Raw genomic sequence first — 56,425 nt, 5'->3', positions numbered from 1 at the left:
GGCTACGTGGGCCAGGACGACAAGAAGAGCGACGAGTACGCCGTGAACCTGTACCAGGGCGGCCTGAGCCTGCCTGACCGCGACTACTACCTCAAGGACGACGCCCGTTCCAAGGCCATCCGGGCAGCCTACACCACTTACCTGACCAACACCTTTAAGCTTTTGGGCGACAACCCAACCACGGCCGCCAAAAACGCCGTGGCCGTAATGGCGCTTGAAACCAAGCTGGCCAAGGCCTCGAAAACCCGCGTGGCGCTGCGCGACCCCAACGCCAACTACAATAAAATGAGCGTGGCCGAGGCCAACAAGCGCTTCCCGAATCTGGCGCTGCCCGCCACGCTTAAGACCCTTAACCTGGGCGCCGCGCAGCAGGTAATTGTGGGCCAGCCCGAGTTTTTGAAGGAGGTAAGCGACCTGATGAAGCAGACGCCGGTTTCCGACCTCAAAACCTATATGCGCTGGCACTTGGTGTCGTCGTTATCGTCGGCGCTGCCCAAGGCTTACGGCGACGAGCAGTTCCGCTTCTCGCAGGTGCTGACCGGTGCCAAGCAGCAGCAGCCCCGCTGGAAGCGCATGCTGCGCTCGACCGACGGTGCGCTGGGCGAAGCTTTCGGGCAGGTGTATGTGGAGAAGGCGTTCACGCCCGAAACCAAGCAGAAGGCGCTGGTGATGGTAAATAACATCCGGGCGGCTATGGGCGAGCATATCAATAAGCTCGACTGGATGAGCCCGGCTACGAAGGCTGAGGCCCAGAAGAAGCTGGCTGCCTTTACCGTAAAAATCGGCTACCCCGATAAGTGGAAGGACTACTCGGCTCTCAACATTTCGCGCGATTCGTACCTGCAGAACGTGCTGGCCGCCCGCAAGTGGAGCTACAACGACAACACCAGCAAGTTTGGCAAGCCGATTGACCGCCAGGAGTGGGGCATGACGCCGCCCACGGTGAATGCCTACTTCAACCCGAGCATGAACGAAATCGTGTTCCCGGCCGGCATCATGCAGCCCCCGTTCTTCGACCCCAACGCCGATGATGCCGTGAACTACGGTGGCATGGGCGCGGTAATCGGCCACGAAATCACGCACGGCTTCGACGACCAGGGCCGCCAGTACGACGCCGAGGGCAACCTGCGCGACTGGTGGACCAAGGAGGACGCCGCCAAGTTCCAGGTGCGCGCCGATATGGTGGACAAGCAGTATTCGGCCTTCTCGCCGCTTGATTCGGTGTTTGTGAACGGCAAGCTGACGATGGGCGAAAACCTGGCCGACTTCGGTGGGCTGGCCCTGGCTTACTCGGCGCTGCAGAAAGCCAACGCCGGCAAAAACGTACCCAAGTACGACGGCTTTACGCCCGAGCAGCGCTTCTTCCTGGCCTGGGCTCAAGTGTGGCGCACCAACGCCCGCCCCGAGTACCTGCGCCAGCAGGTGATGACCGACCCACACTCACCGGCTCAGTACCGCACCGTGGGGCCATTAATGAACATGCCCGAGTTCTACGAGGCATTCGGCTGTAAGGAAAACGCCAAAATGATGCGGGCGCAAGCCGACCGCGCCAAAATCTGGTAGATTCCCGCATCCGGCGGCTGCTACGGCCGTTTCGTGAGCGGTGCGCTGTTGCGTGGAGCAGGTGGAAGTCAGCATAAGTACGCCTGCTCCTGACAAGCTTTGCGCCGCTTATGAAACGGCTGTAGCAGCTGGCGTTTTGTAGGCAGTAGCTGCTATAATTTCAAACTGAACAGGTAGATTATGCCGAACGACAGGGATTACGCCGCACTGCCGCTGGAAGAGTTGCTGGCAGAGGAGAAAAGCATCAAAAGAAACCAGCTGCTTTCTGCCGGAACAATTGGGTTTTTGGTTGGCGTGATGGTATATGGTCTGGTGAAAAGCGGATTTGGGTTTCTTTACCTCGCCATTCCACTGTTTCTGATAGCTATGATCTACAGAAACTCACAAGGTCAAAAACAAACCCTTGCGCAAATCAGACAGGAAATAGCGGGAAGAAGAACAGCCTAGAAACGCTGAGCTTTCGCTGATGCTGAAAGCGGCCTGCACAGTTGTGCGGGCCGCTTTTTTGTGTAGCTACAGGCCGATTCGGGGAGGCAGAGCGAAGCTGCAATGCGAAACACTGCGGTTGGAAATCGAAGCCGGTACACTTTTCCGGCGCGCTTTTTCGTAGCATGGGCTATGCTTGCACTATTTCGTATTACCGGGCTGGCCCTGCTGCTGGGTTCGGCCGCTTGCCAGTCGCAGCCTGCCAACACTGCTGATGTCGTTGCCGCCCCGGCCATTACCCCGGCTGCCGCGCCAGCTTCGGCCGCGGCGGTTGGCCTGCTGACTGCCCCACCCGATACCACCCTGGCGCGCCGCATTCAGCGCCCGCAACTCAACGATGTGTACGTGGTGGCCTACCAGCCTGCCGGCGGGACCGGGGAGCGGTACTTTTTTTACCGCGTAAGCCGCACAACGCCCACAACGGTCGATTTGCTGCCCGCCCGCCAGGAGTCCTCCGACCCGGCCGCTAATGTCGGCGCCGCCGGCTTCTTCACCGATAAAGCCCTTACCTACACCCGCGCCGAAGCCCTGGAGCTACTGCAGGAGCAACCCGGCGACGTGCAGCATACCCGCCTGGTACAGATTCGGCGGGACCAGTAAGAAGCATGAACACAAAACGGTCATTCTGAGCGAAGCGGAGCGTAGTCGAAGAACCTCTACCGCTTCGTCTGAACCGTTGTAACGAAGAGGTAGAGATTCTTCGACTACGCTCCGCTTCGCTCAGAATGACCGTTTTGTATTCCCGCTTTCCCTTCCGTTTCGCACCTCTTACTTCAGCACTTTTACCTTGATGCCCACATCCGTCACCGGCCATTTGTCCATGCCGACGGGCTCGTTGGCAATTTTATCGATGACGTCGAGGCCTTCTACTACTTCGCCGAACACGGTGTACTGGCCATCGAGGCCGGGGGTGCCGCCGAGGGTTTCGTAGGTTCTGGTCTGCTCGGGCGTGAGCGGGCGGGGGGCGCTGGCCTGCGCCTGGGCCGCTGACATCTTCTCGCCCTGCACGATGTAGAAGTCGTTGTTGGAGGAGAGTTTGCCGGGGTTCATCTCGCCGTCGTAGCGGGCCATAGCCAGGGCACCGCGCTTATGGAAATGCTGCGGCCTGATTTCGGGCGGCAGCCGGTAACTGCGCATAGCAATGGTACGCCGCTCCGAGCCGCCGCCCTGGATTGCGAAGCCCTGCACCACCCGATTGAACACCGATTCGTTGAACACGCCCTTACGGCTAAGCAGCAGGAAGTTGGCCGAATGGATGGGCGTGTCATCGTAGAGGTGGATGCGCATGTCGCCCAGGCGGGTCTGGAGTAGCACTTCCTGGCCGGGGTACTGGCGGCCGTAGGCCAGCAGCAGTTGGGCGGCGTTGGAGTCGGCCAGCGCCATAAGGTCGGGGCCGGGGACTTCGGGCGGTGGCGCGGGCGTGGTGGCGGTTGTTTCGGGGGTGCGCTGGTTGCAGGCGGCCAGCAGCAGCGGCGTCGCCAGCAGCGGAAACAGAAAGGAGCGGAAGCGAATCATGGCAGTAGTACGAACAATAACCAGCCGTGGGGGGCAAAAAAAGGGTGGCCCGCCCATCAGCGTAGCCACCCCTAAAGGTAATGCCCGGCCTGGGTTGCCCCGGCAAGCTACCAGCCCGAGCCGGCAGGTGAGCCCCAGCCGTCGTCGGACTTCGCTTTCGTCTTGGGCTTAGCGGCTGGCTTGGCCGCTGGTTTGGTCTTTTCCTTCACGGTCGGTCCATCGGCGGGCTTTACTTTGGTTTTTACCTTGGTGACCGGCACGGCTGGGGCGGCGGCCGGCATGGTAGCCGGAGCCGTTGCTGCAGCCGGTGTGGCAGGCCGGGCCTCTACATCGGCCGAAAGCGTGGGCATGGCGCGGGCGGCGTTGATGAGGTCGGGCCGGACGGCTGCCTTCATGGGTTCGAGAGCCAGCAGGCCTTTTTGGTCTACCAGTACGTTCTCCTTCCAGGCACTGAGCTGGTTATCGAGCTGGTCCTGCTCGTCTTTCGAAACGGGCCGCTTCAGCAGCTTGTTCAGGTCGGGCGAGCCGGCATCTTTCCAGGCCGTTAGCCACATGGAGGCCACCAGCGTGGGCGCCAGCTTCAGGCGGAAGGCAATCATACCGCCCACTTTATCGTGGTACGAGTCGGCAAAGGCATCCGAGTACGCCCGGCGGGTTTCGCCATACTTGTGGCTGAAAACGTACTTGGTCTGGGGCGTGTATTTGCGGGTGATGTCGGCCTCCAGATCGAAGGTGGCCCCCAGAAAGCCGTACGACTCCTGCAGCACCTGCCAGACGTCGCCCAGCGGGTCTTTCAGGGGGCGGGCCGACTCATTCTTGAGCTTGTACTTGCCAATGTGGCGCTCGGGTAGCTTGCTTTCCCAGAGTGCCAGCATGCCTTCCTGCTTGCTGAGCTGGCCATCGTAGTTTTCGGTAGTGCGCAGCGGCACGTAGGCATCGGCTACCAAATGGCTCAGCTCCGATGAAAGCGTGAGAATAGCCGTGGTATCGGCGCTGCGGAAGGCCGCGGTAAGCTTGCTTTTGGTGTCCATGATGGCCCAGGGCAGCGTACCGTACTTACGCAGCGTATCGGCCGTGTACTTGGCTACGGCCTTTTCCCACTCCTTGGGCACCGTGCCGAAGGGGTCGGAGCCATAGTGGTCCATCGAAATAAAGTGCCGGGGCGATTCGGCTATGTCCCGCTCGCGGGCCTCGTCGCTGCTGCCACTGCCGTTTACCAGCGCGGGCATGTTGCGGAAGTAGTAGTCGCGCATGGCCGAAGGCAGTGCGTACACGGCCAGCTGCGTAACAGTGCGGTGCGCAAACGTACCCCAGGCCGGCGACAGGTTCTGGCACAGCAGCACGATAAGCAGGGTAAGTAGGAGTTTTTTCATAGCAGATTCCGACCAAAGGCTTGACGACAACGAAGATACAATTCGGCTGCCAGTTGAGGGCAGAAACTGTACTTTCAGCCCGTCTGGCCCCGCCCGGCGTATTAGTGCCTGCGGCGCTGGTAGCCATGCCACTCCGGCCGGCCCGCATGCCGCCGTATTTTCCTCTTCTGCCCGACCAGCTGTATATGACGCTTATTTCCAAAAAGAAGATTACCTACCCGGTGGGTGAACGGCTGCAGCAGTACCTCGTCGAGTACGACCGCGCCACTAAGCTGCCCGTTACCTACGCCGACCTGGCCCGCTTTACGGGTGCCTATCCGCTGCTCGACCGACAGGGCAACGATACGCTCTGGGAAACGGTGTACTACGAACCCAACGCCCTGCGTGAGCTCAGCCAGGGCCTGACCGAAGTGTACGCCCTGCTCAAAACTGCCGGCGACCTCTCGTTTACTCGGCACCTGCAGGCCGACCGCATCGATTATTGCCGCTTCGGCAACAGCCAGCCCTTTCGGGTGCGCATCGTCAACCAGCTCAACGACAACCACGATTATTTCTACGTGAAAAAGGCCGATGCCTCCCGGGTGTACGGCCTCGAGCTGGAGCATATTCTCTCGCCCAACAGCATTACCTACCTGCTCAATGGCAACACGCTTATTGAGGAGCACATTGCCGGTATTCCCGGCGACGATTTTATCCGTCACCATCTCGCACGCCCCCACCTCAATAAGGTGCGCATGGCCAAAGAGTTCGTGAAGTTTAATGAGCGGTGCTTTGCGCGGCTGCTGGGCGACATGCGGGCCTACAACTACATCGTCGATGTGACGCTGGACTTTGAGGACGAACAGTACCGGGTCCGGGCCATCGACTTCGACCAGCAGTGCTACGAGGGCAAGAAGAACATGTACCTGCCGCAGTTTTTCAAGGATAACCGGGCCATTGTGCAGTTGTGCAGCCGGCTGCTCAAGCCCGAAAACATCCGGCAGTACCAGGCCGAGGAGCGCACCCTGATGGCCCGCCGGGCGCGCTCGGAGCGCCACCGCCTCAAAGACCTCATCGACTGCCTGCGTCACGATACCGTTTCGACGCCCGAGAAGGTCAGCCAGCTCAAGCAGGAGCTTAACCGCCACCACGGTATCGAGCAGTTCAGCCGTTGCCGCAGCATGGGCGACGTGGTGCGCCTGAACCTGAAACTGATGCTATTGCCGCCCAAAAAGCCTTGACCAGATGCGTCGGCAGCGCTGAGATTCGGCAGTAAGCCCGGCCAGCAAAAACCCGACGACCAAGTCGGTGTCGGGCTTTTACAGGCTAGACGTAGCTTGTGGGTGGCGGAGCATGTTGTTGAACCAGTCTTAGCGGCCCAGCCCGATGCTCATGCCGAGCGACAGTTCCAGACCGCCCGGCCCTATTGCCTGGGCAAGGTCGCGGGTGAGCTGAGTGGGGTTGGGGTAGGCAGAGCTATATACGATGGGGTCGCCGCCGAGGCGCACGCCGTAGCCCAGCGTACCCAGCAGCCCTACCCGGCCTGGCTGCCAGCGCAGGCCCGAGCGCAGGTTTAATACGGCGTTGGATTTGGTGGTATATTCCGTGTAATCACCATCAACGTCCAGCGAGTTATTGGTTGCGCTAGAGAGTACCAGGTTGGCGCCAAAGTAAGGCGAAACCTTCTTTTCGGGAGCTACATAAAAGCGGCTGCCGACCCCGATTTTGGCTCCGCTGATGCCCAGTCCGAAGCCGGCATTCACATCGACCCGGGGCGAAACCATGTGGGCATAATCAAAGCCCCAGCCGTAGGGCGCACCCCAGCCTAGGGTTATACCCAGGGCCGAACGCCGGTATAATGAGGCTGGCGACTGGCCCGATTGCGGGTAGGCATACGGGTTGGCAGGTTGCTGATATGGCTGCTGCTGTGTGGGCTGAGGCGTTTGGGGTAGCTGTTGCTGCTGGGCGTGGGCAGTGGCGGCCAGCAGCAGCAAAGCAGCGGCTCCGGGCATAGGGTAGCGGTTCATAATAAGCGAGCGGTAAAGGGTAAAAAAGAGATATATAAACCTGCTGGCCAGCAGGGTAGTGCCGGACATCGGCAGCTGTAAAGCACGGTACCACAATCGTGCCCGGTTTCTGTGTAAAAGTTCCCGGAGTGACAATTATTTTTCATAATCCCTCTTTCCTGCTCGTCAGGCCAGTTCTTTGGGGCCGGTTTTTTCGGCTGGGTCCTGTGGCGCGGGCCGAAGTTGCTACGGCTGGTACACCACGCCCTGCTTCATCACGAAGCGCACCCGCTGCATGGCCCCGATATCCTGGAGCGGATCGCCCTCCACGGCCACCACATCGGCGAGCTTGCCGGCTTCGAGCGTGCCCAGGTTTTCCGACTGGCCCAGTAACTCGGCCGCCGATACGGTGGCCGAGCGCAACGCGGCCAGCGGTGGCATGCCGGCCTCCACCATGTAGCGGAACTCCAGCCCGTTGGCCCCGTGCCGGAACACGGCCGCATCGGTGCCAAACGCAATTTTAACGCCCGCCTTGTAGGCCCGCCCGAAAGTGCCCTGCAGCTTCGGGCCGATGGCCAGAGCCTTGGGTGTTACCAGCGGCGGGTAGTAATTCGGGATTTTAGCCGAGTCGGCCACCGACTTGCCGGCCGTTATGGTCGGCACGTACCAGGTGCCGTTCTTCACCATCAGCTTCATCGTTTCATCGTCCATGAGCGTGCCGTGCTCAATGCTCGTCACGCCCGCCCGAATGGCGCGCTTCATGCCCTCGGCCCCGTGGGCGTGGCAGGCCACGGCCAGGCCCAGGTCGCGTGCGGTTTCCACTACGGCCCGAATTTCGGCCTCCGTCATCTGGGCTGCCGAGCCGTCTTTGGCCACGCTGAGCACGCCGCCGGTGCTGGCAATTTTGATGAGGTCGGCCCCGCGCTTGTACTGCTCGCGCACGGCCTGCCGGGCCTCGTCGGGGCTGTTAATCACGCCATCCATCGGGCCGGGTATGCCCATCAGATCAAGGCGGTAGCCGTTGGTGGGGTCCATGTGGCCGCCGGTGCCCGAAATAGCCTTGCGGGCCGTGAAGATGCGCGGCCCCACTACTTTGCCCTGGTTGATAGCGTTGCGCAACGCCACGTTCACCCCCGAGCCACCCAGGTCGCGCACGGTGGTAAAGCCGGCCAGCAGGGTTTTACGGGCATGCGTTAGCGAGCCGAACGCCACATCGGCGGGGTTTTCGGTGAATTCGCGCAGAAAGTTATCCTTGCTGGTTTCGCCCTCCAGGTGCACGTGACAGTCGATGAGACCGGGCAGCACGGTGCGGTTTTTCAGGTCTATAACCTGGTCCTGGGGGCCGGTGGGGGAGGAGTAGCCCTTTTCTACGGCCAGCACCCGGCCATTTTCCACCACCACCGTCATGGCGGTTTGGGCGCGGTCGGAGCGCATGTCGAGCAGGCGGCCGCAGTGCAGGTAGGTTTTCTGGGCCAGCGCGGCCGGGGCCGAGGCCAGCAAAGCGGCACCAAATAGCAGGCTGGTAAGAAGCGGTTTCAGCATAAAGGCAGGAAAAGTGCCGCAAGAAGGATTGCGGAGTCGGAAGATAGGCGGAAAATAAACGCTGCAAGCCGACTATTTCCGGGGCAATCCGTACCTTGAAACCGGCTGGAATCTCAGCTGACGGCTTTTGGCCGATAGCCGCTGGCTTTTTTGTAGCTGTGGCGGCGTATCGGCCAATCAGCCACATTCATCCCATTCTCTCCATCTACCACATTCAACTATGGCCACTCCCGAAGAATTTGAAGCCGCCGCCGCCCGCAGCAAAGAGCTGCCCGCCAAGCCCGACAACACGACCCTGCTCAAAATGTATTCCCTCTACAAGCAGGGCAGCGAGGGCGACGTTTCGGGCGACCGGCCCGGTGGATTCGATTTTAAAGCCATTGCCAAGTACGATGCCTGGGCCGGCCAGAAGGGCAAAACCCAGGACGATGCCCGCCAGGAGTACGTCGATTTCGTGAATTCTTTATTCTAAGCCGGTAGCCCTCTTCAAGGCAGAAGCTTCAGGCCCCAAACAAAAGCGCCCGCTACAAACGTAGCGGGCGCTTTTGTTTGGGGCCTGAAGCTTCCGGAAACTAACGAAGCAGGAGAGGCTAGCCCAGCGGCTGGCCGCCGGCATCGGGGGCGGCAGGCGGCGGGGTGGGCTTGGCCGGGGCAGTGCCGGGGGCCGGCAGGTCGAAGGCCACGGCATTGTGCTCGAAGTGGTTTTTGTGCGAGCCGTCGCAGAACGGCTTGTTGGCCGAAAGGCCGCAGCGGCAGATGCTGATTCGCTCCCGGCCGGCGAGGCCGTACGAGTTTCCCTGGGCATCAACGAGTTCGAAATCGGTTCCGTCTACGCGGAGTGAGCCATTGCTGAGGACAGTAAGTTTGGTGGCCATGTTGGGTAAATCAGTGAAAGTGTGAGTCGGTGAATGAGTTGGTAAGCAAAGTAAGCAGAACTATACGGCTGGCGCCTCCGCCCGGCCACACGCTGCCAGTATCCTTCTAAGCCCCAAGCTCCTTGCGCATAACGTAGTCGTTCATCCAGTAGGGGCCGATGGCAATGTCCTCTTCGTGGTGGCGCTGAAAGCCCAGGTGTTCGTAGAAAGCCAGCGCGGGGTTGTGGCGGTTCACGTTCAGGTCGAGGGTATGGCCGCCGGCGGCGCATACGGCCGTTTCTACGGCCCCGATGAGCTGCTGGCCCAGGCCCTGGCCCTGGTGCGAAGGCAGCACGTAAATCTTCTGCAGCTTGAAAACACCCGCCTCGGGCTGGGCCGAAAACGACGCGTAGCCGCTGGCCGCCTCGCCATCGGCGTAAGCCAGCAGAAACTGGTGGCCCTGCTCGTTGATCTGCCGTTGCAGTGAGGCTGCGGTATAAATCACGCGGTACATGTACTCAATTTGTTCGCGCGAGATGATGAAGCGGTAAGTCGGCTCCCAGGTGGCTTCGGCCAGCGCCAGAATGATGGGAATGTCGGCGGCGGTAGCGGGGCGGATGCGGATGGAAGCGGCGGGGGAGGCTGGCATAAGGGGCAAAAAACGGGATAATCCGGCGCAAAACCGAACCCTTTGGCAGCTTTCGACGGTTTTGGGCCGGAAATTGCCTCTCTCCTGACCAAACGGCTCTACCGCCGCATACTGAGTTTCTTTCGCTCCCGTTATCTGCTTCTTTCCTTCTGCCATGCTGAAAAATACTGCCTCCGCTACCCTGCTATTCGCCACCAGCCTGCTCCTGGCCGCCTCCCCGGTTGCCCAGGCCCAGTCAGGTACCTCAAAAACGGCCCCCGCGCCGGCCGGCAGCCTCGAACGTACACTCAGCGAGTTCGGCAGCTGGGTTGGCAAGCAGGTAGACCGGGCCGAAGAGGTTACCCGCCGGGAAATCCCTAAGGTTACAGCCGAGTTCGACCGCCGCAGTAGTCGGCTCGACCGGGCCGTCGATAGCCTTTCGGCCGAGAGCCAGCGTGAGTACGCCGCTCAAAAGGTGCGTTACCAGCAGTGGGCAACCCGCCAGGATAGCCTCGACGCGGCCAACCGCCAGCCCACTACGCCCGCTCAGGCCCAGGCCCGGTTGCTGAACGAGAACGTGAATATCAGCCGGGCCCGTGCCACCGAGCTGCCCGACCTCTATCAGCGGTTGGTTGAAACCATGCGAACCGAGAAAAAGGCCTGGTCGCAGGCTGACTGGTCGACGGCTGACGAGGTACTCAGCCGTCTCAATGCCCGCTATGAGCAGGTGCGTACCCAATTGCCGTTGGAAGAACGCCTGCGTATTCGCACGCTGCAAGGCGAGTTCCGGACGCTGGAAAAGGCCCGCAACGTAAAGGACGCGATGCGCAATTAAAAACCCAGGCTGCGAAGAACAGCGTAAGGGCGGGGCTTAGCTGCGCTGTCCTCCGGTTGTCCCCGCCTGCCACCAGAACAAGGTATTGACCGACTGTTTGCAGGCCCCGTAAAGCTCGTTGCAACGTAGGGGCGGGGACAACCGGAGGACAGCGCAGCTAAGCCCCGCCCCTACGTTGTTCTTCGCAGCTCGCCTCGGCCCGAGAAGGCGGCGAGTTGCGAAACGGCTCATACGGCTAAACTAGGTTAATTCTTGGGTCGGCAGAAGCCTGCTCCATCCACTCCATGGCGGCGGGAGCATCCTCGAACGCCGCAATGCGCAGGTAGGGTTTCAATCGCTCTATAAATTGGTAGCTGGCCAGCTGGTTGTGCATATCGGGCGTGAAAATATAGGCAATAGCATGCAGGCCGCCTTGTAATACCTGTGGCAGCCACTCGTACTCCAGCCACTCCAGCGCATCACTCCAGTCGCCAGTAGCCTGGCTTTTATCGTTGAGTAGCAGGGTATAAGGCTTGGTAGACGTGAGCTGCAGTGTGCAGCGGGCCACATATATCACCTGCTCACCCGTGAGGTTTCCAAACCAGCGTATCGCCAGCAGTTGCCGGGCCGGGTCGTGCTCGATACTAGCCAGCCGTTTCCCGCTGTCGTCGGTGAGAATGCTCAGGGGCTGGAGCTTGAACAAAGTACTGCTGTGAGAAGATGGAAACTGCTTTATAAGACTATTATACGTAAATATAGAATTATTGGCGATGAAAGTTGTCGGGTGCTGGTCGTGAAAAGGGAACTGCTATTTTTGCGACTCTGTTTTTCCGCACTTCGCTCATGCACATTGCAATAGTTGGTAATATCGGGGCTGGTAAAACCACCCTGTCAAACAAGTTGGCACACCACTTCAACTGGGAGGTATTCCTGGAAGATGTGGACGACAACCCTTATTTAAAGGACTTTTACGACGATATGCCTCGCTGGGCTTTTCACCTACAGGTATACTTTTTGAACAGCCGCTTCCGCCAGACCCAGCAGATAAAGACGCTGCAGCAAACCAACAGAGGCATCATCCAGGACCGTACGATTTACGAGGACGCCCACATTTTTGCGGCCAACCTCAGCCAGTCGGGCCTGATGAGTGAGCGGGACTACCAGAACTACCTGGGCCTGTTCAATTCCATGATCAGTATGGTCGACCCGCCCGACCTGCTGCTGTACCTGCGCGCCGACCTGCCGAAGCTGGTGCAGCAGATTGAGCGCCGGGGCCGCGGGTACGAGAACAACATCAAAATCGACTACCTCAAGCACCTGAACGAGCACTACGAAGAGTGGATTGCCAGTTACAATCTGGGCAAGCTGCTTATCGTCGATGTCAACAACCTCGATTACGTCAACAATCCCGAAGACCTGAGCGTAGTCATCGACAAAATCAACAGCACCTTGTTCGGGCTTTTTTAGGCAGTAGACTTGTTCCTCAATAAGAAATCAGCTGTTTTCCAGCCAATATCTGGAGCCGCAGACAGTCGCTGCTCAAAGACTCAAAGGATACTGGCTTGGCCAGGTAGATAAAGAGCTTCTGGTTTCTAAAAGCGCCGGAAAATTTCAGCCATTTCTTATTCGGGAATAAGTCTAGTATCTCAACGCAAAAATCCGGTTGTTAGCCAGCGCCTGGGTAGGCGCTGGCTAACAGCTGGGTTTTTGCGTTTCCGGCCTTAGCTTTCTTCGAGCGCCTCGTTCAGGAAACTTACCAGCGGACGGGCAGCCTGCCAGACTTCGAGCACGCGGGCCGGGAAATCGGGACGCAGCACTTCCGAATCGGGGAAGTGCTGCCACACAAAGTAGCTTTTGAGCCGCAGCCACGCAATATCGGGGTCGGTACGGTTGTAGCCTTTGGGGGCTGTCTTGAGCGTTTGCGACGTATCGAGCCCTTGCGGGAAGTGGCGCAGCAGCTCTGGGTGCTGGCGCATGCGGTGAAATGCCGGGGCGTTATAATGGATTTCCTGCCGGATGCGGGCCAGCTCGGCGGCGTCGGGCAGGCGGCGCCCTGCCCCCACGTAGGTGCCGCCGCCGGGCTGCACGGCCACAAAGTAGCCCGCCCGCGGGGTGTGCCGGCCCCCGGGCTTAAAACCCGCGCCCATGTGGCGCTTATAAGGCTCGGGGTCGAGCTGCGAACGGTCGTTTTTATTGATGCGGAACATCAGGTCGGTAGCGCGCAGGCCTTGCAGGCCGGGTTCCAGCTCGGCCGAGGCCAGCCGCAACAGCTCCTCTACGAAAGTGGCGTACTCGGCACGAGCGGCGTGGTAACGGGCCCGGTGCTCGTCCATCCAGGCCTTGTGGTTGTGGGCCGCCAGATCGTGCAGGAAGTGGAGAGTTAGTGCTAAGCTCATAGGTGAAAACGCAAAACGGATGGGGCGTAAAAAAGCCCCGTACCGCCTAGCGGTACGGGGTAGCTCGGACCCGAGTTGGCCGCTGCCGCCTTAAGAAGGGCTATTTGCGCCCTAAAACCGGCCCGTTGCCGAGGGCGGTGGGGCTGTTGAGGGCCCAGCTGAACGAGAGGTACTCGATGCTGGCTGTGGCCGGCACTGGCGCTTGCGCGTAGCGGTTGATGAAGGCAAGCAGCTGTGGCTCGGCCCCGAACTCGGTGGCGTAGGAGCGAAAAAGCCCCGACAGCTGCACCTGCTGGGCGTCGAGCTGGTTGAAGGTCGGGTCGTTGATGAATCGGCGGGCCTGCTGATCGAGCTGCTGGTTGAGCTGAGCGCCAGTGTAGGCCTCGGCCAGCAGCGGTGCCGCCGAGGCCGCGCCGTAGTTGAGGGCAAAATGAATACGCGGGTCGCGGAATTGCTGGCGCAACAACTGCTCAATCTGGTTGAGGGAGTAGTTCTGTCCGCCTACGTTCACGACCACCGTTTCCCAGGGCGACTCGTAGCTGCCCATGGTTTTAATGCGGATGTCGTTGATGCTGGCTACGGGGTAGTTTTCGAGTACCAGGTTGGTGGCTGCGGCGTTATAGGTGTTCAGCCAGAAGGCTTTCAGCTGGTCGGGAGTTCAGTTTTCGGCCTGAGGACGCACCTTACGCAGGCTTTGCAGGTAGCCCAGCAGCTGGTCCTCATCCGCCAGCAGCCCCTCGTAATTCAACCGTCCTTCGGGCGTGACGTGCAGGCGGAGGAGCGCGCTCCAGGGCTGCTGCAATTGCTCCGATCCGGAGCCATTGGCCAGGGAAGCCGTGCCGGTAAGGCTTAGCACTATTGCCAGCAACGAACTCAGTAGCAGACGGTACAGACCTGAGGGCAGAGTGAGAGGGCGCATAAGCCGGGTAGATAACCGCCGGAAATAGTTTTTATCCGGGATGGTATTGATTTATCAAAAGTATATGTTTTATACGACTTAGCAAAATGCAATCCAGTCAAAGTGCAGGATTATTCGACCAAGCGCTGGTAAGCGGCAGTTGGTATTATTATCTACTGGTTTAAACACACTCTGGAACGCTCCCGTGAATTCGGGGCCTCTGTAGAGAGTTGCCTTTGGGGTAAATAGGTGTTCGGGTAAGCAGCTGGTTAGGCCTTGTAGCTGTGTACGGCAATGGGCTGGCCCACTGCAACCCGGCCCCGACCAGCGCTGGTTACGTTCTGGCCGAACATGGCGCTGCCATCTTCGGTGCGGTAGGAGGCCAGGGTACGCAGGGGTTCGCCAAGCGCATTTTTTTGGGCCGTAGCCGGGTCGATGGTAGTAAGCACGCACCGCCCGCAGGCCCGCACTGCCCGGAAATCAAGCTCCCCGATGCGGAATTGGCTCCAGCTGTCTTCGGCAAAGGCCGCGCCACCGCTGAACACGAAGTTGGGCCGGAACCGCTCCATGCCTACCGGTTCGCCCAGGCGGTTGTTCAGATCGAGTAGGGAAGCCTGCCCGATGAGCAGAAACGGATAGGCGTCGGCGAAGCTAACCAGCTGGCCCTCGGGGTTGAGGTCGGGCTCGGTATCGCGCCGTACCATATCCGACATGTACACCAGCTTGCAGGACTGGCCCAGCGCCTCACTCAGCCACTCGTCGCACTCGGGCCGGGCGCGCCAGGCAAACACCATATCATCCCAAACAGTAACAAACAGCGTTTTTTCGGGCGTGGCCTCGAAGGGTACGTAGAGCGGCAATAGCTCGGGGCGCTGCTGGTGGCTGAGCAGGAAACCGTTGTAGGCCGGCGCCACCTGCAAGTGGGCCATGGCCGCAGTCTGCCGCTGAGTCATAAACTGGTTGTGCTCATTTACAATCAGCCAGCGACGGTCGTGGCGCAGGCCGCGGGGCTCCACAACGGCCTCGGTAAGCCGAATGCCTCCCAACGACTTTACCGGGTAGATGTAGAGGTCGGTGAGCAGGAGCGAGTCAGACATGCAGCAAAGATATTAGTTGGCGGTTGGTGATGAGTTTTCAGTTGCTGGTTGCTGGTGAGAACGACGTAGGGGCGGGGACAAGCCCCGCCCCTACGTCGTTCTCACCAGCAACTGATACTAATGTAGCGGGCGCTTTTTGACCATACCGCCTTTGGTGTCTTTTACGCTGTGCATCACCATGAAAGCCTGGCGGTCAATCTGTTCGACTTCGGACTTGAGTTGGGAGAGCTCAAGGCGGGTAACTACGGTGAAAACGATGTCGATGGGGCTGGGCTGGGTGCCGTGCGAGCCGTAGCCGCGCTTACCGCTGTACACGGTGGCCCCGCGGCCCAGCTTCTCGGTAATCATGCGCCGGATAGCGTCGGAGCGGCCCGAAACGATGGTGACACCGGTGTATTCCTCTACGCCGTCAATAACGAAATCGACGGTTTTGGCCGCCGACAGGTAAGCCAGAATAGAATACAGCGCCGTTTCGACCGACAGCACATAGGCCGCCACGCTAAAGATGACGATGTTGAAGGCCAGGATAATGTCGCCCACCGTCAGGCTGCTGCTTTTGCTCAGGTAGATGGCCATGATTTCGGTGCCGTCGAGCACGCCGCCCCCGCGCATGGCCAGCCCGATGCCCGCTCCCAGAAAAAAGCCTCCGAACACCGAAATCAGCAGCTTGTCTTCAGTAACGATGGGAAACGGTACGAGGGCTAGGACCACGGCCAGGCCCAGCACGCTCAGCAGCGTACGAACGGCTACGCCCCGGCCCAGCTGCCGGCCGGCCATAATCATGAAGGGCACGTTGAGCACGATAATCAGAACCGGCAGCGGCAGCCCAAATACCTGCCGCAGCAGCAGCGACACACCCGTTACACCGCCATCCAGAAAGCCGCCGGGTAGCAGAAAGCTTTCGAGCCCGAAACCGGCGCAGAACACGCCCATTGTCAGGAAAAGAGCATTCGTAATCTGCCGCCTCCACCACCGCCGCCCCCGCCGCCCCTGCCATGGGTTCCGCTGCGGCATCGGCTTGGGCAGCGAGTCGGATTCGGCCCGTTGACGTTTGCGCAGCAGCAGCAGTTGTGGAATGAGCATGAGGGGAGAACTTGCAGATGATGAACGAGGTAAAACGGAGCAGGAGCTAAAGATACAATCCGGCCCGTCGGCTGCAAAGGGCTATTTGGCGGGCGCGGCCTGCTGGGCCAACTGCACGGCGCGGTACAGGTTCACGATGCCGCCGGTGCTGGAGAGGTCGGCAAAATCGACGAGTTTATCGGAGCCGGGCTGGCGCACCTGGGTGTGGGTGGGCTGGGCCGAAGCCAGAATGAGGCGCTTGAGGTCGGCGGCCGTGAGCTCGGGGAAGTAGCTTTTGAGCGTGGCGGCAATGCCCGATACCACCGGGGCGGCCATGCTGGTACCACTCAGGTTGCCGTAGCGGCCGCCGGGCAACGTCGAGTAAATCTGGTTGCCGGGCGCAAACACATCTACCTGGGTTTTGCCGAAGTTGGAGAAGTCGGCGGCCAGACCGGCGTCGTTGTCGCGCGAGGAAGCGCCCACCGTAATCAGGTTCGGAATGCGCTGGCCGTTGAGGAACACCGGGGCCGGGTACTGCAGCTTCTGGTCGAGGTTCTCGTTTTCGTTGCCGGCCGAGTGCACCAGCAGCACGCCCTTGCTATCGGCGTAGCGGATGGCCTCCTCCACGGCCGCGCGCTGGGGCGAGTAGTACTTGCCGAAACTCATGTTGATGATGCTGGCCCCGTGGTCGGCGGCATACCGGATGGCGTTGGCCACGTCCTTGTCGCGCTCATCGCCATCGGGCACGGCGCGCACGGCCATCAGGCGCACCACGGGCGGTGCAATGCCCATAATGCCGAGGTTGTTCACGCGGTCGGCCCCAATGATGCCGGCCACGTGGGTGCCGTGCAGGGCATCAGGCCCGGATACGTCGGCGTTGCCGTAAAGGCGCTGCTTGATGTTAAACGGGTCGTCGCCTACAATGGGGCGGGGGTTGTAGCTCAGGTTGAGGCCGTAGTCGAGTTGGTCCTGGGTTTGTTTCAGGCCGCTCTTCATCTCGGCCAAGATGTCATCGAGCGAGCCGAAGCCGGTGTTGAGCAGCAGCCCGTAGAGCTGGCCCGACAGCTCGCGCAGCTTGGGGTCGGTGGTGGGCGGGTTGCGCAACACGGCCGTATCAATGCGCTCCACTCCCAGCTTCTGCCGCAACAAATCCGAAACAGCCATGTTCTCGGCGTATACTTGGCTGTACTCCTTCAGGCGGTCGGTGTTCTCCTTCACCTTGGCATCGTAGCCTTTCTTCACCTTCAGGTACAGGTCGAAGTCGGGGCGCTGGGCGGCGGGCACGGTGGCGCGACTCTTGCCCTTGAACCGGGGCTGCAGCTGGGCCAGCAGGCGGGTTTCTTCGAGCGTTTCGAGGTTGATGTTGCGGCCATCGGCCCCGCCCAGGTAGTTCCAGCCCCATACATCGTCGGTGTAGCCATTCTTGTCGTCGTCGAGGCTGTTGCCGGCCACTTCGCGGGCATTGCGCCAGAGCATACGCTTCAGGTCGGCGTGGGTGGTGTCGATGCCGGCATCAATTACGGCCACTACTACCGGGGTAGGGGTGCGGCCGGCCAGCAGCTCCCGGTAAGTGCGGTTCACGCTCACACCCATCACGCGGTCGGCGGTGGGGTCGAGCAGGTACCACTGCAAAGTGGCGGCGGATTCCGGTGTGGGGGATTCGGGAGGAGCCGGGGCTACGGTTTGGGCCGCAGCCAGCAGCGGCAGGCTCAGGGCGAGGCCCAGCGCCGCAAGGCGTAGGCGGGCAACTAGAGGGAAGGACATGCGCAAAAGAAAAGATACTGTAGAAGAGGCGGAATGCTGAAATAAAAGCTGAAGCTGTTTAGAAAGTGCCTGGAATCAAGTTAAAACGTCAGGCTTATAGACCGTCATGCTTTATCTGGCGTCCGCGCAGCCGAAGCATCGCTACCGCTTCGTACCAGTCGTTCAACGAAGCGGTAGCGATGCTTCGGCAAGCGGACGCCAGATAAAGCATGACATTCTCTTAAACTTCCTGAACCGCTATAACGGGCAGGTAACGTAAACCGGGCGCCACCGCCGCAAAAAAAGCACGCGACCCGTCGGAAAGCCCCTTACAGACACCCGCCCGGCCCCGGCCGACGCATGCAGCCGACAGTTTATCGGGTCGCTGTCTGCAATAACCCAGCCGTGCCGGCCGCAACTCAAATTCGGCCAGCCATGCGTAGCTTTCGTATCTATTCTCCTTTTCACTGTTCAAACCCCTGCCCATGCCCCAGTACGACGAAGTTTTTGAGCGCAACCGCCAGTGGGTTGCTGCCCACACGGCCAGCAACCCCAATTTCCCGGCCTCCCTCGCCGCCGATCAGCAGCCCGATTATCTCTATATCGGGTGCAGCGACAGCCGCGTAACGGCCGAAGAACTGATGGGCGCGCGCGCCGGCGAGGTATTCGTGCACCGTAACATCGCCAACCTGGTCAACAACATCGACCTCAACGCTATGTCGGTGATTGAGTATGCCGTGCGCCACCTGCGCGTGAAGCACATTGTAGTGTGCGGACACTACGGCTGCGGCGGCGTGAAAGCAGCCATGCAGGCCCAAGATATGGGACTGCTCAATCCCTGGCTGCGTAACATCCGCGACGTGTACCGCCTGCACCACACCGAGCTTGAGGCTATTGAGGACGCCGATGCGCGCTACGACCGGCTGGTGGAACTCAACGTGCAGGAGCAATGCATCAACGTAGTAAAAACCGCCGTGGTGCAGCAGATGTACTTGGAAAACGAGTTTCCGACGGTGCATGGCTGGGTCTTCGACCTGAAAACGGGCTTGCTGAAGGATTTGCACATCGATTTTCAGCACATCCTGCGCGATATTCAGGAAGTGTACAATCTGAGCGAAGACACTGGCTGGTTCGCGCCCGGCGGCAACCGCAGCGCCATCGAGGAATAACCCAGCTGTCTGAAGTCCTGAAACCGGTCATGCTCTAGCTGGCGGCCGCCGGCCGAAGCTTCTCTGCCGCACGTTGCACAACCAAAACAATGCGCGGCAGAGAAGCCTCGGCCGGCGGCCGCCGGCTAGAGCATGACTAGCTTAAACAGTAACCGGCCCACCCCAAACAAAAGGGTGATGATTCTTGCTTTTCTGCAACCTGCCGGCCCAGCCTGCATCTTTACCGCTCTCGTCTCCAGCTTTCTGAATGACCTTTCGCCGTACTTTCCGCACCGCCGCTTTGCTGCTGGTGCTACTCACGCATTCCTTCCTCCACGCATTCACGGCCCAGGCCCAGGCTCCCAAGACGTACTCGTCGTCCGAGATTCTGTTGGGATTGAAAAAACTCAACGTGCTGGGCTCGGCCCTCTACATCGCCGCCCACCCCGACGATGAGAACACCCGCCTGCTAGCCTACCTGGCCAACGGCCGCCTCGTGGAAACCGGCTACCTGAGCTGCACCCGCGGCGACGGCGGCCAGAACCTCATCGGCCCCGAGTTGCGCGAGGGCCTGGGCGTGATCAGGACCCAGGAGCTGCTGGCGGCCCGCCGGGTGGATGGAGGCCGGCAGTTCTTCACCCGCGCCAACGACTTCGGCTTCTCCAAAACGGCCGCCGAAACCTTCACCATCTGGGACAAGGAGCAGGTGCTGGCCGACATGGTCTGGGTGATTCGCCAGCGTCGGCCCGACGTGATGATTACCCGATTCCCGCCCGATGCCCGCGCCGGCCACGGCCACCACACGGCCTCGGCCATGCTGGCCATCGAGGCCTTCGATGCCGCTGCCGACCCCAAGCGTTTCCCCGAGCAATTGCAGTACGTGCAGCCCTGGCAGGCCAAGCGCCTGCTCTGGAACACCGGCAGTTTCTTCGTGAAGGCGGGCGAGGACATGAGCCAGTACTTCCAGCTCGATGCCGGCGGCTTCAACCCGCTGCTGGGCCGCAGCTACGGCGAAATTGCCGCCGAAAGTCGCACCAAGCACAAAAGCCAGGGCTTCGGCAGCAGCGCCCAGCGCGGCGAGGCCCCGGAGTATTTTCAACTGCTGAAAGGCACCCCCGCCAAAACCGACCTGTTCGATGGCGTGGACCTGACCTGGAACCGGGTGCCCGGCGGCGCGGCCGTGGGCAAGCTGGTGGACGAGGTGATTCGGAATTACGACGCGGCGAATCCGAGTGCTAGTGTGGCGGGACTGATAGCTGTCAGAAAAAGTTTTGGAAACCCTATTAGTAATGGTAATAACATAGGTAATACCAGCGCTATGTCTTGGCTCTTCGGAAAAAGACAGCAGGTAGATGCACTTATTCAGGCTTGCATGGGGCTTCACCTAGAAGCAACCGCTACTTCCACAACTGTTGCTATGAATCAGCCAGTGGAAATCAATTGGCAAGTATTAAGCCCTTCGAATGTGCGTGCAAAGTTGCTGCGGGTTCGGTCGACCGCTTACGCTGTTACTGATTCAGCAATTGATAAAGCCCTGATATCAGGGCAACTATTAACCGGAAAGACAACCATCGAACCCACAGTTGGTATGGGTACTACACAGCCTTATTGGCTTCTGAATTCTGGCACCGTAGGGATGTATTCTCTTCCCGATAAATATGTTCTTTTTCAGAGTCGACTTAAGCATAATAGGTTTATTACGAATGCCTTCGGACTGGATGGGAAGCGCACCAATTATACTGACCCTTATACGACGGTTACTTTAAGTAAAGGTGATATTGTCTATGGGAAGCAAATGTTGGTCGGTCATCCACAAAATCCCGCCGTTGCTGATATGCATTTCTACATCACTGTGGAAGAGGAATTTTTAGATTTCGCTGTCCCCGTTCAATACAAGCACACTGACCCCGTACATGGCGAAATCTATGAGCCGCTGACGGTGGTGCCGCCGGTAATGGTGAACATTGGCGGGCAGGCCTTCGTGTTTGCCGATAACGCGCCTAAAACGGTGCCCGTAACGGTGCGGGCCGGAAAAGCCGGCGTGAAGGGCAGCGTGGCCCTCACGCTGCCCGCCGGCTGGCAGTCGGAGCCGGCGAGCTACCCCTTCGACCTCGCCGCCAAGGATGCCGAGCAGACCGTGCAGTTCCAGGTGCGGCCCGGCGCGGGCGCCAAGGAAGGCAAAACCGAGCTGCGGGCCGTGGCTACCGTGGAGGGCCAGGCGTATTCGCGCGGCTACCAGGTAATTGACTACGACCACATCCCGACCCAAACGCTGTTTCCCGAAGCCACCGCCCCGCTCGTCAAGCTCGACCTCAAGCGCCGGGGCCAGCAAATCGGCTACCTGATGGGGGCCGGCGACGAGGTGCCCGAGGCCCTGCGCCAGATTGGCTACACCGTGACCCTGCTCAAGCCTGAGGACCTCACCGAAACCAACCTGCGCCGCTTCGACGCCGTGGTGCTCGGCATCCGGGCCTACAACACCGTCGAGCAGCTGAAAGCCCGCCAGCCGGCCCTGCTGAAATACGTGGAGCAGGGCGGCAACGTGGTGGTGCAGTACGTGGTGAACCGCGGCACGGTGCTGCCCGAAATCGGCCCCTATCCGATGACTCTCGGCCGCGACCGGGTAACGGTGGAAGACGCGCCCGTGACCCTGCTCAACCCCACGCAGCCGCTGCTCAACACGCCTAACCGCATCCGCCCCGCTGATTTCAAGGGCTGGGAGCAGGAGCAGGGCCTGTACTACCCCGCCAAGTGGGACCCCCGCTACCAAACCGTCATCAGCAGCCAAGACCCCGGCGAAACTCCCAAGGAAAGCGCCATTCTGGTGGCCAACTACGGCAAAGGCCACTACATCTACACCGGCCTCTCGCTGTTTCGCGAGCTGCCCGCCGGCGTACCCGGTGCCTACCGGATTCTGACCAATATGGTGTCGTTGGGCAAGTAAGTGCTTGCCGCGTCTTCTCGTAGAGGTTCGGGCAGGTATTCGCGGAGGGTGGAAGGAAGTGGTCTGAGCAATCTTGCCAGCCTCGGGCGGGCTTGCCTGACAGCAGGCGGGTTTCCCCGGTCCAGGCAGCCGTAGGGCAGGTCCCGTTCCTCGCCGAAATACTGGGTGCAGGAACCCGGCGTTTCAAGGGCGGCCTGAACAGCGGCAGAAACGATTATCGAAACGAAGCGTAGGTGTAAACCAGCAACTTCCGGGGCCAGACAACTCCTCGTACTAGCTGTTTTTCGCCATTTGGCTGGCCGGCTGTTACAGCACCAGCATATCATCTCTAACCTAACATCTCATGGATAGCCGCCCACTCGTTAGTATATCTACCCTTTTGCTGGCTGGCCTGCTGGCCGGCTGCCAACAATCCGGCCAGCAGGCGGGTGTGCAGGCCTACGGCACGGAAAGTTCTGCGCAGGCTCCGGGCCCGGCTGGCTGTTCGCCCTTAGAAACCCGGCAGGCCAAGGTACCCAGCCAGCGCCCCACTACCCCCGACCAAACCCGCGCCTGCGCTATCACTTCGGCGGTGGCTTTCGATGTAACAGTGCTGGCCAAAGGGCTGGAGCATCCGTGGGCGGTTGAGCCGCTGCCCAACGGAGACCTGCTGGTTACCGAGCGGCCCGGCCGTCTGCGCATAATATCGGCCCAGGGGCAGGTTGGAGAGCCCATTAAGGGCCTACCTGCGGTATACGCCACGGGGCAGGGCGGCCTGCTGGATGTTGCCCTGAGCCCCACCTTTGCCACCGACCAGCTGCTATACTGGACCTTTTCCGAGCCCCGCGGCGCAGCCGGCAACGCTACGAGTGTGGCCAGAGGCGTACTCTCGTCCGACCGCCGGAGCGTGAGTCAGGTGAAGGTGATTTTTCAGGCTTAGCCGGCCTATAACGGCGACAAGCACTTTGGCTCGCGCCTGGCTTTCGGGCCCGATGGCATGCTATACGTAAGCCTCGGTGAGCGTTCGGACATACAAATTCGCCCCCAGGCCCAGCAGATGAACAGCCACATGGGCAAAACACTCCGCATCACTCCCGATGGTAAGCCAGCCCCGGATAACCCGTTTGCCAAGCAGGCCGGGGCGCTTCCCGAAATCTGGACGGTGGGCCAGCGCAACGTACAGTCCATGGCCTTCGACGCGCAGGGCCAGCTCTGGTCGGTGGACATGGGCCCTCAGGGTGGCGACGAGCTGAACCGGCTGGAGGGGGGCAAAAACTACGGCTGGCCCCTGGTCACGTTTGGCGAGGAATACTCGGGCGAGCCCATCCCTAATTCCGTGACGACCAAGCCGGGTTACGTGGACCCGGTTTACTACTGGGACCCGGTTATTGCTCCGTCGGGAGCCGAATTCTACTCCGGTAGTGCCTTCCCGGCCTGGCAGGGCAACCTGTTCGTGGGTTCGCTCAAGGACAGGAATCTGGTACGGCTGCAGCTGGAAAATGGCCGCGTAACGGGCGAGGAGCGCCTACTTTCCGACCGCAAACAGCGCGTGCGCGACGTTAAGCAGGGCCCGGACGGGGCGCTGTACGTCGTCACGGACGAGGACAACGGTGAACTCTGGAAAATAACCCCCTCAACTTCGGGTAGCAAGTAAGGGCTTGCTGCTGACCTGCGGCTTTGAAATCGGGACGTGGTGGCGGCGGCCGAAGCTGGTCGAGGCAGATGGAATCCGCCTGTCATCCTGAGCGCAGCGAAGGACCTTATCACATCTGAATGGCCAAATGTGCTTCTGCCCAAGCGTGAAAAGATCCTTCGCTCTGCTCAGGATGACAGGCGGGTTTCACCTATCTTTCGACTTTGCCAATTCCCAATCCCGCATCTGTGTCCGTCCCAGCCACTGAACCCGACAATAAACCGCCGCTACTGCCTTCGTGGCGGGCCTGGTACTGGCTGGTACTGGGGGCGTTGGGGGCCGAAATTGCCCTGTTCGTGTACCTGACCCGGCTGTTTGCATGAGCGGGCTCGACTGGCTGATTCTGGGCGGCACGCTGCTGGTTATTGTGGGCTACGGCACCTGGCGCACCCGCCGCGCCGGGGCTTCGCTCGACGATTACCTGCTGGGCGGACGCTCGGCGTCGTGGTGGGCGGTGGGCCTGAGCATTATGGCCACCCAGGCCTCGGCCATCACCTTCATCAGCACCCCCGGCCAGGCCTACGATGATGGCATGCGCTTTATCCAGTTCTACCTGGGCCTGCCGGTGGCCATGGTGCTGATTGCCGTGTTTGCCGTGCCCATCTACCACCGGCTGCAGGTGTACACGGCCTACGAGTACCTGGAGGGCCGTTTCGATAGGCGCACCCGCACCTTCACGGCGCTGCTGTTTCTGGTGCAGCGGGGCCTCAGCAACGGCCTTTCGCTCTACGCCCCAGCACTGGTGCTGTCGGCTATTCTGGGCTGGAATATCCACCTCACCGTCTGGCTGATTGGCGGGCTGATGATTGCCTACACCGTATCGGGCGGCACCAAAGCTGTAGCCGTTACGCAGCAGGCGCAGGTGGCCGTTATTTTCACGGGCATGGTGATTGCCGGCTATCTGCTGGTGCATTACCTGCCCGAAAATGTGGGCTTCACCGATGCCATGCGAGTGGCCGGCACGCAGGGCAAGCTCAACCTGATTGATTTCAAGTTCGACCCCAACGACCGGTATAACTTCTGGTCGGGTATCACCGGCGGCCTGTTTCTGGCCCTCTCGTACTTCGGCACCGACCAGAGCCAGGTGCAGCGCTACCTGGCCGGCCGCGACCTAACCGAAAGCCGCCTGGGGCTGCTAATGAACGGCCTGCTGAAAATCCCGATGCAGTTCGGGATTCTGCTGCTGGGCGTGCTGCTGTTCGTCTTCTACCAGTTCAACCCGGCCCCCCTCACCTTCAACCGGCCAGTGTACCTGGAGGTGGCCCACTCCGAGCAATACGGCCCCCAGCTGCGGGGCCTGGAGCGCACTCACGCCACGCTGTTCAAGGCCCGTGCTCAGGCCACCGGCGAGTTGGTAGCGGCCCTCAAAACCGACGACGAGCCAGCCATTGCCGCTGCCCAAACCCGCCTGCAAACCGTGCAGGCCGCCAACCTGGGCCTACGCGAGCAGGCCCAGAAGCTGATGAAACAGGCCGTGCCTTCCGTCGAAGCGAAGGATACTGACTATGTGTTTCTGACCTTCGTGCTCAACTACCTACCCAAAGGATTGGTGGGCCTGCTGGTGGCCGTGGTGCTGAGCGCCGCCATGGGCTCGGCTGCTGCCGGCCTCAACGCCCTGTCGTCTACCACCGTCGTCGATTTGTACCGGCCGCGGCGGCCGGGCCGCACCGAGGCGCACTACGTGGCGGCCTCGCGCTGGGCAGCGGTGGGTTGGGGCGTGCTGGGCATTGCCTTCGCCACCTTCGCCGCCCGCCTCGAAAACCTGATTCAGGCCGTTAACATCCTCGGCTCGTTCTTTTACGGCACCATCCTGGGTATCTTTATGGTGGCCTTCTTCATCAAGTCGGTGAACGGGCGCACTGTGTTCTGGTCGGCCGTAGTGGCCCAGATAGTGGTGGCCGGCCTGTTCTTCACCACCGATATCGGCTACCTCTGGTTCAACATCATTGGCTGCGCCGTGGTGGTACTATGCAGCGTAGGCCACAAGTTGCTAGCCGTACGCCCAGATATTAACAGGGCGTAGCGCCATGAGGCGGTAGCGCGATTCTAGCAGTCCTGATCAAAAAAAGCCCCGTCTGAATCGTCAGACGGGGCTTTTCATACATTCAAAACAGAAGGCTAACAGCGCAGAATTACTTGCCTTTCTTGGCTTCGGCAATCAGCGCGTCGTTCATCTTCACGTAGTCCATGTTCTTGGCTTCGGTGGCCAGCTTCTTCGACATTTCGGCCGAAGCGATGGCACCCTTATAGTCCTTCATCTTCATGCGGATTTTGGCTTCCGTGAGGACGTTCCAGAACTTGGGGTCCTTGGCGTTGGCCTTCTGCATCCAGGTCAGGGCCTGCTTGAGGTCCTTATCGTTGTCGAGGTAGTAAACGGCCGCCGCGGCCAGGTCGCCGTTGGTGGGGTTGGCGTTGTTGATGACCTTCTCGTTGATTTGGGCCATTACCTTGGGCTCCACGTCGGCCGTGAGCTTGAACTTTACGGCCGTCTGATCCCACATCATCACTACGTTGGTGGTAGCGGGGGTAAAGTCGCTGAGGTCGATGGTGAAGATTTCCACTTTGTCGTTCAGCTTTATCGGCTTTACCTTGAAGCTGGCCACGTTCTCTTCATCCTTGAAGCCATCTACGTTGGCCCCCATTTTAGTGCTCTTGTTGAGCACTACGGTCCACTCGTTTTTGCCGGGGATGGTGTAGAGGCCGTACTCGCCGGCGGCCACTTTCTGGCCTTCCACCAGAATGTCGTCGGCAAATTTGATGGTGGTCGTGTTGTTGGCCCCGGTGCGCCAGCGCTGCCCATAAACGACTACGCTTTTATCGGCGGCGTCGCCGAAGCCCAGGCGGGTACGCAGGCTAGGTCGGTAATAAGTAATCATTACGTCGGTGAGGCCCACGCGCTGTGTGAGGGTGCTTTTGGGGCTGGGCTGGGGCGTGCTGATCTGGGCCTGAGCCGCGCCGCCGCCGAGCAGCAGGCCGGTGAGAACCAGCGTAGCGCCGGGAATGCGGGCAGTAGACGGGCGGGAAGTGGAAAACGACATACGGAGTAGAAGGTAGGTGAAGGTGAGAGTAGTTTCAGGGTAAAAATAAGCAAACCAAACTCGTCCGCTCGCTCAGCCAACCCGCCGCCCGCCTGGAAGTTTGCCGGTGGCGCTTTTCGCCGTCAGCTGGCAGGTTTCAGCCGAGGGTTTACATAGCACCCGGATGCCGCCGAATCTGCCAGAATTCATGGTTCACCCAATGCCTGGCCGTAGCAACCGGCACACGGCCACCGCCCTATACCTGCTGCTGCCGAATCTGGTGCTGCGCCAGCAGTTGGGCCACATCGGCGCGGGTGGCGGGGGCTTGTAGGCGGCGCAGGTCGAGGTAGTAGCAGGCCGCTTCGGTAGGGTAGAGCAGCAGCCAGTCGGGACCCACCCACATGGCCCGTCGGATAAGGCCCCATTGCCCCGGAAACTGCCCCATCGCACCCCGACCAATAATTTCGGTAGTGGTCAAAGTGAAATCGAGGGGTTGCTGGAGCACTGTTTGGCGGGCATACCCGCGTCGTAGCTGCCAGCGCACCAGCGCCAGCCGGAGCACCCCATACGCTACGCCCACACCCAGGAACACGAGCGTAAACGGGCTGCTGAGCCGGCCATGCTGCCAAAAGTCCAGCCCCACGCTACCTGTCAGCAGCAGCAAAGCCGCGCCCAGCAGCCAGTACAGGCGGCGGGTGGCTGGCTGCGTCCGCCACAGCCGGAAGTTCACGGCCACAAACTCGTCGGCCGACAGGCGCACGGCGTGCAGGTGATAGGGCGGTCGGACCATGATAGAGTCTCCCTACGTCAGCTCGAACTGCAACCTGAGCAGGTTGGCGTACAAGCCGCCTTCCCGGTCGCTTAGCTCCTCGTGGGTGCCTTGTTCCACGATGCGGCCACCGTCGATAACCAGGATTTTATCCACTTTCCGGATGGTGCTCAGGCGGTGGGCAATGATGATGCTGGTGCGGTTCTGCATCAGCTCGTCCATGGCCCCTTGCACCAGCATCTCGCTTTCCGAGTCGAGCGAGGACGTGGCTTCGTCGAGGATGAGGATGGCGGGGTTTTTCAGGATGGCGCGGGCAATGGCTACGCGCTGGCGCTGCCCGCCCGAGAGCTTGATGCCCCGCTCGCCTACTACCGTGTCGAGGCCCTCGGGGAAGCCCTGGATGAAACGGTAGGCGTTGGCCCGCTCGGCAGCCTCAATGATTTCGGCGTCGGTAGCACCAGGGCGTCCGTAGGCAATGTTTTCGCGGATGGAGCCACCGAACAGCAGGGTTTCCTGGGGTACAATGCCAATTTGGCGACGCAACGCCGTCAGGTCGTAGTCGGCTACCGGGTGGCCGTCGATGATGATGCTGCCGCCGCTCAGGGGGTAAAACTGCATCAGCAGGCCAGCAATGGTGCTTTTGCCCGCGCCGCTAGGCCCCACGAGGGCAATTTTCTCGCCCGCGCCGATATGGAAGTCGATGTCGGTGAGTACCGGTACGTCGGGGCGGGTGGGGTAGCGGAAGGCCACGTGCTCGTAGCGGATGTCGCCCTCGATGCTGGTGGGCACGATGCCGGTAGTGGGCTCGCGATGGGTCGGCTCGGGCGTCTCATCCAGAATTTCGAGGATGCGCTCGGAAGCGCCCAGCGTACTCTGCACCTTGCCGTACATCTCCCCCAAACCCGCAATGGAGGCCCCAATGAAAGCCGTGTAGAGCAGGAAGGTGAGCAACTGGCCTACCTCGAGTTGGTCGGGGCCGGGGGTATAGACTAGCGTGGCCGCCCGCCACAGGATGAGAATGATGCCGCCGGTGAGTCCGATGATGATGAACGAGACGAAGCCGCCGCGGTATAAGTTGCTGCGCAGGGCCGTGCGCACCACCCGATCGAGGGCCGTGCCGTAGCGGTTGGTTTCAAACCGCTCATTGGTAAACGCCTTCACCGAGTTGATGGCCTGCAGCGTCTCCTCAACAATGGTGTTGGTGTTGGCCAACTCCTGCTGGGTTTCGCGGGCCAGCACCCGGATTTTGCGTCCGAACAGTCCGGCCACTAGGATGATGGGCGGAAACGTGAGCAGCATAAACAACGAAAGCTTCACCGACACGAGCATGATGGCCGTGATGCCGATGAGCATGGTGGAAATCTGCCGGAACAGCTCGGCCAGGGTCAGGGAAAAGGTATCCTGAATCTGGGCCACATCGGAAGTGATGCGCGAGGTGATGGCGCCCACGCGGTTCTGCTCGAAGTAGGGGATGGGCAACTGCACGAACTTGCCGTAGAGCGCCCGCCGGATATCGCGCACGGTGAACTCGCCTACTTGGGTGAAAAACCAGATGCGCCCGAATGAGAATAAGCCTTGCAAGGCGATGATGCCGAACAGCAGCAGCGCAATCTCATTGATGCCCAGCACCCAGCCGTTCGAGAGCACCAGCGGCTCGTGGTTGGCGGCCCCAATCAGCTTGCCGGCCAGCCATGGAAAGGCCATAAATGTGCTGCTGCTGAGCAATAGCATCAGCAGGCCCACGATAAATTTGGCCCGGTAGGGCAGCATGTAGCGGAAAATCCGCAGGCTGCGCTTGAGTGATTCCTTGTTTACTTTCGGTTTGGGCAGCTCGGCCGTTGCCAGGTCGCTGCCGCTGCTATTCAATCCACTTCGGGCCATTTGTTTTGGGAAGCTAGGAGTTAGAAGCTAGAAGTCAGGAGAGGAAGAATGAGGCGGGAAGACCTGTGTTTTGGCCCTCCACTCCCTGAATTCCAGCTCCTGGCTTCTGACTTCTCACTCCGCATTATTCAAATTTCGGTTTGCCCTGCTCCACTCGCAGGCCTTCGGAAACCCCAAACGGTACGGGTAGCCGCACCTGAATCGGGATGGGCTGGCCCTTGCGGGTGGCGGGTTTCCAGGCCGGCATCTGGCCCAGTACCCGCAGCGCCTCGGTGTCGCACTCGGGGCTCAGGGGCTGCACCACCGAAGGGTTGGTCAGGTGGCCGTCGGCCTCCACCGTGAACGTCATCACCACGTGGCCGCTGATTTGCTTGACGCCGGCGGCTTCCGGATACTTCAGGTTCTGCTGGAAAAACTGGTTCAGGCCCTTGGCACCGCCCGGAAACTGGGGCGGCACGTCGGGGCGGTTGGCGGCGGGCTTCGCCTGGGCCTGCATGGCCGTGGCTTTCAGCTCGACGGGCTTTTTGGTCGGTGCCGGCTGCTGGGCCCGCGCTTCCCAAAGCCCCAAAGATACAAGCAGCAGAATGATGGGAAGATGTTTCATGGGCGGGTACTTATATACTAGCGTAATGTTCAGGTTGCGGAGCGCGAGGTAGGGGCGGGGCTTATCCCCGCCCGCCGCGGCAACGTTGTCGTTGTATAATTCGGACGGGGGCCGTTCAACGGCGGGCGGGGACAAGCCCCGCCCCTACATCGTGCTGTGCCATCTGGCGTTCTCCTCTCACAACAACCCTTAGGCCACGGGGTTCAATTTGAGGTCGCGGGGGCGTGAAATTATCCATAGCCCCAGGAAGGTAAGCAAACCATTGAGTATCAGAATCTCAAAGCCAAACTTATAGCCCCACCAAGCCTCGGAGTTGGCGTTGATAAACCAAGTGATAACCGGCATCAGCAGGCATAAGGGCAGCACCAGCTTGTCGTGCAGGCCGCGGCTGGTGAAAATGCCGAACGAGTATAGGCCCAGCAGCGGCCCGTAGGTGTAGCCGGCCGCCTTGAACACGGCCGTAATCACGCTCTGGTCGTTGATGGCCCGGAAAATCAGGATAATTACAATCAAGATAATCGAGAAGCCGAAGTGCGTGAGCTGGCGGATGGTTTTCTGCTTCTTCTCCTCGTACTGGCTGATGGTCAGCATGTCCACGCAAAACGAGGTGGTGAGGGCCGTGAGGGCCGAATCGGCGGAGGCGTAGGTGACGGCAATAATGCCCAGAATGAATATCACGCCCGCAAACAGGCTGAAGTGGTTGGTGGCCAGCATCGGAAACACGCTGTCGCCGATAACGGCGCCGGTTTCGGGGTTGGTGGGCAGAGTGATGCCTTTGGCAGCGGCGTACTGGTAAAGCAGCACGCCGAGCGAGAGGAAGAAGATGTTGACGAGCACGATGGCAATCGTGAACCAGAACATGTTTTTCTGGGCGTCGGCCAGGTTGCGGCAGCTCAGGTTTTTCTGCATCAAATCCTGGTCGAGGCCGGTCATCACAATAGTGATGAAGGCACCCGAGGCAAACTGCTTCCAGAAGAACTTATCGTCTTTGGGGTCGGAGAAGTAGATCTGCGACATGGAGCTGTCCTTCACCGTTTCCACCAGCCCGGCAAAGCCCAGGTTCAGCTCGTCGGCCATCAGGTAAATGCTCACGGCCACGCACATGAGCATGGCCATGGTCTGGAAAGTATCGGTCCAGAGGATGGTTTTAAGGCCCCCGCTGAAGGTGTAGAGATAAATCAGGAAGATGGCCACCGTAACGGTGACGGCAAATGGCACGCCCAGCCCGTCGAACACGGCCAGCTGCAGCACCCCGGCCACCAGAAACACCCGGAACGCCGCGCCCACGGCCCGCGAAAGCAGGAAGAAGAACGCGCCCGTTTTGTAGCTCCAGAACCCGAACCGCTGTTCCAGATAGGTGTAGATGCTCACCAACCGCAGTCGGTAATACAGCGGCATAAGCACGGTGCCAATCACGAGGTAGCCTACCGTATAGCCCAGCACCACAGCCATGTAGCTCCAGCCCTGCCCGGCCACCATGCCCGGAATCGAGATGAACGTGACGCCCGAAAGCGAGGTGCCAATCATGGCAAAGGCCACCATGTACCAGGGTGCATTGCGGTTGGCAATGAAGAAAGACTCGCTCGTGGCCCCGCGCGAAGTGAGGTAGGCAATAAAGACGAGGACCACAAAGTAGCCCGCAATCAAAATCAGAATAAGGGTAGGGGACATTTTACTTGAGCTGTTAGCCTTTAGCTGATAGCTGTTAGCTGACTTTTGCCATCAACAGTTCGTTGATGGCCACGCGTCGGTAACAACATGAAGGCGCAAGCTACAAGCATCCGCCGTAAATCGAGCCTTTGAACGAAGCTGACAGCCATCAGCTAACAGCTTAGTTAAGCCCAATCCTGCCAGCGTAGCACTTCGCCCACTGCCGGCAGGTGCAGCTCGGCGCGGAGCATGCCCGAGGCGGCAATTTCGCTAATGAGGCGCTGCGGCTCCGAGGCGGGCTCGTCGCTGAGGTCGAAGGTGCCGTGGTGCATGGGCACCAGGTGGCCCGCGCGCAGCTGGTTTGCCGCCTTGGCCGACTCGTGGGGGTTGGTGTGGCTGCCGGCCATCATGTAGGCCGGCTTGTAAGCCCCGATGGGCATCAACACCACATCGAGCGGCCCGAATTGCCGCTCAACCTCCTCGAAATGGCCGTTCATGTTGGTGTCGCCGGCGAAGTAAATGGTGCGGCCGTCGGGCAGGCGCAACAGCAACGAGCCCCAGAGTACCTCATTCACATCGCGCAGGCCGCGGCGGTACCAGTGCGAAGCGGGGAGTTCGAACAGCTCGAAAGGTGCCTCGGGGCCCAGGTCGAACTGCTGCCACCAGCCGGCTTCCTGCACCGGCAGCTGCGGCACCATGCCGCGCAGCAGCTTCTGCAGCCCCAGCGGCCCGAAGGCCCGCAACTGCGGATTCTGGCGGGCCAGCAGCTTAACGGAGGGTTCGTCGAGGTGGTCGCGGTGGCCGTGGCTGAGCAGCAGCAGGTCGATACCCACCAGGTCTTCGGGGCGGCAGGGCAGGGCGTGGCGGCGGCGCAGGCCCACCGACGAGAACAGCAGCGGGTCGGTTATCATCGTGACGCCCGCCACTCGCAGCACGAAGCTGGAGTGGCCCAGCCACAGCAGCCCGTCATCCTGGCTGCGCAGGAAGGCGGTGCCGTCCACTACGTCCGGCGTCCAGGAGTCGGCCTTTTTTTCTTCTTTCTGCGGATTCTTGCTCAACTGCCACTTCAGCAGCGTGCTCAGCTGCGGCTCGTACAGTTCCTGGCCGTTGCAGTAGGCGTTGCCCACCATTTTGTTGCCGGGGTAGGCGGGTTTGATGGTGCGCAAATCGGGGTTGCGCACGAAGCGGACAGAGGCCATGCAGAAAGAAGCGTAACGAAGCAGACAGCCGCCCCGCCGCTAAACAGGCTGGGGCAGCGGGGTAAGGCAGGAGAGGAAAAGCGACGATAAGGCAGGCCTTTTTTCAGCCCAAACCTGCCTAGTACCCCCAGGGCGAGCCGTAGTAACTGCCCGGCGCAGCCGTGGCTCCGTTGCTCACCCGCACCCCGCCCGATACCGAAAAGTTCTCGGTGATGTGGTAGTCGGCGCGCAGGTTTACGCCCTGGCCCAGGTTGCCGCCGAAGCCCGCGTAGGGGTTCACGCCGAACTGCCCGGCCGGCGTCAGGTCTTTCCAGGCCGAGCCGGTAAGCGACAACCGATCCGACAGCGCGTACTTCCCACCGCCCTGAATAAGATAATGGTTGGTGCCCTGCATCAGGGGGCGTCCGGCGCCTTCGGCAACCCGAGGCGCGAAGGCCGCGCCCGGCGTGGTGCGCAGGTACGTAACGCCTCCGAATACCGAAAACCGCTTGCTCAGTGGCAGCGAAACCGTGGGGCTGAGGTAAGTGGCCGAGCCGTAACGGCCGGCAAACGTAGCGCCGGCTTGCAGGCTGTACGAGGGCTTCAGCCCCGGCTTGGGGGCGGCAGGCGCAGCATCCTGGGCCAGGGCGGCGAAAGACAGCAGCAAAGCAGCGGGCAGCAGATAAAGGAATCGGGACATGGCGAAAGATACGAAACCGCTTAGTAGGGCGGGGCCGCGTTGTGCCCCACACCTAAAGACCACGCCTGCCCGATTGGTTGCATCGGCAGCGCACTTGTTCGCCTACTCATCGGCGCAAAGCCGTTTCTTTACGTGGTACCCGCCCGCATTGTATGTCCGACGACGAATTCCTTCCTTACCAACGCTTCCCCAATGCCACCGTGGCCCAGCCGCTGCTGGAACTGCTGCACGCCCACGATATCGAGGCCCAAACCCGTCTCGACCAGCCCGCCTTCGACGTTTCGTTCGCCTTCAACGAAACCAGCCGCTACTTCCAGGTGCTGCTGCGCCCCGCCGACTTCGTCCGCGCCCAGGCCCTGGAGCAGCAGGCCGCCGAAGCCCTCACGGCCAACCTACCCACCGACTATTACCTGTTCGCCTTCTCCAGCGCCGAGCTCCACGACATTATGCTGCGGCCCGATGAGTGGAGTGCGCTCGACGTGGCCCTGGCCCGACGGCTGCTGGCCGAGCGGGGTGAGGCCCTGAGCCCGGCCCGGCTGGAAGAGTTGCGCCAGCAGCGCCTCACCGACCTGGCCCGCCCCGAGCCCCGCCAGACCCGCGGGGTAGTAGCCGGCTACGCCCTGGCACTGCTGGGCGGCTTTTTCGGCCTGCTTATCGGCTGGCACCTGTACGCGCACGGCCGCCAGCTGCCCGACGGCCGGCGCGTACCCACCTTCCAGCCCGCCGACCGCACCCACGGCCTCCGGATTGTGGTGCTGAGTAGCCTCTGCCTCGTCTTGCTGTTGGGCTGGTATTTCTATCGGGAACTACTGTAGCGTCAGCAGGAGAGCAGTTCCTGCCATTAGAACTAGCTTATATGGTCAGAAGAGCGTCATGCTGAGCGGAGCCGAAGCATCTCTACCGCAACAGTATATGATTACTACTGCGGTAGAGATGCTTCGGCTCCGCTCAGCATGACGACCTGATTACTCTTGGCTCTTTCAACAAGAAAGCCCCGCTGACACACGCCAGTAGGGCTTTCTTATTGAAATAGTCAGAAACCAGAGCTACCGCACCTTGCTGCTGAGCCAGGCGGCCCGGAATTTCTTCTGGGCTTTGCTGACGGGGCGGCCGGCGGCCTCGTAGGTCACTACCTCCAGGACGGGGTCTTCCATAAGCGTCACGGGTACCGTTTGCAGGCCGGTGCGGGTGCGCACCTCCAGCTGCACCAAGTCGCCGGGGCGGTGGGCAGCGAGTAGCTCCTCGAACGCCTTGGCCCCCACCAGGCGCTGGCCGTCGAAGCGCAGCACCACATCTTCGCGGTCGAGGCCGGCCACATACAGCGGCGAGCCGATGGTGGTGGTGCCCAGCGTAGCGGTGCTGTCGGCGGCGTTGAAGCTCAGGCGGGTGGCCAGGCTGGCCTTGTTGGGCCGGGCCGGGCGCACCAGCAGGCCCGCCGGAGCCAGCAGGGCGGGGTAGTCGGGCTGCTGGTGACCGTAGATGTGCTGGCGGAAAAACTGCCCGGCAAACGCCGTGTCGCGGGCCACTTCGCCCAGCACGCGCTGCAGGTCGGGCGTAGTGTAGGGCCGGGTGGGCGTGTAGTTCTGCTGCTGGCTGCCAAACTGCTGCCACAGGGCGCGCATGTAGGTGTCGAGGTCGGTTTTGAACCGGGTGCGCAGCTCCAGATCGAGGGCCAGTGCATTGGCCGCTCCAATATAGTAGTAGCTCAGGTAGGTGTTCGCGCGGTTATTGGGGTCGATGGCGGCCGCAGCATCCACGAACGGGGCCTGCTGGCTCATCTGCACCGGCGAGAAGCGAGCCGCACCCGGCGACAGTGTCATGGCGTTTACCAGGCTCGTAAGCGCCTCCTGGCAGTATTCGGCATCGGTGGGGTAGATGCCGGCGCGGCGCAGCACCAGCTCGCCGTAGTACTGCGTGAAGCCTTCGGCAAACCACAGGTTGCTGCTCATGTTGGCCTGGCTGAAATTGAACGGCTCCAGGTCCTGGGGCCGTAGCCGCTCCACGTTCCAGGCATGGAAAAACTCGTGCGCTACCGTGCCCAGGTTGTCAATCATGCCGGGGCCGCGCAGGGGGCGGCGGCTGGTGAGGGAAGTGGAGTTGCGGTGCTCCATGCCGTCGGAGCTGGTTTGGGGCAGGTAGTTGGCAATGAAAGTATAGCGGCCGAAATCGAAAGTCGGCATCCCGCCAAACACGGCCGCCGACTCGCGCACGATTTTCTGCGTCTGGGCCGTGTAGGCGTCCAATTCGGCGGGCGTGCCGTCGTGCAGCACTTTCAACTCAATGGTGCGGCCGCCTTCCTGCCAGGTGCGCACCTGCTGCTCACCCAGCGAAGTAGGCGAATCCATGAGGTATTGCAGGTTGGGGGCCTGCCAGGTGGTGCCGGCCGCATCGGGCTGCAGCTGGGTGGCCACCGTCCAGGTGGCGGGCAAACCCGTGAACTGTACCTGGGCCGGCCGCTGCTCCAGCCCTTGGGCGTAGGCCAGCGTGGCCGGAATGTTCAGGTGGGCGTGGCGGGCATCAATGCCGGCGTAGGTGCCGTCGGTCCGGTCGCCAAACAGGGTGTAGCTGAAGGTAACGGTACCGTCGTGGCCGGCTACATCCCAGCCCGAGGGGTCGGGCCGGGTCACGGTTAGCGCACGTCCGCGCGAGTCGGTGGCCGCTACATCGTAAACGTTCTTGGCGAATTCGTGGAGAGCGTAGCGGCCGGGCGACGAGCGGGCCATGCGCACCTGCAGCGGCCCGGCCGGCACCTCCCGGAACGTAACCGTTATGCGGGCTTCGTGGTGGACGGCGTTGGGGAAGGATACATTGTATTGCACCGGCGCCTGGGCCCGGGCAGGGCGCGCAAGGGCCAGCGGCAGGCTCAGCAGTAGCAAGGCCGCAGTTTTCCGCATCAGCATAAGGGAGCAGTAGTAAGAATGGAACTGCTAACCTAAGCAATTTGCGCAGCTAGGAGGCTGCATAAGCCGAAATCCTGCCCTTATGGCCGCCACACGCTGGCCGCTACCATACCACCGAAAAACTGCCCAGCGGGCGTAGGTCGCAGCCCCAGCCGCGACAGTTCTTCTTCTATCGGTGGCCGACGCCGGGCGCTGATGCCGGTGGTCAGGCCGAAAAAGCCGTACATCAGGCGCAACAACAGCCGGTGCCACCAGCGTTGCGGCGGCCCGAAATCGGCCAGCAGCCACGCGCCGCCGGGGGCCCGCGCCGCGTTTAGCTGCGCCATTAGCTGCCGCAGCCGGCCGGGTTCGAACAGGTCGAGCAGGAAAAAGGTGAGCACCGCATCGAACTGCTCGCCGGGCTCCAACGCCGCCTCGGTGCCCAGCCGGAATTTTACCTGGCCTACGGCCTGGGGAATGTGCTGCGCCAGCCAGGCCCGGCTGCGCGCCAGCATGCGGGGTGCGGCTTCCAGGTATAAGATGCTCGCGCCGGGACAGCAGCGCAATATCTCCCCCAGCACCCAGCCCGAGCCGCCACCCACTACCAGTACCCGCAGTTGGCCGGTAGCAGGCAGCCCCGCCGCCAGCGCCGCCTGCTGGGCCCGCTGCAGGGCCCGCCCGTACACGAGCCGGGCCAGCGGGTCGTAGAAGGCGGCCACATAATCGAAACCAGAATCGGGCAGGGAAGCGGCCATGAGCGGGGGCGGGGCCGGCGCGAATAAGCAGTCGGCAGCGGGGCCAAGCTACGGCTCGGTGTCCGCTTTTCCGCGCCGGGTCGTATGTTTAGGAACTATGACCAAGCACTTGCGCCGGCTGCTGGCCGGCTTTACACTCTTCCTGACCGAGTTTGCCGTTACGCTGGCACTAGGCACTGCCGGGGTGGTGGCCTTTCTGGCCCTGAGCCGCGAAGTGTTCGACCAGGACGCGGCTACTTTCGACGCGGCCGCTTTCCAGTGGACGCAGGCACTGCTGGGGGCGCAGCGGCAGAACTGGGTAGAAGCCGTTACGTTTCTGGCCTCGCGCAACTTTATTACGGCAATTGGGCTGGTAATGGTGGGCTGGCTGCTGATGCGGCGGCGGCGCTGGTATTCGCTGCTGGTGCCGGTAGTGGCGCTGGGTTCCATCACGCTCAACCTGATGCTCAAGCAGCTGTACAACCGGCCCCGGCCATTGCTGCCCCTCACGTCGGCCTCGGGCCTGAGCTACCCGAGCGGCCACGCCATGATTTCGGCCTCCTTCTACGGTTTGCTCATCTATTTTGCCTGGACGCGGCTTCGGCGGCGGCCGGCCCTGCGCTACACGCTGGTCGTAGTGCTTTCCGTTTTGATAGTGCTTATTGGCCTGACGCGGATATACCTGCGGGTGCATTACGCCACCGATGTACTGGCCGGCATTGCGGCGGGCTTGGCTTGGCTGATAATTGCTATTCCACTGTTGCAGCAGCTGGAAAAGCGCGTAAAAAAACAATTTCGCCAAGACCCGCAATTAGCTGAAAAACAGCCTCAATAGCACGGAAACGAAATTTTAATCGATGCTTTTTTGGCTTTTTTTAGGCCGATACTTGCAGCGCGCTCTAAAAACCCGCTATCTTTGCAGCATCAAAAGGCCCTCCCCGGAAGGCCGGCTGATAAAAAGTCGCGCTTGTGGCGAAATTGGTAGACGCGCTGTCTTCAGGCGGCAGTTCCGCAAGGTGTGGGAGTTCGAGTCTCCCCGAGCGCACAGAGTACGAAGAGCCGGTCCAGCAATGGACCGGCTCTTTCTGTTTCAGCGAATTGCGCCGGTTTCGGTGCCGCAATGCGTTTGCATAACCCGGCCAGGAGTCTGCAATTTGTGGTGAATAGCCGCCCGGCCCGGCCCGTCTGGTTTGGCGCCGCCTGCACCCTGCTCAGCCGGAACGGCAGGCCTTGCATCTGCGTAAGCAGCTGAAACCAGCGAAAGCCCGTGATACGAAGAGCAAAAGCCCGGCTGGTAGCCAGCCTAAGTTTACTGACGGTGGAAGTAGTGCTGATGGGCGGCGTGTTCGTGGCCTCGGCGCTGCTGTTCTTCTACCTCACGCGGGTGGTATTCGCTACCAGCTCGGTGCAGTTCGACACCTGGGCCTTCGGGCGGCTGGATGCGCTGCGGGCGGCGTGGCCGCTGCTGACGCCGGTGGTGCAGGCGCTTACGTTCTTCGCTTCGCTGCCGTGGCTGGTGGCGGCAGGTATCGGGTTGCCGCTGCTGCTGCGCCGCTGGGGCCACCGCCACGAAGCCGCCGAGGTGTTTGGAGCGGTAGCAGGAGCATCACTGCTCAACCAGCTCCTGAAAACCTACTTCAACCGCCTGCGGCCCGATTCGGCCCTTATCGTTCAGGGCGGCCTGAGCTTCCCCAGCGGCCACGCCATGATCGGGCTGGCCCTGTATGGCTGCCTGGCCTGGATTCTGTGGCGCCACCGCCGCCACCCGGTGTGGGGGCTGCTGCTGCTACTATTCGCCCTGCTCATCGGCATCACCCGCGTTTACCTGCACGTGCATTATGCCACCGACGTGGTAGCCGGTTTCGCCGGTGCCCTGCTCTGGCTGATTTTACTGCGGGGGATATTTCAATTTAAAAGCAGAGGCGAGCAGAACAGAGAAGTGAGAGGTTAGTATGGAGTAGAAAGGAACGTCATTCTGAGCGAAGCCGAAGAATCTCTGCCGCTTCGTTGGATTACCATTGCAACGAAGCGGTAGAGATTCTTCGGCTTCGCTCAGAATGACGTTCCTTTTTTATCCTCGCCTCTCCGTGCTCACTACTACTCTTTCGCCTTTACGCCATCTTCACCTTCACGCGTAGCGCCAGCAGGCCTTTAGTGCCTTGCAGCTCTTCCAGCTCCAGCTCCTCAATTTCGTCTTCGAGCAGGCCACGGTCTTGCAGGTAATCGAGGTACTCGAAGTACTCGTCGGCCTCGCGCTGCTGGCTGTACACCAGGGCCAGATAGCCAGGCTGCGTGAGCCGCTCGCCGCTGCCCATGATAGTGGCTTTGTCGATGCGCTTCTTGATGATTTCGTAGCGGATGTTGTAGGCGCCATCCACGTCGAACTGGCGCTCATCCTGGCGGAAGCGGATGCTTAGGGGCTGACTGTGGATGAGGATGAGCTGGGTGGTTTCGAGTGGCAGCGGCAGCTGGTCGCGCATGGCGGCGGTGCGGCGCGTTATCTCCACCATGGTCAGCAGCTGCCACAGGCGCAGGTTTTTGAGGAATACCAGGTCGAAGGGTTTGTCTTCGACCAGGGCGGCCCCCACGTAAATATTGTGCTCTACGCCATCGGTTTTGAAGCGCTGGAAGTAGTGTGGGAACATGGCCTGGGCCTTGGCATCCTCCTCGTCGAGGTAGGCGGCAATAGCATCGTTGAGCAGCGTGGTGCTCTGCTCGAAGGCCTTGCGCCGCTTGTAGAGGATGCCCAGCTCGGGGTCAATCTGGGCCCAGTACTGGGCAATAACGGGCCGGAGCTCGGGCGTGTTATTGCCCAGGTACTCAAACAGCGGCTCCATTTCGGTGCGGATGGAGTCGAAGATGCTTACCTCGTCGCCGCTGGCCATGCCCTGGCGCAAGCGGCGCAGGTTTTTGCCCACGTAAAACCGCAGCTCATCCAGAATCGGGAGCTGCTGGAAGTCGGAAGCTTTCTTGAGCACCTTGCCGGCCAGCGTGAGGTGCTCAATCAGGTCGCCCTGAATGGCCTCGTTGCGGGCCGCGCTGCTGCCCCGGATGTCGCAGGCGCCGTGCAGCGGGTATACATCATGAAACACGATATCCTCCATTTCGGCCTGGCGGTTGCCGTCTTCCAGCTTCTGTAGCAGGTTCTGGGCGGCATCGGTAAAGCGCCATTCCATGGTAGGGTGGATGGCCGTAAACTTCTCCTTCACAATGGCCTGCACCCGGGTTTGCAGGTCTTCGGCATTGCGCTTCACGGCCACCGCAAACAGGGGCAAAAACTGGTTTACGTACTCCAGGCTGAACTCATTCAGCTCGCCCACGGTAGGCGAAGCCAACTCCAGCAAACCCACCGTATCGTCGCCGTAGGGCAGTAGGGCCAGAATGGCTGAGCGAATCCCCAGCCTCAGGATCTGCTCGCGCAGATCTTCCGGAATATCGGCTTGCTCCACGTCTTCGAGCACCAGCGGGCGGCGGTCGGCCCAGAGGCGGCCGTAAATCTGGCGGAAGCCCGAGCTGGCATCGGGGTTGTGGAGCTGCTTGGTAAGGAAGCTGTGGTTGATTTTACGGCCGAAGTCCACGAAGGCACGCTTGTTTTCGTCGTAGGCCGCAATGCCCAGCTGCAGGGCAGGCTTGCCAAACAGTACCCGCAGCTTTTCCTGAATCTGTTCGAGCCGGTCGGAGGCCTGCAGCACGTCGCGCTCCAGCAAGTCGTACTTCAGCTCCGACAGTACTTCCTGCTCCGTTACATCAACCAAGTGCAGAATATTGAACCCTTCAAGCACGAACCTTTCGGGGGGCAGCAGCTCCAGCCACAGCTCGGTGCGGTGGGGGTTGCGGCTCAGAAACTCCAGCTGCTCGTCACTCAGCTCGGGCTTTTCGCCTTCCACATGCACATTGAGGAACGTAGAGTTAAAATCGACGCTGTAGTGGCGGTACAGGCCCATCTGGTAGTCGGGCACCGTAAACACCACCCCGGTTTGCAGGGGCAGTTTCACGCCGTACACCTTGTCGAGAATGAGCTGGTAGGCCATGCGCGTGGTGTAGGCCTCCAGCTGCTCCATGCTGATGTTGAGCGGCTGCTTGATGATGTGCTGGGCATTGAGCAGCACGTCGGCAAAACGGGGGGTGTAGTAGAAGCTGTGGCGCTGGAAAGGCGCTACGGCGCCCACAATATCGGTTTCGAAGGATGCGGGCGGAAACACGGCCAGCATGATTGTTTCCACCAAGTCGCAGTTGCACTCCAGCTGGTCGAGGTCGGTGATGGACCCACGCGCCCAGTCGGCGGCGGCTACCTGCGCCCCTACCGAGCGAGAGAGCAGGGCAATGCCCTCGTTGGCCGACGCCTCACCGGCTTTCCAGTAGGCAATAAGGGGCTCCAGACTGAGCGAGGTGCGGAAGGGGAAACCCACGACGGCAGCGGCCGGAACGGGCACCGCCGCTACAGGCGCGGGCGTGGTTGTAACAGAGTCAGAGGTGGCAGCAGGAGCAGATTCGGAGCGCATAGGGAGCAGAAAGGCAAGCCGGCGGCCGCAGTGGCAACGGCCGGATAGGAAGCTATACGAAACGGCACCCCGGCCGGACGTGCCCGAGCGGGCGAAGGGCTGGACGCTACCGCTTTATTTCCACTGATATCAGCGCGTTGTTGCCAGCCACGTCGGTTCGGTCGAGGGGCGTTGTGTTGCCGTTGAGGTATACCAGCTTGCGGTTGTTTTCGAAGCAAGTGCAGCAGCCCTCGGCCCGGAAATCGGTGTTCAGCTGCACGCTGTCGATGGTGAGGCGGAACGTGGGCGTGGCGCGGCGGGCAGGCGCCAGGTACAGCTGGTACGAGTAAGCATCGAGCTTGCGGTTGCCGGCCTGGGCGAAGGGTGTGGTATTATTGATGATGACGGGCTGCGAAAACCGGGCTATTGAGCGCACTAGCTGCACAGTATCGGCGAGGGGCCGTTGGGTGGTATCAAGCGGCACCCGCACTAGGTATACCGTGTCTACCTCGCTGGCCCGGAAGCCGGTGGGGTTGGTGCCCGTAATGTCGGCGCTGAACTCCAGGCCCACGGCATCGGCGAAGGCATCGTCGCACTCGCAGGCCGTCGAGCCGCAGCAGGCCGCCAGGGCCGTAGCCATAATCAAAAGCGAAAACCAGGTAACAAAAGAGCGCAGCATAGGCCGTAAAGATACGCGGCGGGCCGCAAGGGTTGCGCGCCGGATTTCTACGGAGTCAACGCCCGCACCCGCGCCTGTCGTGCCGGGCGCACGTATTTTTTCTGCAAAGATTTCAGGTACGCCACCGAAGCGTCCGAAAATGTTGGGGGCCGCGTTTTATCGCGCCGGGCCGCCTGCTGGTAAAGCAGGAAAAAGGCCATCGGGTCGTCGGAGGAGGCCAATAGCTGGGGGCGCAGACCGTTGCGCTCAATGGTGCGGGCCATAAAAAAGCCCGGCAGGTGCCCGGTGCTGCTGTTGTACAGGCGGCGGTAGTAGCGCAGCTCGGGCCGCGGCGCAGTGGGCCGGGCGGCGGTAGCCTGCATCACCGAGTCGAGCTTATGCAGCACGGCCGGAGCAGAGGCTAGCAGCCACTCCTCAATCCCTTCGGGGTCGGCGGGCGAGCGGAGCAGCACGCTCTTGTCGATCAGGTCGGCCAGGCCCTCGTTCAGGGTCATGTTCAGGGCGTATAGCAGGGGCCGGTCGAGCGAGTCGGCGAAGCTGAAATCGAGGCCGGGGCGCAGCTGGTGATGCATTTCATGGGCTTCGAGGATGCCGGCCTTGGGCTTGTCCCAGTCAACGGCCGATTTAAGGCTGAACACGATACCCTCCTGCTCCGAAATGGCGTCGTTGCCGATGGCCACGTAGGCCAGCTGCAGGTTGACCACCGGCCGGCGGGCACGGGCCGGCAGGTACTCGTAGGCCAGCTCGTACATCAGGTCGAGGTAGCCGGGCTGCTGGGCCGTTTCGCGCAGGTAGGCCCGGAACTCGGGCTCGCGCTGGCGGTACTGTTCGTTGAGCACATAATACCAGGAGTTGGCCTTCAGGCGAGCCTGGCGCAACGAGTCGAGGCTGGGACGGTAGATGACCTCAATGGCGCGGCGGTAGCTTTTCAGGTCTTTCTCGCTGAACACGCTGGCAATGTAGCGTTGGTTGGCGGGCACGGCCACAAAGGCGTTCCACATGGCGTCGGTAAGCGGCTGGTCGCGCCGTAAAGCGTCGGTCATCTCCCAGTACCGCTCGGCGGCTTCCACGTTCACGGTTTGGGCGGCTGCCGGCCGGGCCAGCAGCGCCAGCAGGGGTAGGAGTAGCAGGTAGAGTGGTTTCATAGGATGTTAAAGGGCGCGGAAATTCGGGTGTAAAGTAGTGATTAGCGGGGAGCCCAGAACGACGTAGGGGCGGGGCTTGCCCCCGCCCGCCGCCAGACGATTGTCGTTGAAGCGGTGTGAACGGCGGGCGGGGGCAAGCCCTGCCCCTACAGCGCCCGGACTACTTAGCTTTCCTATTCCCTAGTTTTGCGTGCCTATGCTCTCTATTCTATTTCGCTGCCTGGCCCTAGTGCTCGGCGGCACCCTGTTGCCCCTGGCGCTGGCCGCCCAAACCACTGCCGCACCGGCCGCGCTGCCGGCTCCCAACCTCGGCTGGCTCGATGAGCAGCTGCGGACTTCGGCCGTGCTACGCCAGCACCAAGTGGGCCTGAGCCTGGCCGACGCCACTACCGGCCAGCCGCTGTTTGGCTATCAGGACAGCCGCTACTTCACGCCGGCCAGCACCACCAAGCTGCTCACGCTCTACGCCGGCCTCACGCTGCTGGCCTCCGACTCGCTGCCCGGCCTGCGCTACGTGCAGCGGGGCCCCGATACGCTGCTGTTCTGGGGTACCGGCGACCCCATGCTGCTGCACGGCGACGTACCGGCCCGCCGCGTCTTCGACTTCCTCAAAAGCCGGCCCGAAAAAGTGCTGCTCTACGCCCAGGTGCCCACGCCGCCCGTTTTCGGCCCCGGCTGGAGCTGGGACGATTATGGCTACTACTTCCAGCCCGAGCGAAGCCCAATGCCCATTTATGGCAACACCGTGCGCTTCTATGGCCGGCCGGCGCCGACTGCGCCCCGGGTGCTGCCGCGCTTTTTTCGGCCCCTCACGGCCCCCGCGCCCGGCACCCGCCCCAACCCCGCCAACGACCACGTGCAGCGGCAACCCGAAGAAAACCGCTTTTTCGTGTTCCCATCGGCCAAGGCCTGGGTGGATGAGGTGCCGTTCCGGACCAGCTCCGCTTTGCTGCTCCAGCTGCTGCAGGACACGCTGCGCCGCCCGGTGCTGGCGGCCGGCCCGCTACGCCTGCGGGCTGCCGACTCGGTGCGCATTTTGCGCACGCTGCCGCCCGATTCGCTCTACCGCCGCATGCTGCGGGTGTCCGACAACTTCCTGGCCGAGCAGCTGCTGCTGATTTGCGCCGCCACGCTCGCGCCCGATTCGCTGAGCCCGGCCCGCGTTATCCGCACCATGCAGCAGAACTATCTGCGTACCCTGCCCGACCAGCCCCAGTGGGTGGACGGCTCAGGGCTTTCGCGGCTCAATCTGTTCACGCCCCGCTTCCTCACGGCGCTGCTCGTGCGCCTGCACCAGCAGGTACCCGAGCCGCGGCTGCTGAGCCTGCTGGCGGCCGGCGGGGGGCAGGGCACGCTGCGGCGGGGCTATCTGGGCGGCAAAACCGGGCCCTGGCTCTGGGGTAAAACCGGCACGCTCACCAACAACCACAATCTGGCCGGCTACCTGCGCACCCGGTCGGGCCGGCTGGTGGCCTTCAGCTTTTTCAACAACAACTACGTGCGGCCCACCAGCGAAATCCGCCGCGAGATGGAGCGCCTGCTGACGTTGGTGCGGGAGGGGCTATAGTGATGTGCCCGCGGCACGTTTGCGGTGCTGATGGGCAAATAGCTTTCCCGCAGAGGTGCGCAGAGGTGCGCAGAGGTGCGCAGAGGTGCGCAGAGGGTTGCGCGGAGTAACGCAGAGCCGTTCTGTTAGATCTAAGGAGCCGCAACTTATGCTGCTTTGGCCGCTTCGTAACTGTTAGCCGTTGGCGCTACTTGAGCAGTTGAGCCAGCGTGGTTTGCAGCTCGGCACCCCGCAGGTTGGTGGCCACAATGATGCCCTGGGGGTCAATCAGGAAGTTTTGGGGGATGGCCTGGATGTGGTAGCGTTTGACCGCTTCATTTTCCCCACCGCGCGGGTTTGCTACCTGGGTCCAGGGCAGTTGGTCGTCGGCAATGGCTTTGAGCCAATTGGCGCGGGCCTTGGCCTCATCGAGTGATACGCCCAGCACCGTGAAGTTACGGCCCTTGTAGGTATTGTAGGCTTTTATCACGTTGGGGTTTTCCTCGCGGCATGGGCCGCACCAGTTGGCCCAGAAATCAATCAGCACGTACTGGCCGCGCAGGCTGCTCAGGGCCACGGCCTTGCCCTCGGGCGTAGGTAGCGTAAAATCGGGGGCCACGGCGCCCACCGACACGGTTTTGAGGATGGCCAGTTCGGCGGCGTAGCGCTGGCCGGCGGGGCTACCTTGCACGGCAGGCGCCAGTAGGGCAAACAGCGGCGCTACTTTGGTGTAGTCGGGCACGGGCAAACCCATTTCCTTCACCAAATCCAGGCTCACTACCGAACTGGGGTGGGTGCCGATGAAGGCCGCGTATTGCTGGCTGATTATTTGTCTAAGGGCCTCGTTCTGCTCGTCGCTCTGCTGCATGAACTCGGGGGTGCGTTGCTCTTTGGGCGTGGCCCGGTAAGCCGCATAGAGGGCCTCGAACTGGCTCTGAATGGGTTTTGTTAGCGCCTGCAGCTGCCGGTAGTCGTTATTGAGCGGGGTGCCCGTTACGGTGGCGCGGCCCAGCGAATCGGGGCTCTGGAGGTTGATGGTGCCTTTTTCGAGGTACAAAACAACGTTGTCGGCCTGGCCCGTACGCAGGCGGTAGCGGTTGCCGTTGTTGAGCAGCTGCAACGTAACCTGCGCGGGTTCGGCTACGGTGCCTTTGAGCACAAACGCGCCGTTTTTCACCTCCGCTGAGTCGAGGTAACCCTTCTCTCTGTCATACAGAAACACCTTGGAACGGGCAGCTATTTTGCCTAACTGGCCTTTGATGGTGAATTGGGCAGGAGCTTGGGCCTGCCCCAGCAGCGGGGCGGCGGCCAGCAGCAGCAGTGGTAGTAACGTCTTTTTCATGAGTATAGAATAAGGAGCGGCAAGGAGAAACCGCGCTTAATATCCGCAGAATTTTGTGGCCGCCGCTACGCTCGTTCATCCACCACAACCACCGCCAGCCGTACCAACAAAACGAGTGCTTCGGCGCCCCGCAACCGTCTGCAAAATTTGTGCAATCCGCGCCAATCCACGATTAATACAGCACCCGAAACTTAATCGTGTGCTCGATTTCGCGCAGCTTTTCAATCAGGGCGGGCTCGTACTGCTTGTCCACGTCGGTAATCACGTAGCCGATGTGCTCGTTGGTTTTCAGGTACTGGCCCAGAATATTGACCGAATGGGCGGCCAGCACCTGGTTGATTTGGGCCAGCACGCCGGGCACGTTGTGGTGGATGTGCATGAGCCGGTGGGCGGCCTGCTCGGGCAGCTGGATGTTGGGGAAATTGACGCTCTGCTGGGTGTTGCCGGTGTTGATGTACTGCATCAGCCGCTCGGGCACAAACTCGGCAATGTTGCGCTGCGCCTCGGCCGTGGAGCCGCCAATGTGGGGCGTGAGCAGCACGTTGGGCAGGCCGCGCAGCTCGCTCTCAAACGGCTCGTCGTTGGTTTTGGGCTCGTACGGAAACACGTCGACGGCGGCCCCGTCCAGGTGGCCCGAGCGCAGGGCCGCGGCCAGGGCCGGCACATCGACTACCGGGCCGCGGGCGTTGTTGAGAAACAGGGCGCCCGGCTTCATGCGGGCAAATTCTTCGGCCCCGAACAGGTTGGTGTTCTCGGGACGGCCGTCTACGTGCAGCGTCACGATGTCGGCCTGGGCCAGCAGCTCGGCCAGGGTGCGGCAGCGGGTGGCGTTGCCCAGCTGCAGCTTCTCGGCAATATCGAAGTAGAATACCTGCAGCCCGATTGCTTCAGCCACCACCGACAGCTGCGAGCCGATGTTGCCGTAGCCCACGATGCCCAGCTTCTTGCCCCGCACCTCAAAGGCCCCCCCCGCCGACTTATCCCACTTGCCGGCGTGCATCAGGGCATTCTTTTCGGGCACGCGGCGGGCCAGCAGCAGGATTTCGCCCAGCGCCAGCTCCACCACCGAGCGGGTGTTGCTGAAGGGCGCGTTGAACACGGCTACGCCCTTTTTCAGGCACTCGGTCAGGTCAATCTGGTTGGTGCCGATGCAGAACGCACCGATGCCGATGAGGCGGTTGGCGGCTTCGAGCACCCGGGCCGTTACTTGGGTTTTGCTGCGGATGCCGAGCAGGCTCACGCCCTCAATTCGCTCCACCAATTCGTCCTCGTCGAGGCCGCCGGGCACCAGCTCCACTTGGTAGCCCTCCTGGCGCAGCAGCTCGGCGGCGCGCGGGTCGGGATTTTCGAGCAGCAGGACTTTGATGCGGTTTTTGGGGTAGCTCAGGCTCATGGGTAGCTTGTTCTGGTAGAGAAATTCGTCGAAGGAAGGCAGTACTTTATCGGCCTGGGCCACCACGGCGGGGCGGGCCACGTTTTCGGTGAAGGCGTAGAAGCGGTCGGCCAGGCCGGCCTCGCGCATCTGGTAATCAGTGTAGCCGTCGCCGAGCACGTACACCGGCCCCGTGAGGTGCAGGCGGCGCAGCTGCTCAATTTTGCCCCCGTCGCGGCTCAGCACATTGTCGGGGTCGAAGCCGGTAATATGGTCGTCCTTGTCAAACGTGAACGTGTTGGCCAGCACGAACTCGGGCGCAATGCCAAACTCGCCCACCACCGGCTCAATAAACTCGCGGAAGCCGCTGCTCACGATGTACACCCGGCCCGGAAACTGCTCGAAGAAGCTGCGGTTGCGCCGGATGCTCTCCGACACCTTCCCTTGCAGCCGCTCCACCAGCAGCGGCAGATGCTCGCGCCGGGCCGGAAGCAGCGCCAGCCGCTGCTTCAACGACTCGGCAAAACCCAGCTCGCCGCTCATGCCCCGGTCCGTCAGCGCCCGAATCTGCCCCACAATTTTTTCGCGTTCGGGGCTGTTTTCGAGGGCAATATCGGCCAGCTCATCCAAGCCTTCTACCTGCGTAAAAGTGCTGTCGAAGTCGATGATGAGGTAGGGTAGGGGCGTAGGTTGGTCGGGCATATCGGGTGGCAAGGTAGGGTGCGGCGGCGCAACGGGGACAGTTAGGAGCAACTTATATTGATTGGCCGTGGAAATCAGCAGTTGTCAGTTACCGTGCAACCCAACCTCTTATTCCCGGCTCCTGCTTCCGGAGGCAGCAGAAGGATGCTCGCTTCTTCACGCATTGCCAATCCCTCCCGGCTACTTATGAAACAACTGCTATTACTCATCCTTGGCCTGAGTGCTGCCACCGCCCAGGCCCAAAGCACCGAAGTTACGCTGCACGCCACCTCAGGCTATTTCAGTTATCGGGGCGCGGCGGTCAGTGGTCCTACAGTTATTACTGGGTCAGATGCGGCTACCGAATTTCCAGGCTTCACCAGCCCCCCCTACGGCAACCGTTTCACACTCTCCTACGGTGGAGCCGGGCAGGTGCAGCGCGTTACAGCTCACCAATTGGTGCTAGGGGCACAACTGGGTTATGAGTGGCTGCGCAGCCGGGTCCGGATTGATTATCTTTCTACTTCCCCATTCAGCAGCAGAGTCGTGCCCGCAACCGGCCACACCACCTTCACCAGCCGATTCATCAACACTCACCTATTCGTGGGCCGGCGCTTTGGGGTTAAGGCAGTAAGCCTCGATGCTACTTTGGGTCCCGAGTTAGGTATCCGGGGCGCAGAGCGGGAAAAGGGAGAGGCTTCTGGCGACGGTATCACTGTGCGTACCAACCAAAAAACCAGCAACGAAACCACACTGGACTTGCGGGCACGAGCTAACTTGGCGGCCTATTACCAGCGTTTCGGCCTGTCGGTGGGCTATTCCTATGGCTTACTCGATTACGAGCGCGGCTACACTGGCGGCATCAACGGCTTCTACAGCCAGATGCTACGCGTGGGATTGGCTTACCGGCTGAATTGAAAAGTTAGCGAAGCGAGCCAGTGGTAGGACCTCCTTACCCCACCCGCCGGGCCGTGCTGGTGGGTATCCAGGTGTGTTGCTGGCAGTTGGCACAGCGGGCGACGGCGGCTTCGGCCAGTTCGCGCACGTGGCCGCAGCTGGCGCAGGCGTGGGGGCCAGCGGCGGTAGCGGCGAGTTGAGCCTCAGCGAGCCGCTCGGGCCAGATGGGTAGGCCGGGCCGCACGGCCTCATCTTCAAAGTAATACACGCTGAACTCGCCGGTGGCCTCCACATAAACCCGGCGCACCTGGCCGAGGTGCTCCACCTGCTGCTGCCGTAGCTCGCCGAACAGCTCTTTCAGGGTCAGGTTCTGCTTTTTGAAGTTCTGGTGGCTGATGACGCCTTCCTCCAGCAGCAGAATCGGCTCGCCCTCCAGCCAGTCGGAGAAGCCTGGGTACCACTCGGTGAGGCGGTTGAAGAGCACGTAGAGGCCCGTCACCATCCCGAACACGACTGCCGTGGGCAGCAGGGGCGTATCGTTGTAGAGCATGGCGTCGCCGGCGGCCGAGCCCAGGCCCAGGATAATGCTGAGCTCGAAAATAGACAGCTGCCGCACTCCGCGCCGCCCCATCACCCGCAGTGCCCCCAGAATCAGCAGGTACATTACGCCGCAGCGGAAGGCAATTTCGAGCAGGAAAACCCATGTGGTATTGTCGGCCCACAGAACGCGGTGCCAGTCGAACGGTATTACGGGCGGTTGATCCATCTGGCTGGAGCTTGGTGCATAGTGGTTGGTGGTTGATTGGCCGGAAAGAATCTTACTGGTAGCTAGCCCAAGTTTCGGAGGGCGACGTAGGGGCGGGGCTTGTCCCCGCCCGCCGCTCACGCCGTTTCAACGATAGTCGTTCAACGAGAATCGTTCAACGGCGGGCGGGGACAAGCCCCGCCCCTACATTGCCCTCCGCAGCCTGGGTTAACTACTCGCTTGGCTCAGCTGGTGTATATCGGCATCGGTTAACTCCAGCTGCATGGCTTTCGTCAGCTCTTCAACCTGCCGAATGCTGGTGGCCGAGGCAATGGGGGCGGTGAGGCCGGGGCGGGCCATAATCCAGGCCAAGGCCACCTGGGCGGGCGAGGCACCGGGGTGGCGGGCTACCACGGCGTCCAGCGCATCCAGAATCCGCAGGCCTCGCTCGTTGAGGTATTTAGGGCCGATGCTGCTGCCGCGCACGCTTTTGGCCAGGTCTTTTTCGGAGCGGTACTTGCCCGTCAGGAAGCCCGAAGCCAGCCCAAAGTAGGGGATAATGCCCAGGCCGTACTCCTGGCAAAGCGGCAGTAGCTCCTTTTCGAGGCCCTCGCGCTGGTAGAGGTTATACTCGGGCTGGAAGGTTTCGTAGCGCGGCAGGCCCTGGGTTTCGCTGGCCTGCAAAGCCGCCCGCAGCCGTCCGGCCCCGAAGTTGCTGGCCCCGATGGCGCGCACCTTGCCCTCCTGTATCAGCTCGGCGTAGGCTTCCAACGGCTCGGTTACGGCGCGCTCCTCATCATCCTGGTGCGACTGGTACAGGTCGATATAATCGGTTTTCAGCCGGCCCAGCGACTCTTCGACAGCCGTTTTGATGTATGCTTTGCCCAAGCCCTGGCGGCCGTCGCCCATCTGCATGCCCACCTTCGAGAAGATGAGCACGTCGTCGCGGCGGCTGCGCTGCTGGAGCCACTTGCCGATAATGGCTTCCGATTCGCCACCCTCGTGCCCCGGCACCCACGCCGAGTACATGTTGGCCGTGTCGATTGCGTTGCCGCCGCCAGCCACAAAGGCGTCGAGCACCCGGAAAGAAGTGGCCTCGTCGGCGGTCCAGCCGAATACGTTGCCGCCCAGCACGAGCGGCGCGGTGCGCAGGCCCGAGCGGCCCAGTTCGCGGTGTTGCATAGGGAGAAGTAAGTAGTCGAGGAGTTGAGAAGGTAGAACCTGGGAACTGCCGGCGTAGGCTTTCATTGGGCGCAGAGCGTATTTTTGGGCATACCAACCTTGCCGGTTCATGCGTCAAACGTATCTGCTGCTGTTTTTTATAGGGCTGCTGCTGTCAGCGGCCTGCACCCGTGTGCCCGCCGTTGCGCCCGTAGTCGAGCATGATTTCGGGCCGCTGTTCCGGGCGCAGGGCCTGGAGGGCTCGTTGCTGTTCTACGACGAAGCGGCCGGACAGTTTGTGGCCTACAACACCGTCCGCTGCCGCCAGGGCTTTCTGCCGGCTTCCACCTTCAAGATTCCCAACACCTTGGTTGCCCTGCAAACCGGCGCCCTGCGCGACACAGCCGACATCTGCCCCTGGGACGGAACGGTGCGTAGCATTGCCGCCTGGAACCAGGATATGCCCTTCGCCCGGGCCCTGCGCGTGTCGGCCGTGCCGTGCTACCAGCAGCTGGCCCGCCGCTTGGGCGTAGCCGCCTACCAGCAGTGGTTGCCGAAGCTGGGTTACCCCGGTATGGTAATTACGCCCGCCACGCTCGACACCTTCTGGCTCGATGGCGACTCGCGCATCAGCCAGTTCGGGCAAATAAGCTTTCTGCGCCGCCTGCAGGCCGAAACGCTGCCCATCGAGAAGCGCCACCAACAAGCCGTGAAGCAGCTGCTCATCCTCAAAAAAATGCCCGCCGCCACGCTCTACGGCAAAACCGGCTGGCGCTTCCGCTCGGCCCGCAACCCAGACAACGGCTGGCTGGTCGGCTGGCTGGCCCGCGCCGACGGCCGCCATATCTTCTTCGCCCTCAACGCCGAACCCCTGGGTGGCCAGCCCGCCAACGCCCGCTTCGGTCGCGCCCGCCAGCTTATCGTGGAGGCAGCCTTGACAGAGATAGTGAAGTGATGCAGGGAGTTGGCACGACGTAGGGGCGGGGCTTGTCCCCGCCCGCCGTTGAACGACACGTGCGCCGCTGATTGCAACGATTTCGTTTAACGGCGGGCGGGGACAAGCCCCGCCCCTACACCGACCTCCTCAACTTGTGTTGCCTAAAGGCGAGCATAAACCGGCTGGTCATCACCCCGCCACCTTCTCCAGCACCCGCCAGCCGTGGCCGGATACGGCCAACTCGTCATCGGCCCGGAACATGAGCTGCTCGTCGCTGAACACGTCGCGCCAAGTGTCGGCGGTGGTTTCGGGTAGGGGTAGGGCTGCCGGTTCGGGGCCCGCGTTGATGACGCAGAGCACGGCCGCGCCCTGTTTTTCGCGCACGAAGCCGTAGAGGCCGGCCAGGCCGGGTAGGCGGGTAAACTGGCTGGCCGGGTCGCCGTTGCGTAGCGCCGGATGGCGGCGCTTGAGCTGCAGCAGGCAGGTATAGAAGTCCTGAAGAGGGTAGCCCTGCCAGCTGATCGGGTCCTTGTCGAAAAAGGCCAGGCGCTTATCCAGCCCGGCTTCCTGGCCCGAATACACCAACGGCATACCCGGCAGCAGCACCGTGAGCACAGCGAATGGCTGCGCCAGTGCGCCCAGCCGCTCGTACTCGGTACCATCCCAGCTGTTCACGTCGTGGTTGCTGGTGAAATTCATCAGGTACACCTGCGGCGGGTACTTGGCCCGTTCGGCGGCGCGGTACTCGTCAATGGCGGCCAGCGGGGCCCGGCGGGCCGCAATACTGTCGAACAGGTAGTGCAGGCGCAAACCAAACGTCATATCGAAGGCCTGTTCCAGCAGGTGCGTGTCGGGGTTGAACTCCTCCCAGCTCAGGCCGCCCGAGGGGTATAGCTCGTCCCACTCGGCCAGCATAAACACGGGCTTGATGGCCTCCAGCGCCGGCCGTGCCTCGTCCCAGAAATCGGTAGGCACCAGCGCGGCCACGTCGCAGCGGTAGCCGTCGATGCCCACTTCGCGCACCCAGTAGCACAGCGCTTCGGTCATGTAGTGGCGCAGGCCGGGCTGGCCGTAGTCGAGGGCCACTACGTCGTGCCAGTCGGCTACCGGCGGCACCAGCTGGCCCTGGGCGTCGTGCTGGTACCATTCGGGGTGCTCGTGCACCAGCGGGTTGTCCCAGCTGGTGTGGTTGGCCACCCAGTCGAGCAGCACGCGCAAGCCCAGGCGGTGGGCCTCGGCCACCAGCGCCTGCAAATCGGCCAGCGTCCCAAATTCCGGGTTCACCCCCAGGTAGTCGCGCACGGCGTACTGGCTGCCCAGCGTGCCCTTGCGCCCCTGCTCGCCAATCGGATGAACCGGCATCAGCCAGATGACGCTGATACCCATTCCGGCCAGCCGGGGCAGGTGCTCCATAAACGCCCGAAACGTGCCCTCGGGCGTGTACTGGCGAATATTGACTTCGTACATGGTGGCGGCGGCGGCCCACTCGGGATGCCGCACCTGAAACAGGTGAGCGTCGGGGTGGATGAGGGAAGAGCGTTCAGGCATAGAGCGAATAGATGAAGGCCAGCGGACGTGCCGCCGGAAGCGGGCCGGACTGTCCCGGTACTTACTGTCGAGACTGCCTAACAGTCGGCAACTGTGGGCCGCAGGCTGCATTGCCTGTCGGTTCGGAAACTACGAAGCCGACTGGCAACATAGATTTCCGGACCCGCTCCAACCTGTCGCATTACCAGCAGTCAACCGGCTGTTTAGCTGAACGTCCGCCCGCGCTAACCCGGGTCGGGCAGGCGCTCATACACGTGGTAGCCGTGGGCTGGTAGCACCACTTTCGAGCCGGAGCCCAGCCGTTGTACCTGCCCGCTGAAGAGCTCCCGATAAGTGCCCGGCCCAAGACCACGTAGCGTCAGGGTGCGCGGCTGCCGGTCGAAGTTGACTACCGTGAGCACGGCTTGCTGCTGGCGGCGGCGCACAAAGCCGTACACCCTTGGGCTGCCACTGACCGCCAGCGCCTCAAACTCAGCGCATGGGTCGCCGTTGGCCAGGGCTGAGTTCCGTTTCTTAAGCAGCAGCAGTTTCGTGTAAAAATCCTGGAGCGGGTAACCGTTCCACTGAATCGGGTCTTTCTCGAAGAAATCAAGCCGCTTTTTCAGGGCCGCCTCCTGGCCCGAGTACACCATCGGAATGCCCGGTAACATGGCCGCCAGCACGGCTTGCGGCAGGGCATCGAGCCCCAGCCGCTCATACTCGGTGCCGCTCCAGCTGTTGATATCGTGGCTGCTGGTGAAATTCATCAGATACACGCCGGCCGGATACTTCGCCCGCTCGGCCGCCAGGTAGGTATCAATGGCGCTGGTGGGCTGCTGACGCAGGGCAATGCTGTCGAGCAAATAGCGCAGGCGCAGGGCATACGTGGCGTCGAAGGCTTTCTCGAGCAGGTGGCTGTTGGGGTCGAATTCGCCCGGTTTCAGGAAGGGTGGGTCGTGCAGCTCGTCCCATTCGGCCAGCATAAACACGGGCTTGATCTGCGTGAGGGCGGCGCGGGTATCGTTCCAGAAATCGGTGGGCATCAGCCCGGCCACATCGCAGCGGAAACCATCCACATTGGCCTCGCGCACCCAGTAGGCCATGCTTTCGGTCATGTAGCGGCGCAATTCGGGCTTGGTGTAGTCAAGGTCGATGACGTCCTGCCAATCGGCCACCGGGGGCTGGAAACGGCCGAGCGAGTCGCGTGTAAACCAATCGGGATGCTGACGGGCCAGCTCGCTGTCCCAGCTGGTATGGTTGGCCACCCAGTCGAGAATGACGTGCATACCGCGCTGGTGGGCGGCGGCCACGAGGTGGCGCAAATCTTCCAGCGTGCCCATTTCGGGGTTCGCGGCCCGGTAGTCGCGCACCGAGTAGTAGCTGCCGAGGCTGCCCTTGCGTTTTTCCTGCCCGATCGGGGTAATGGGCATCAGCCACAGAATGCCCACGCCCATGCTGTCGAGGCGGGGCAAATGGGCCTCAAACGCCCGCAACGTGCCCTCGGGTGTGTATTGGCGGATATTGACTTCGTAGATGCTGGCGTTAGCGGCCCAGGCCGGGTGGCGTACCACAAACGGGGCTGGTGGAGCCGCGCAGTTGGCGGCCGGCGTATCGACGGAGTTGTTCTGGCAGGTGGTTAGTAGCAAGGCCAACCCAAGGGAGAGCCAAGGTGCAAAGCAAGGTGCAAAGCGGGAGGAAAACATGGCTCAACTTACGCAGTTTTTGTCCTGCGTGCCAGCACCCGTTATGTAACTGCCCGCCACCGTGGCCACCGAAATGTCCTTATCCAACGATTCAGGGGCTCCTCCACTAAGTAGTGCAGCCCAATAGCCGCCACGATCAGCAGCAGGAAAACCAGCAGCGGCTGGGTGGTGATAAAACGTGTAACGATATCGTGCGGAACACCCATGTGGATGAGGTAAAAGACATAGGAGCTACGCCCCAGTACCTGCATCGTTTGGCCACCGAGCAGCCTGCGTAGTGCGGTTTGCTCGGTTAGCAGCCCGGCAAACCATAGCGCAATAGCCACCGGCAGCACTATGTTATTAATGATAATGCCCACCGGATGCTCTTGGCCGAAAGTATATGTACCCCTGATTACATTCAGCAGTAAGATAACGGCTCCGAAAGCCAGCAGGCCGGCAACCGTCCGGCGGCTGCTTGCTTTGGGTTGCAGCCACCCCTGCCGAAACCATAGGGCCAACTGAATGCCCACGAAAAATTCGGTAGCCCGGCCGAAAAAGGTGAATAGCAGCATGAAGCGCAGATTGCCGAACAGCCCGTACAGCTTCATCGGCCCGCACAGCACCACCAGCACTGCGCCTAGCCCCAACAACCCTAGCGGCACCAACCATAACCCCCGGGGCCGCCACCGGAGCAGCAGGAAGATAAGCGGCGCACTCAGGTAAAAACACTCTTCCACCGTTAGGGTCCAGCCCTGCGCCACTCCCGAGTACACAAACGCCTCAAAGAAGCCGCGCAGAAACGTAATATTTAGCAGCCAGAGTTTCCAGAAAAACTCACCGGTCTGGTACCATAAACTTGCGAAGGCGAGGGCTGTGAGCAGGAAGTACATTGGGTAGATGCGGGCCACTCGATTGCGTAGGTAGCCGCCCCACCAGCTGGTGGTCATTTGTTCAGTGCCAGCGTAGCGCAGCGTGATGAGGAACCCACTGAGCACGAAAAATACTGGTACCCCCACGTGAAATTCCCGCACTACTTTCTCCAATTCTCCTTCCACTCCGGAGCCCGCCCGAAACGGATTGAAGTGGTGCAGATAT

General features: G+C 61.4%; 49 protein-coding genes, 1 tRNA gene and 1 pseudogene (1 of these 51 cut by a window edge). 19 read left to right on the top strand and 32 right to left on the bottom strand.

All coding sequences use genetic code 11. From position 1 onward, the window contains the following. The 3 genes from HW554_RS04580 to HW554_RS04570 all read left to right on the top strand — a co-directional run. Window positions 1–1,563, top strand: the 3' portion of a protein-coding gene (locus tag HW554_RS04580; protein ID WP_176907236.1) for a M13 family metallopeptidase. 537 nt of this gene lie to the left of the window's left edge; the window shows 1,563 of its 2,100 coding nt (coding positions 538–2,100); its start codon lies beyond the left edge, outside the window; it ends in the stop codon at window positions 1,561–1,563. 180 nt (window positions 1,564–1,743) lie between these two features. Beyond that, complete coding sequence (locus HW554_RS04575; protein WP_176907234.1) at window positions 1,744–2,010, top strand: FUSC family protein; 267 nt, start codon at window positions 1,744–1,746, stop codon at window positions 2,008–2,010. A 171-nt stretch (window positions 2,011–2,181) separates the two neighbouring features. Beyond that, complete coding sequence (locus HW554_RS04570) at window positions 2,182–2,649, top strand: hypothetical protein (protein ID WP_176907232.1); 468 nt, start codon at window positions 2,182–2,184, stop codon at window positions 2,647–2,649. Window positions 2,650–2,817: 168 nt separating this feature from the next. Here the strand turns inward: HW554_RS04570 and HW554_RS04565 are convergent, their stop codons facing one another. Further along, window positions 2,818–3,564, bottom strand: a complete 747-nt coding sequence (locus tag HW554_RS04565; RefSeq protein WP_176907231.1) for a peptidylprolyl isomerase — start codon at window positions 3,562–3,564, stop codon at window positions 2,818–2,820. A 107-nt stretch (window positions 3,565–3,671) separates the two neighbouring features. Beyond that, on the bottom strand, window positions 3,672–4,937 hold the full coding sequence (locus tag HW554_RS04560) for a zinc dependent phospholipase C family protein (RefSeq protein ID WP_176907229.1): 1,266 nt from the start codon (window positions 4,935–4,937) through the stop codon (window positions 3,672–3,674). A gap of 185 nt (window positions 4,938–5,122) precedes the next feature. Between HW554_RS04560 and HW554_RS04555 the strand changes: the two genes are divergently transcribed. Beyond that, window positions 5,123–6,157 carry a hypothetical protein gene (locus HW554_RS04555; RefSeq protein WP_176907227.1) on the top strand — a complete coding sequence of 345 codons (1,035 nt, stop codon included), beginning with the start codon at window positions 5,123–5,125 and terminating at the stop codon, window positions 6,155–6,157. A 129-nt stretch (window positions 6,158–6,286) separates the two neighbouring features. On the opposite strand, the gene HW554_RS04550 is transcribed toward HW554_RS04555, so the two are convergent. Together HW554_RS04550 and HW554_RS04545 are read right to left on the bottom strand one after the other, a co-directional pair. Continuing rightward, entirely contained in the window at window positions 6,287–6,943 is a 657-nt protein-coding gene (locus HW554_RS04550) for a hypothetical protein (RefSeq protein ID WP_176907225.1), read from the bottom strand. 225 nt (window positions 6,944–7,168) lie between these two features. Continuing rightward, window positions 7,169–8,464: an amidohydrolase family protein gene (locus HW554_RS04545; RefSeq protein WP_246285103.1), complete on the bottom strand. Its 1,296-nt coding sequence runs from the start codon at window positions 8,462–8,464 to the stop codon at window positions 7,169–7,171. A gap of 220 nt (window positions 8,465–8,684) precedes the next feature. Here HW554_RS04545 and HW554_RS04540 point away from each other — a divergent pair, with 220 nt between their 5' ends. After that, on the top strand, window positions 8,685–8,936 hold the full coding sequence (locus HW554_RS04540; RefSeq protein ID WP_176900345.1) for an acyl-CoA-binding protein: 252 nt from the start codon (window positions 8,685–8,687) through the stop codon (window positions 8,934–8,936). A 118-nt stretch (window positions 8,937–9,054) separates the two neighbouring features. Here HW554_RS04540 and HW554_RS04535 read toward each other — a convergent pair whose 3' ends face one another. Next, a complete protein-coding gene (locus HW554_RS04535) occupies window positions 9,055–9,339 on the bottom strand; it encodes a CDGSH iron-sulfur domain-containing protein (RefSeq protein WP_262889880.1) in 285 nt (94 codons plus the stop codon). Window positions 9,340–9,445: 106 nt separating this feature from the next. Beyond that, window positions 9,446–9,967 carry a GNAT family N-acetyltransferase gene (locus HW554_RS04530; RefSeq protein WP_176907224.1) on the bottom strand — a complete coding sequence of 174 codons (522 nt, stop codon included), beginning with the start codon at window positions 9,965–9,967 and terminating at the stop codon, window positions 9,446–9,448. 154 nt (window positions 9,968–10,121) lie between these two features. Between HW554_RS04530 and HW554_RS04525 the strand changes: the two genes are divergently transcribed. Further along, a complete protein-coding gene (locus HW554_RS04525; RefSeq protein WP_176907222.1) occupies window positions 10,122–10,781 on the top strand; it encodes a DUF6565 domain-containing protein in 660 nt (219 codons plus the stop codon). A gap of 235 nt (window positions 10,782–11,016) precedes the next feature. On the opposite strand, the gene HW554_RS04520 is transcribed toward HW554_RS04525, so the two are convergent. Then, the gene (locus HW554_RS04520) at window positions 11,017–11,463 is read right to left on the bottom strand and encodes a hypothetical protein (RefSeq protein ID WP_176907220.1); all 447 of its coding nucleotides are present in this window, start codon (window positions 11,461–11,463) and stop codon (window positions 11,017–11,019) included. Between the two features lie 140 nt (window positions 11,464–11,603). On the opposite strand from HW554_RS04520, the gene HW554_RS04515 reads away from it, so the two are divergent. After that, a complete protein-coding gene (locus HW554_RS04515; RefSeq protein WP_176907217.1) occupies window positions 11,604–12,227 on the top strand; it encodes a deoxynucleoside kinase in 624 nt (207 codons plus the stop codon). A 254-nt stretch (window positions 12,228–12,481) separates the two neighbouring features. On the opposite strand, the gene HW554_RS04510 is transcribed toward HW554_RS04515, so the two are convergent. From HW554_RS04510 to HW554_RS04485, 6 genes are all read right to left on the bottom strand, one after another. Beyond that, complete coding sequence (locus HW554_RS04510) at window positions 12,482–13,156, bottom strand: DUF2461 domain-containing protein (RefSeq protein ID WP_176907215.1); 675 nt, start codon at window positions 13,154–13,156, stop codon at window positions 12,482–12,484. 100 nt (window positions 13,157–13,256) lie between these two features. Continuing rightward, window positions 13,257–13,802: a DUF547 domain-containing protein gene (locus HW554_RS04505; protein WP_176907389.1), complete on the bottom strand. Its 546-nt coding sequence runs from the start codon at window positions 13,800–13,802 to the stop codon at window positions 13,257–13,259. Between the two features lie 12 nt (window positions 13,803–13,814). After that, on the bottom strand, window positions 13,815–14,075 hold the full coding sequence (locus HW554_RS04500; protein ID WP_176907214.1) for a hypothetical protein: 261 nt from the start codon (window positions 14,073–14,075) through the stop codon (window positions 13,815–13,817). A 248-nt stretch (window positions 14,076–14,323) separates the two neighbouring features. Continuing rightward, a complete protein-coding gene (locus HW554_RS04495; protein WP_176907212.1) occupies window positions 14,324–15,151 on the bottom strand; it encodes an MOSC domain-containing protein in 828 nt (275 codons plus the stop codon). 117 nt (window positions 15,152–15,268) lie between these two features. Next, entirely contained in the window at window positions 15,269–16,234 is a 966-nt protein-coding gene (locus HW554_RS04490) for a YitT family protein (RefSeq protein WP_176907210.1), read from the bottom strand. Between the two features lie 81 nt (window positions 16,235–16,315). Beyond that, window positions 16,316–17,977 carry a S8 family serine peptidase gene (locus HW554_RS04485; protein WP_176907209.1) on the bottom strand — a complete coding sequence of 554 codons (1,662 nt, stop codon included), beginning with the start codon at window positions 17,975–17,977 and terminating at the stop codon, window positions 16,316–16,318. A 464-nt stretch (window positions 17,978–18,441) separates the two neighbouring features. Here HW554_RS04485 and HW554_RS04480 point away from each other — a divergent pair, with 464 nt between their 5' ends. The 5 genes and pseudogenes from HW554_RS04480 to HW554_RS04465 all read left to right on the top strand — a co-directional run bounded on the left by HW554_RS04480 (window position 18,442) and on the right by HW554_RS04465 (window position 25,743). Further along, window positions 18,442–19,125 carry a carbonic anhydrase gene (locus HW554_RS04480; RefSeq protein WP_176907207.1) on the top strand — a complete coding sequence of 228 codons (684 nt, stop codon included), beginning with the start codon at window positions 18,442–18,444 and terminating at the stop codon, window positions 19,123–19,125. 247 nt (window positions 19,126–19,372) lie between these two features. Then, complete coding sequence (locus tag HW554_RS04475) at window positions 19,373–22,048, top strand: PIG-L family deacetylase (protein WP_176907205.1); 2,676 nt, start codon at window positions 19,373–19,375, stop codon at window positions 22,046–22,048. Window positions 22,049–22,391: 343 nt separating this feature from the next. Continuing rightward, window positions 22,392–23,681: pseudogene (locus tag HW554_RS20565) on the top strand (PQQ-dependent sugar dehydrogenase). A 227-nt stretch (window positions 23,682–23,908) separates the two neighbouring features. Next, window positions 23,909–24,043: a hypothetical protein gene (locus HW554_RS20830; protein WP_262889879.1), complete on the top strand. Its 135-nt coding sequence runs from the start codon at window positions 23,909–23,911 to the stop codon at window positions 24,041–24,043. After that, window positions 24,040–25,743, top strand: a complete 1,704-nt coding sequence (locus tag HW554_RS04465; RefSeq protein WP_176907203.1) for a sodium:solute symporter — start codon at window positions 24,040–24,042, stop codon at window positions 25,741–25,743. Before HW554_RS20830 ends, HW554_RS04465 begins: the two co-directional genes overlap by 4 nt. A gap of 109 nt (window positions 25,744–25,852) precedes the next feature. Here the strand turns inward: HW554_RS04465 and HW554_RS04460 are convergent, their stop codons facing one another. The 7 genes from HW554_RS04460 to HW554_RS04430 all read right to left on the bottom strand — a co-directional run bounded on the left by HW554_RS04460 (window position 25,853) and on the right by HW554_RS04430 (window position 33,519). Then, on the bottom strand, window positions 25,853–26,758 hold the full coding sequence (locus HW554_RS04460; protein ID WP_176907201.1) for a DUF2911 domain-containing protein: 906 nt from the start codon (window positions 26,756–26,758) through the stop codon (window positions 25,853–25,855). A gap of 235 nt (window positions 26,759–26,993) precedes the next feature. Further along, window positions 26,994–27,527 carry a hypothetical protein gene (locus HW554_RS04455; protein WP_176907199.1) on the bottom strand — a complete coding sequence of 178 codons (534 nt, stop codon included), beginning with the start codon at window positions 27,525–27,527 and terminating at the stop codon, window positions 26,994–26,996. A gap of 12 nt (window positions 27,528–27,539) precedes the next feature. Further along, window positions 27,540–29,387, bottom strand: a complete 1,848-nt coding sequence (locus HW554_RS04450) for an ABC transporter ATP-binding protein (RefSeq protein ID WP_176907198.1) — start codon at window positions 29,385–29,387, stop codon at window positions 27,540–27,542. 124 nt (window positions 29,388–29,511) lie between these two features. After that, window positions 29,512–29,991, bottom strand: coding sequence for an energy transducer TonB (locus tag HW554_RS04445; RefSeq protein WP_176907196.1), 480 nt, complete (start codon window positions 29,989–29,991; stop codon window positions 29,512–29,514). A gap of 189 nt (window positions 29,992–30,180) precedes the next feature. Continuing rightward, the gene (locus tag HW554_RS04440; RefSeq protein ID WP_176907194.1) at window positions 30,181–31,662 is read right to left on the bottom strand and encodes a sodium:solute symporter; all 1,482 of its coding nucleotides are present in this window, start codon (window positions 31,660–31,662) and stop codon (window positions 30,181–30,183) included. Between the two features lie 164 nt (window positions 31,663–31,826). After that, window positions 31,827–32,840, bottom strand: a complete 1,014-nt coding sequence (locus HW554_RS04435) for an MBL fold metallo-hydrolase (RefSeq protein WP_176907192.1) — start codon at window positions 32,838–32,840, stop codon at window positions 31,827–31,829. A gap of 118 nt (window positions 32,841–32,958) precedes the next feature. Continuing rightward, a complete protein-coding gene (locus HW554_RS04430) occupies window positions 32,959–33,519 on the bottom strand; it encodes a hypothetical protein (protein WP_176907190.1) in 561 nt (186 codons plus the stop codon). Window positions 33,520–33,671: 152 nt separating this feature from the next. Here HW554_RS04430 and HW554_RS04425 point away from each other — a divergent pair, with 152 nt between their 5' ends. Beyond that, window positions 33,672–34,334 (top strand): hypothetical protein, encoded by a 663-nt coding sequence (locus HW554_RS04425; RefSeq protein WP_176907189.1) that lies wholly within the window; start codon window positions 33,672–33,674, stop codon window positions 34,332–34,334. Window positions 34,335–34,565: 231 nt separating this feature from the next. On the opposite strand, the gene HW554_RS04420 is transcribed toward HW554_RS04425, so the two are convergent. Both HW554_RS04420 and HW554_RS04415 read right to left on the bottom strand, forming a co-directional pair. Continuing rightward, a complete protein-coding gene (locus HW554_RS04420; RefSeq protein ID WP_176907187.1) occupies window positions 34,566–36,413 on the bottom strand; it encodes a M61 family metallopeptidase in 1,848 nt (615 codons plus the stop codon). Window positions 36,414–36,499: 86 nt separating this feature from the next. Further along, window positions 36,500–37,153, bottom strand: coding sequence for a class I SAM-dependent methyltransferase (locus HW554_RS04415; RefSeq protein WP_176907185.1), 654 nt, complete (start codon window positions 37,151–37,153; stop codon window positions 36,500–36,502). Between the two features lie 97 nt (window positions 37,154–37,250). Here HW554_RS04415 and HW554_RS04410 point away from each other — a divergent pair, with 97 nt between their 5' ends. The 3 genes from HW554_RS04410 to HW554_RS04400 all read left to right on the top strand — a co-directional run bounded on the left by HW554_RS04410 (window position 37,251) and on the right by HW554_RS04400 (window position 39,083). Then, window positions 37,251–37,967 carry a phosphatase PAP2 family protein gene (locus HW554_RS04410; RefSeq protein ID WP_176907183.1) on the top strand — a complete coding sequence of 239 codons (717 nt, stop codon included), beginning with the start codon at window positions 37,251–37,253 and terminating at the stop codon, window positions 37,965–37,967. 128 nt (window positions 37,968–38,095) lie between these two features. Then, window positions 38,096–38,177, top strand: a tRNA-Leu gene (locus HW554_RS04405). Between the two features lie 222 nt (window positions 38,178–38,399). Further along, the gene (locus tag HW554_RS04400) at window positions 38,400–39,083 is read left to right on the top strand and encodes a phosphatase PAP2 family protein (RefSeq protein ID WP_176907181.1); all 684 of its coding nucleotides are present in this window, start codon (window positions 38,400–38,402) and stop codon (window positions 39,081–39,083) included. A gap of 160 nt (window positions 39,084–39,243) precedes the next feature. Here HW554_RS04400 and HW554_RS04395 read toward each other — a convergent pair whose 3' ends face one another. From HW554_RS04395 to HW554_RS04385, 3 genes are all read right to left on the bottom strand, one after another. Continuing rightward, window positions 39,244–41,634 (bottom strand): GAF domain-containing protein, encoded by a 2,391-nt coding sequence (locus tag HW554_RS04395; protein ID WP_176907179.1) that lies wholly within the window; start codon window positions 41,632–41,634, stop codon window positions 39,244–39,246. 106 nt (window positions 41,635–41,740) lie between these two features. Beyond that, entirely contained in the window at window positions 41,741–42,292 is a 552-nt protein-coding gene (locus tag HW554_RS04390) for a hypothetical protein (RefSeq protein WP_176907177.1), read from the bottom strand. A gap of 47 nt (window positions 42,293–42,339) precedes the next feature. Next, window positions 42,340–43,437 (bottom strand): DUF5700 domain-containing putative Zn-dependent protease, encoded by a 1,098-nt coding sequence (locus HW554_RS04385; protein ID WP_176907175.1) that lies wholly within the window; start codon window positions 43,435–43,437, stop codon window positions 42,340–42,342. A gap of 196 nt (window positions 43,438–43,633) precedes the next feature. Between HW554_RS04385 and HW554_RS04380 the strand changes: the two genes are divergently transcribed. Then, window positions 43,634–45,004 (top strand): D-alanyl-D-alanine carboxypeptidase/D-alanyl-D-alanine-endopeptidase, encoded by a 1,371-nt coding sequence (locus HW554_RS04380; RefSeq protein WP_176907174.1) that lies wholly within the window; start codon window positions 43,634–43,636, stop codon window positions 45,002–45,004. 187 nt (window positions 45,005–45,191) lie between these two features. Here HW554_RS04380 and HW554_RS04375 read toward each other — a convergent pair whose 3' ends face one another. Beyond that, window positions 45,192–46,325: a TlpA disulfide reductase family protein gene (locus HW554_RS04375; RefSeq protein WP_176907172.1), complete on the bottom strand. Its 1,134-nt coding sequence runs from the start codon at window positions 46,323–46,325 to the stop codon at window positions 45,192–45,194. A gap of 172 nt (window positions 46,326–46,497) precedes the next feature. Next, on the bottom strand, window positions 46,498–48,399 hold the full coding sequence (gene serA, locus HW554_RS04370) for a phosphoglycerate dehydrogenase (RefSeq protein WP_176907170.1): 1,902 nt from the start codon (window positions 48,397–48,399) through the stop codon (window positions 46,498–46,500). 186 nt (window positions 48,400–48,585) lie between these two features. Between serA and HW554_RS04365 the strand changes: the two genes are divergently transcribed. Continuing rightward, window positions 48,586–49,296 carry a hypothetical protein gene (locus HW554_RS04365; RefSeq protein ID WP_176907169.1) on the top strand — a complete coding sequence of 237 codons (711 nt, stop codon included), beginning with the start codon at window positions 48,586–48,588 and terminating at the stop codon, window positions 49,294–49,296. A 34-nt stretch (window positions 49,297–49,330) separates the two neighbouring features. Here HW554_RS04365 and HW554_RS04360 read toward each other — a convergent pair whose 3' ends face one another. Both HW554_RS04360 and HW554_RS04355 read right to left on the bottom strand, forming a co-directional pair. Then, window positions 49,331–50,041: a DUF421 domain-containing protein gene (locus HW554_RS04360; RefSeq protein WP_176907166.1), complete on the bottom strand. Its 711-nt coding sequence runs from the start codon at window positions 50,039–50,041 to the stop codon at window positions 49,331–49,333. Between the two features lie 207 nt (window positions 50,042–50,248). Next, window positions 50,249–51,202, bottom strand: coding sequence for an aldo/keto reductase (locus HW554_RS04355; RefSeq protein ID WP_176907164.1), 954 nt, complete (start codon window positions 51,200–51,202; stop codon window positions 50,249–50,251). Between the two features lie 109 nt (window positions 51,203–51,311). Here HW554_RS04355 and HW554_RS04350 point away from each other — a divergent pair, with 109 nt between their 5' ends. Further along, window positions 51,312–52,136, top strand: a complete 825-nt coding sequence (locus HW554_RS04350; RefSeq protein ID WP_176907162.1) for a class D beta-lactamase — start codon at window positions 51,312–51,314, stop codon at window positions 52,134–52,136. 171 nt (window positions 52,137–52,307) lie between these two features. Here HW554_RS04350 and HW554_RS04345 read toward each other — a convergent pair whose 3' ends face one another. The 3 genes from HW554_RS04345 to HW554_RS04335 all read right to left on the bottom strand — a co-directional run. Further along, entirely contained in the window at window positions 52,308–53,666 is a 1,359-nt protein-coding gene (locus tag HW554_RS04345) for an alpha-amylase family glycosyl hydrolase (protein WP_176907160.1), read from the bottom strand. Between the two features lie 224 nt (window positions 53,667–53,890). Continuing rightward, on the bottom strand, window positions 53,891–55,297 hold the full coding sequence (locus tag HW554_RS04340) for an alpha-amylase family glycosyl hydrolase (RefSeq protein WP_176907158.1): 1,407 nt from the start codon (window positions 55,295–55,297) through the stop codon (window positions 53,891–53,893). Window positions 55,298–55,389: 92 nt separating this feature from the next. Continuing rightward, window positions 55,390–56,425 (bottom strand): acyltransferase family protein (locus HW554_RS04335; RefSeq protein WP_176907156.1); only part of this gene is annotated, 1,036 nt, incomplete at its 5' end.

This window comes from Hymenobacter lapidiphilus (assembly GCF_013377885.1).
Classification (GTDB): Bacteria; Bacteroidota; Bacteroidia; order Cytophagales; family Hymenobacteraceae; genus Hymenobacter; species Hymenobacter lapidiphilus.
Note: the sequence above shows the minus strand (reverse complement) of the source record. Positions and strands in the feature narration are given on the sequence as shown.

What these genes read in the sequence shown, in the direction of transcription:
- HW554_RS04455 (WP_176907199.1), bottom strand. Translation starts at nt 27,527, where the DNA reads ATGGTCCGACCGCCCTATCACCTGCACGCCGTGCGCCTGTCGGCCGAC.
- HW554_RS04380 (WP_176907174.1), top strand. Translation starts at nt 43,634, where the DNA reads ATGCTCTCTATTCTATTTCGCTGCCTGGCCCTAGTGCTCGGCGGCACC.
- HW554_RS04510 (WP_176907215.1), bottom strand. Translation starts at nt 13,156, where the DNA reads ATGAGCTTAGCACTAACTCTCCACTTCCTGCACGATCTGGCGGCCCAC.
- HW554_RS04560 (WP_176907229.1), bottom strand. Translation starts at nt 4,937, where the DNA reads ATGAAAAAACTCCTACTTACCCTGCTTATCGTGCTGCTGTGCCAGAAC.
- HW554_RS04450 (WP_176907198.1), bottom strand. Translation starts at nt 29,387, where the DNA reads ATGGCCCGAAGTGGATTGAATAGCAGCGGCAGCGACCTGGCAACGGCC.
- HW554_RS04385 (WP_176907175.1), bottom strand. Translation starts at nt 43,437, where the DNA reads ATGAAACCACTCTACCTGCTACTCCTACCCCTGCTGGCGCTGCTGGCC.
- HW554_RS04445 (WP_176907196.1), bottom strand. Translation starts at nt 29,991, where the DNA reads ATGAAACATCTTCCCATCATTCTGCTGCTTGTATCTTTGGGGCTTTGG.
- HW554_RS04410 (WP_176907183.1), top strand. Translation starts at nt 37,251, where the DNA reads ATGACCAAGCACTTGCGCCGGCTGCTGGCCGGCTTTACACTCTTCCTG.
- HW554_RS04475 (WP_176907205.1), top strand. Translation starts at nt 19,373, where the DNA reads ATGACCTTTCGCCGTACTTTCCGCACCGCCGCTTTGCTGCTGGTGCTA.
- HW554_RS04555 (WP_176907227.1), top strand. Translation starts at nt 5,123, where the DNA reads ATGACGCTTATTTCCAAAAAGAAGATTACCTACCCGGTGGGTGAACGG.
- HW554_RS04500 (WP_176907214.1), bottom strand. Translation starts at nt 14,075, where the DNA reads ATGCGCCCTCTCACTCTGCCCTCAGGTCTGTACCGTCTGCTACTGAGT.
- HW554_RS04495 (WP_176907212.1), bottom strand. Translation starts at nt 15,151, where the DNA reads ATGTCTGACTCGCTCCTGCTCACCGACCTCTACATCTACCCGGTAAAG.
- HW554_RS04365 (WP_176907169.1), top strand. Translation starts at nt 48,586, where the DNA reads ATGAAACAACTGCTATTACTCATCCTTGGCCTGAGTGCTGCCACCGCC.
- HW554_RS04435 (WP_176907192.1), bottom strand. Translation starts at nt 32,840, where the DNA reads ATGGCCTCTGTCCGCTTCGTGCGCAACCCCGATTTGCGCACCATCAAA.
- HW554_RS04490 (WP_176907210.1), bottom strand. Translation starts at nt 16,234, where the DNA reads ATGCTCATTCCACAACTGCTGCTGCTGCGCAAACGTCAACGGGCCGAA.
- HW554_RS04575 (WP_176907234.1), top strand. Translation starts at nt 1,744, where the DNA reads ATGCCGAACGACAGGGATTACGCCGCACTGCCGCTGGAAGAGTTGCTG.
- HW554_RS04525 (WP_176907222.1), top strand. Translation starts at nt 10,122, where the DNA reads ATGCTGAAAAATACTGCCTCCGCTACCCTGCTATTCGCCACCAGCCTG.
- HW554_RS04540 (WP_176900345.1), top strand. Translation starts at nt 8,685, where the DNA reads ATGGCCACTCCCGAAGAATTTGAAGCCGCCGCCGCCCGCAGCAAAGAG.
- HW554_RS04390 (WP_176907177.1), bottom strand. Translation starts at nt 42,292, where the DNA reads ATGCTGCGCTCTTTTGTTACCTGGTTTTCGCTTTTGATTATGGCTACG.
- HW554_RS04545 (WP_246285103.1), bottom strand. Translation starts at nt 8,464, where the DNA reads ATGCTGAAACCGCTTCTTACCAGCCTGCTATTTGGTGCCGCTTTGCTG.
- HW554_RS04570 (WP_176907232.1), top strand. Translation starts at nt 2,182, where the DNA reads ATGCTTGCACTATTTCGTATTACCGGGCTGGCCCTGCTGCTGGGTTCG.
- HW554_RS04425 (WP_176907189.1), top strand. Translation starts at nt 33,672, where the DNA reads ATGTCCGACGACGAATTCCTTCCTTACCAACGCTTCCCCAATGCCACC.
- HW554_RS04480 (WP_176907207.1), top strand. Translation starts at nt 18,442, where the DNA reads ATGCCCCAGTACGACGAAGTTTTTGAGCGCAACCGCCAGTGGGTTGCT.
- HW554_RS04345 (WP_176907160.1), bottom strand. Translation starts at nt 53,666, where the DNA reads ATGCCTGAACGCTCTTCCCTCATCCACCCCGACGCTCACCTGTTTCAG.
- HW554_RS04430 (WP_176907190.1), bottom strand. Translation starts at nt 33,519, where the DNA reads ATGTCCCGATTCCTTTATCTGCTGCCCGCTGCTTTGCTGCTGTCTTTC.
- HW554_RS04415 (WP_176907185.1), bottom strand. Translation starts at nt 37,153, where the DNA reads ATGGCCGCTTCCCTGCCCGATTCTGGTTTCGATTATGTGGCCGCCTTC.
- HW554_RS04530 (WP_176907224.1), bottom strand. Translation starts at nt 9,967, where the DNA reads ATGCCAGCCTCCCCCGCCGCTTCCATCCGCATCCGCCCCGCTACCGCC.
- HW554_RS04565 (WP_176907231.1), bottom strand. Translation starts at nt 3,564, where the DNA reads ATGATTCGCTTCCGCTCCTTTCTGTTTCCGCTGCTGGCGACGCCGCTG.
- HW554_RS04535 (WP_262889880.1), bottom strand. Translation starts at nt 9,339, where the DNA reads ATGGCCACCAAACTTACTGTCCTCAGCAATGGCTCACTCCGCGTAGAC.
- serA (WP_176907170.1), bottom strand. Translation starts at nt 48,399, where the DNA reads ATGCCCGACCAACCTACGCCCCTACCCTACCTCATCATCGACTTCGAC.
- HW554_RS04485 (WP_176907209.1), bottom strand. Translation starts at nt 17,977, where the DNA reads ATGTCCTTCCCTCTAGTTGCCCGCCTACGCCTTGCGGCGCTGGGCCTC.
- HW554_RS04395 (WP_176907179.1), bottom strand. Translation starts at nt 41,634, where the DNA reads ATGCGCTCCGAATCTGCTCCTGCTGCCACCTCTGACTCTGTTACAACC.
- HW554_RS04350 (WP_176907162.1), top strand. Translation starts at nt 51,312, where the DNA reads ATGCGTCAAACGTATCTGCTGCTGTTTTTTATAGGGCTGCTGCTGTCA.
- HW554_RS04550 (WP_176907225.1), bottom strand. Translation starts at nt 6,943, where the DNA reads ATGAACCGCTACCCTATGCCCGGAGCCGCTGCTTTGCTGCTGCTGGCC.
- HW554_RS04355 (WP_176907164.1), bottom strand. Translation starts at nt 51,202, where the DNA reads ATGCAACACCGCGAACTGGGCCGCTCGGGCCTGCGCACCGCGCCGCTC.
- HW554_RS04465 (WP_176907203.1), top strand. Translation starts at nt 24,040, where the DNA reads ATGAGCGGGCTCGACTGGCTGATTCTGGGCGGCACGCTGCTGGTTATT.
- HW554_RS04375 (WP_176907172.1), bottom strand. Translation starts at nt 46,325, where the DNA reads ATGAAAAAGACGTTACTACCACTGCTGCTGCTGGCCGCCGCCCCGCTG.
- HW554_RS04420 (WP_176907187.1), bottom strand. Translation starts at nt 36,413, where the DNA reads ATGCGGAAAACTGCGGCCTTGCTACTGCTGAGCCTGCCGCTGGCCCTT.
- HW554_RS04440 (WP_176907194.1), bottom strand. Translation starts at nt 31,662, where the DNA reads ATGTCCCCTACCCTTATTCTGATTTTGATTGCGGGCTACTTTGTGGTC.
- HW554_RS04360 (WP_176907166.1), bottom strand. Translation starts at nt 50,041, where the DNA reads ATGGATCAACCGCCCGTAATACCGTTCGACTGGCACCGCGTTCTGTGG.
- HW554_RS04515 (WP_176907217.1), top strand. Translation starts at nt 11,604, where the DNA reads ATGCACATTGCAATAGTTGGTAATATCGGGGCTGGTAAAACCACCCTG.
- HW554_RS04460 (WP_176907201.1), bottom strand. Translation starts at nt 26,758, where the DNA reads ATGTCGTTTTCCACTTCCCGCCCGTCTACTGCCCGCATTCCCGGCGCT.